60 protein-coding genes, 1 pseudogene and 1 riboswitch are annotated in these 53,277 nt (G+C 72.5%); of the genes and pseudogenes, 34 read left to right on the forward strand and 27 right to left on the reverse strand.

Features of this window, described 5'->3' with window-relative positions:
* From MKK53_RS25300 to MKK53_RS01110, 4 genes are all read right to left on the reverse strand, one after another.
* On the reverse strand, positions 1–142 hold a 142-nt coding region (locus MKK53_RS25300), incomplete at its 3' end, for a 1-deoxy-D-xylulose-5-phosphate synthase N-terminal domain-containing protein (protein WP_279598997.1).
* 39 nt (positions 143–181) lie between these two features.
* Positions 182–442, reverse strand: coding sequence for an exodeoxyribonuclease VII small subunit (locus MKK53_RS01100; protein ID WP_243926036.1), 261 nt, complete (start codon positions 440–442; stop codon positions 182–184).
* Positions 443–575: 133 nt separating this feature from the next.
* Positions 576–1,088 (reverse strand): tyrosine phosphatase family protein, encoded by a 513-nt coding sequence (locus tag MKK53_RS01105; protein ID WP_243926038.1) that lies wholly within the window; start codon positions 1,086–1,088, stop codon positions 576–578.
* A 114-nt stretch (positions 1,089–1,202) separates the two neighbouring features.
* Entirely contained in the window at positions 1,203–1,424 is a 222-nt protein-coding gene (locus tag MKK53_RS01110; RefSeq protein ID WP_243926040.1) for a hypothetical protein, read from the reverse strand.
* A gap of 269 nt (positions 1,425–1,693) precedes the next feature.
* Here MKK53_RS01110 and MKK53_RS01115 point away from each other — a divergent pair, with 269 nt between their 5' ends.
* Both MKK53_RS01115 and MKK53_RS01120 read left to right on the forward strand, forming a co-directional pair.
* The gene (locus tag MKK53_RS01115; RefSeq protein ID WP_243926042.1) at positions 1,694–2,251 is read left to right on the forward strand and encodes a metallophosphoesterase family protein; all 558 of its coding nucleotides are present in this window, start codon (positions 1,694–1,696) and stop codon (positions 2,249–2,251) included.
* 451 nt (positions 2,252–2,702) lie between these two features.
* Positions 2,703–3,392 (forward strand): 50S ribosomal protein L25/general stress protein Ctc, encoded by a 690-nt coding sequence (locus tag MKK53_RS01120; RefSeq protein ID WP_243926044.1) that lies wholly within the window; start codon positions 2,703–2,705, stop codon positions 3,390–3,392.
* Positions 3,393–3,472: 80 nt separating this feature from the next.
* On the opposite strand, the gene pdxH is transcribed toward MKK53_RS01120, so the two are convergent.
* Complete coding sequence (gene pdxH, locus MKK53_RS01125) at positions 3,473–4,105, reverse strand: pyridoxamine 5'-phosphate oxidase (RefSeq protein ID WP_279598755.1); 633 nt, start codon at positions 4,103–4,105, stop codon at positions 3,473–3,475.
* Positions 4,106–4,200: 95 nt separating this feature from the next.
* Between pdxH and MKK53_RS01130 the strand changes: the two genes are divergently transcribed.
* Positions 4,201–4,710: an RT0821/Lpp0805 family surface protein gene (locus tag MKK53_RS01130; RefSeq protein WP_243926046.1), complete on the forward strand. Its 510-nt coding sequence runs from the start codon at positions 4,201–4,203 to the stop codon at positions 4,708–4,710.
* A gap of 44 nt (positions 4,711–4,754) precedes the next feature.
* On the opposite strand, the gene MKK53_RS01135 is transcribed toward MKK53_RS01130, so the two are convergent.
* Together MKK53_RS01135 and MKK53_RS01140 are read right to left on the reverse strand one after the other, a co-directional pair.
* Positions 4,755–5,054, reverse strand: a complete 300-nt coding sequence (locus MKK53_RS01135; RefSeq protein WP_243926048.1) for a hypothetical protein — start codon at positions 5,052–5,054, stop codon at positions 4,755–4,757.
* Between the two features lie 86 nt (positions 5,055–5,140).
* Positions 5,141–5,986 (reverse strand): NlpC/P60 family protein, encoded by an 846-nt coding sequence (locus tag MKK53_RS01140; RefSeq protein ID WP_243926050.1) that lies wholly within the window; start codon positions 5,984–5,986, stop codon positions 5,141–5,143.
* Positions 5,987–6,277: 291 nt separating this feature from the next.
* Between MKK53_RS01140 and MKK53_RS01145 the strand changes: the two genes are divergently transcribed.
* On the forward strand, positions 6,278–6,610 hold the full coding sequence (locus tag MKK53_RS01145; RefSeq protein ID WP_243926052.1) for a hypothetical protein: 333 nt from the start codon (positions 6,278–6,280) through the stop codon (positions 6,608–6,610).
* 91 nt (positions 6,611–6,701) lie between these two features.
* On the opposite strand, the gene MKK53_RS01150 is transcribed toward MKK53_RS01145, so the two are convergent.
* Complete coding sequence (locus MKK53_RS01150; RefSeq protein WP_409564251.1) at positions 6,702–7,424, reverse strand: MgtC/SapB family protein; 723 nt, start codon at positions 7,422–7,424, stop codon at positions 6,702–6,704.
* A 200-nt stretch (positions 7,425–7,624) separates the two neighbouring features.
* Here MKK53_RS01150 and MKK53_RS01155 point away from each other — a divergent pair, with 200 nt between their 5' ends.
* The 9 genes from MKK53_RS01155 (at position 7,625) to crcB (ending at position 15,807) form a co-directional block, all read left to right on the forward strand.
* Complete coding sequence (locus tag MKK53_RS01155) at positions 7,625–8,629, forward strand: AAA family ATPase (protein ID WP_243926057.1); 1,005 nt, start codon at positions 7,625–7,627, stop codon at positions 8,627–8,629.
* A 202-nt stretch (positions 8,630–8,831) separates the two neighbouring features.
* Complete coding sequence (locus MKK53_RS01160) at positions 8,832–9,689, forward strand: DUF58 domain-containing protein (protein WP_243926148.1); 858 nt, start codon at positions 8,832–8,834, stop codon at positions 9,687–9,689.
* Between the two features lie 111 nt (positions 9,690–9,800).
* Positions 9,801–10,265 (forward strand): DUF4381 family protein, encoded by a 465-nt coding sequence (locus MKK53_RS01165; protein ID WP_243926058.1) that lies wholly within the window; start codon positions 9,801–9,803, stop codon positions 10,263–10,265.
* Positions 10,262–11,293 carry a VWA domain-containing protein gene (locus tag MKK53_RS01170; protein ID WP_243926061.1) on the forward strand — a complete coding sequence of 344 codons (1,032 nt, stop codon included), beginning with the start codon at positions 10,262–10,264 and terminating at the stop codon, positions 11,291–11,293. The genes MKK53_RS01165 and MKK53_RS01170 overlap by 4 nt, the downstream gene beginning before the upstream one ends.
* Before the next feature lie 34 nt (positions 11,294–11,327).
* A complete protein-coding gene (locus tag MKK53_RS01175) occupies positions 11,328–12,254 on the forward strand; it encodes a VWA domain-containing protein (RefSeq protein WP_243926062.1) in 927 nt (308 codons plus the stop codon).
* Positions 12,255–12,257: 3 nt separating this feature from the next.
* Positions 12,258–13,202 (forward strand): tetratricopeptide repeat protein, encoded by a 945-nt coding sequence (locus MKK53_RS01180; RefSeq protein WP_243926064.1) that lies wholly within the window; start codon positions 12,258–12,260, stop codon positions 13,200–13,202.
* The gene (locus tag MKK53_RS01185) at positions 13,196–14,512 is read left to right on the forward strand and encodes a hypothetical protein (protein ID WP_243926066.1); all 1,317 of its coding nucleotides are present in this window, start codon (positions 13,196–13,198) and stop codon (positions 14,510–14,512) included. The genes MKK53_RS01180 and MKK53_RS01185 overlap by 7 nt, the downstream gene beginning before the upstream one ends.
* Before the next feature lie 174 nt (positions 14,513–14,686).
* The gene (locus MKK53_RS01190; RefSeq protein WP_243926068.1) at positions 14,687–15,199 is read left to right on the forward strand and encodes a hypothetical protein; all 513 of its coding nucleotides are present in this window, start codon (positions 14,687–14,689) and stop codon (positions 15,197–15,199) included.
* 69 nt (positions 15,200–15,268) lie between these two features.
* Positions 15,269–15,344, forward strand: a riboswitch (Fluoride riboswitch).
* Between the two features lie 73 nt (positions 15,345–15,417).
* Positions 15,418–15,807, forward strand: coding sequence for a fluoride efflux transporter CrcB (gene crcB / locus MKK53_RS01195; protein WP_243926070.1), 390 nt, complete (start codon positions 15,418–15,420; stop codon positions 15,805–15,807).
* Positions 15,808–15,914: 107 nt separating this feature from the next.
* Here the strand turns inward: crcB and MKK53_RS01200 are convergent, their stop codons facing one another.
* On the reverse strand, positions 15,915–16,745 hold the full coding sequence (locus MKK53_RS01200; protein ID WP_243926072.1) for a pyruvate, water dikinase regulatory protein: 831 nt from the start codon (positions 16,743–16,745) through the stop codon (positions 15,915–15,917).
* A gap of 431 nt (positions 16,746–17,176) precedes the next feature.
* Between MKK53_RS01200 and MKK53_RS01205 the strand changes: the two genes are divergently transcribed.
* From MKK53_RS01205 to MKK53_RS01215, 3 genes are read left to right on the forward strand one after another with little or no spacing between them, the layout of a single operon-like run.
* The gene (locus MKK53_RS01205) at positions 17,177–18,301 is read left to right on the forward strand and encodes a uroporphyrinogen decarboxylase (RefSeq protein WP_243926075.1); all 1,125 of its coding nucleotides are present in this window, start codon (positions 17,177–17,179) and stop codon (positions 18,299–18,301) included.
* A 5-nt stretch (positions 18,302–18,306) separates the two neighbouring features.
* On the forward strand, positions 18,307–18,738 hold the full coding sequence (gene hemJ, locus MKK53_RS01210; protein ID WP_243926077.1) for a protoporphyrinogen oxidase HemJ: 432 nt from the start codon (positions 18,307–18,309) through the stop codon (positions 18,736–18,738).
* Positions 18,739–18,777: 39 nt separating this feature from the next.
* Entirely contained in the window at positions 18,778–19,122 is a 345-nt protein-coding gene (locus MKK53_RS01215) for a lysozyme inhibitor LprI family protein (protein WP_243926078.1), read from the forward strand.
* Positions 19,123–19,412: 290 nt separating this feature from the next.
* On the opposite strand, the gene hisG is transcribed toward MKK53_RS01215, so the two are convergent.
* A complete protein-coding gene (gene hisG / locus MKK53_RS01220; RefSeq protein ID WP_243926080.1) occupies positions 19,413–20,387 on the reverse strand; it encodes an ATP phosphoribosyltransferase in 975 nt (324 codons plus the stop codon).
* The gene (locus MKK53_RS01225; protein ID WP_243926082.1) at positions 20,384–21,523 is read right to left on the reverse strand and encodes an ATP phosphoribosyltransferase regulatory subunit; all 1,140 of its coding nucleotides are present in this window, start codon (positions 21,521–21,523) and stop codon (positions 20,384–20,386) included. The genes hisG and MKK53_RS01225 overlap by 4 nt, the downstream gene beginning before the upstream one ends.
* Positions 21,524–21,717: 194 nt before the next feature.
* On the opposite strand from MKK53_RS01225, the pseudogene MKK53_RS01230 reads away from it, so the two are divergent.
* The 10 genes and pseudogenes from MKK53_RS01230 to MKK53_RS01275 all read left to right on the forward strand — a co-directional run.
* Positions 21,718–21,825: pseudogene (locus MKK53_RS01230) on the forward strand (type II toxin-antitoxin system RelE/ParE family toxin); the annotation flags it as partial.
* 8 nt (positions 21,826–21,833) lie between these two features.
* On the forward strand, positions 21,834–22,133 hold the full coding sequence (locus MKK53_RS01235; RefSeq protein ID WP_243926084.1) for a HigA family addiction module antitoxin: 300 nt from the start codon (positions 21,834–21,836) through the stop codon (positions 22,131–22,133).
* Positions 22,134–22,265: 132 nt separating this feature from the next.
* Positions 22,266–22,988: an SDR family NAD(P)-dependent oxidoreductase gene (locus MKK53_RS01240; RefSeq protein ID WP_243926150.1), complete on the forward strand. Its 723-nt coding sequence runs from the start codon at positions 22,266–22,268 to the stop codon at positions 22,986–22,988.
* A 94-nt stretch (positions 22,989–23,082) separates the two neighbouring features.
* Positions 23,083–24,129, forward strand: a complete 1,047-nt coding sequence (locus tag MKK53_RS01245) for a hypothetical protein (RefSeq protein WP_243926085.1) — start codon at positions 23,083–23,085, stop codon at positions 24,127–24,129.
* Complete coding sequence (locus MKK53_RS01250; protein ID WP_243926087.1) at positions 24,126–24,581, forward strand: NUDIX hydrolase; 456 nt, start codon at positions 24,126–24,128, stop codon at positions 24,579–24,581. Before MKK53_RS01245 ends, MKK53_RS01250 begins: the two co-directional genes overlap by 4 nt.
* Before the next feature lie 71 nt (positions 24,582–24,652).
* Entirely contained in the window at positions 24,653–25,081 is a 429-nt protein-coding gene (locus MKK53_RS01255) for a TIGR02301 family protein (RefSeq protein WP_243926152.1), read from the forward strand.
* 166 nt (positions 25,082–25,247) lie between these two features.
* Positions 25,248–25,502 carry a hypothetical protein gene (locus MKK53_RS01260; RefSeq protein WP_243926089.1) on the forward strand — a complete coding sequence of 85 codons (255 nt, stop codon included), beginning with the start codon at positions 25,248–25,250 and terminating at the stop codon, positions 25,500–25,502.
* Positions 25,503–25,686: 184 nt separating this feature from the next.
* A complete protein-coding gene (locus tag MKK53_RS01265) occupies positions 25,687–26,541 on the forward strand; it encodes a YgfZ/GcvT domain-containing protein (RefSeq protein ID WP_243926090.1) in 855 nt (284 codons plus the stop codon).
* A 2-nt stretch (positions 26,542–26,543) separates the two neighbouring features.
* The gene (locus MKK53_RS01270; RefSeq protein ID WP_243926092.1) at positions 26,544–27,164 is read left to right on the forward strand and encodes a DNA-3-methyladenine glycosylase I; all 621 of its coding nucleotides are present in this window, start codon (positions 26,544–26,546) and stop codon (positions 27,162–27,164) included.
* A gap of 83 nt (positions 27,165–27,247) precedes the next feature.
* Positions 27,248–27,808: an HD family hydrolase gene (locus MKK53_RS01275; RefSeq protein ID WP_243926094.1), complete on the forward strand. Its 561-nt coding sequence runs from the start codon at positions 27,248–27,250 to the stop codon at positions 27,806–27,808.
* 121 nt (positions 27,809–27,929) lie between these two features.
* On the opposite strand, the gene MKK53_RS01280 is transcribed toward MKK53_RS01275, so the two are convergent.
* The 8 genes from MKK53_RS01280 to MKK53_RS01315 all read right to left on the reverse strand — a co-directional run bounded on the left by MKK53_RS01280 (position 27,930) and on the right by MKK53_RS01315 (position 37,656).
* The gene (locus MKK53_RS01280; RefSeq protein ID WP_243926096.1) at positions 27,930–28,319 is read right to left on the reverse strand and encodes a hypothetical protein; all 390 of its coding nucleotides are present in this window, start codon (positions 28,317–28,319) and stop codon (positions 27,930–27,932) included.
* 120 nt (positions 28,320–28,439) lie between these two features.
* Entirely contained in the window at positions 28,440–28,610 is a 171-nt protein-coding gene (locus MKK53_RS01285) for a hypothetical protein (RefSeq protein ID WP_243926098.1), read from the reverse strand.
* Positions 28,611–28,778: 168 nt separating this feature from the next.
* Entirely contained in the window at positions 28,779–31,124 is a 2,346-nt protein-coding gene (locus tag MKK53_RS01290) for a xanthine dehydrogenase family protein molybdopterin-binding subunit (RefSeq protein ID WP_243926100.1), read from the reverse strand.
* Positions 31,121–31,597 (reverse strand): (2Fe-2S)-binding protein, encoded by a 477-nt coding sequence (locus MKK53_RS01295; protein ID WP_243926101.1) that lies wholly within the window; start codon positions 31,595–31,597, stop codon positions 31,121–31,123. Before MKK53_RS01295 ends, MKK53_RS01290 begins: the two co-directional genes overlap by 4 nt.
* Before the next feature lie 380 nt (positions 31,598–31,977).
* A complete protein-coding gene (locus tag MKK53_RS01300) occupies positions 31,978–32,313 on the reverse strand; it encodes a DUF6968 family protein (protein WP_243926103.1) in 336 nt (111 codons plus the stop codon).
* Positions 32,314–32,834: 521 nt separating this feature from the next.
* Complete coding sequence (locus MKK53_RS01305) at positions 32,835–34,805, reverse strand: potassium transporter Kup (RefSeq protein WP_243926105.1); 1,971 nt, start codon at positions 34,803–34,805, stop codon at positions 32,835–32,837.
* A gap of 279 nt (positions 34,806–35,084) precedes the next feature.
* Entirely contained in the window at positions 35,085–36,401 is a 1,317-nt protein-coding gene (gene ispG, locus MKK53_RS01310; RefSeq protein ID WP_243926107.1) for a flavodoxin-dependent (E)-4-hydroxy-3-methylbut-2-enyl-diphosphate synthase, read from the reverse strand.
* Positions 36,402–36,735: 334 nt separating this feature from the next.
* The gene (locus tag MKK53_RS01315) at positions 36,736–37,656 is read right to left on the reverse strand and encodes a LysR family transcriptional regulator (protein WP_243926109.1); all 921 of its coding nucleotides are present in this window, start codon (positions 37,654–37,656) and stop codon (positions 36,736–36,738) included.
* A gap of 352 nt (positions 37,657–38,008) precedes the next feature.
* On the opposite strand from MKK53_RS01315, the gene MKK53_RS01320 reads away from it, so the two are divergent.
* From MKK53_RS01320 to MKK53_RS01350, 7 genes are all read left to right on the forward strand, one after another.
* Entirely contained in the window at positions 38,009–39,505 is a 1,497-nt protein-coding gene (locus MKK53_RS01320) for a CoA-acylating methylmalonate-semialdehyde dehydrogenase (RefSeq protein WP_243926111.1), read from the forward strand.
* Positions 39,506–39,751: 246 nt separating this feature from the next.
* Positions 39,752–40,894 (forward strand): acyl-CoA dehydrogenase family protein, encoded by a 1,143-nt coding sequence (locus MKK53_RS01325; protein ID WP_243926113.1) that lies wholly within the window; start codon positions 39,752–39,754, stop codon positions 40,892–40,894.
* Entirely contained in the window at positions 40,894–41,952 is a 1,059-nt protein-coding gene (locus MKK53_RS01330) for an enoyl-CoA hydratase/isomerase family protein (protein ID WP_243926116.1), read from the forward strand. The genes MKK53_RS01325 and MKK53_RS01330 overlap by 1 nt, the downstream gene beginning before the upstream one ends.
* 188 nt (positions 41,953–42,140) lie before the next feature.
* Positions 42,141–43,034 (forward strand): 3-hydroxyisobutyrate dehydrogenase, encoded by an 894-nt coding sequence (gene mmsB / locus MKK53_RS01335; protein WP_243926118.1) that lies wholly within the window; start codon positions 42,141–42,143, stop codon positions 43,032–43,034.
* Positions 43,034–43,807 (forward strand): enoyl-CoA hydratase, encoded by a 774-nt coding sequence (locus MKK53_RS01340; protein ID WP_243926155.1) that lies wholly within the window; start codon positions 43,034–43,036, stop codon positions 43,805–43,807. Before mmsB ends, MKK53_RS01340 begins: the two co-directional genes overlap by 1 nt.
* A gap of 86 nt (positions 43,808–43,893) precedes the next feature.
* A complete protein-coding gene (locus MKK53_RS01345) occupies positions 43,894–45,624 on the forward strand; it encodes an AMP-binding protein (protein ID WP_243926120.1) in 1,731 nt (576 codons plus the stop codon).
* A 232-nt stretch (positions 45,625–45,856) separates the two neighbouring features.
* Entirely contained in the window at positions 45,857–46,489 is a 633-nt protein-coding gene (locus MKK53_RS01350) for a transglutaminase-like cysteine peptidase (RefSeq protein WP_243926122.1), read from the forward strand.
* Here MKK53_RS01350 and MKK53_RS01355 read toward each other — a convergent pair whose 3' ends face one another.
* The gene (locus MKK53_RS01355; protein ID WP_243926124.1) at positions 46,490–46,747 is read right to left on the reverse strand and encodes a hypothetical protein; all 258 of its coding nucleotides are present in this window, start codon (positions 46,745–46,747) and stop codon (positions 46,490–46,492) included.
* A gap of 329 nt (positions 46,748–47,076) precedes the next feature.
* Here MKK53_RS01355 and MKK53_RS01360 point away from each other — a divergent pair, with 329 nt between their 5' ends.
* Positions 47,077–47,808, forward strand: coding sequence for a transglutaminase-like cysteine peptidase (locus MKK53_RS01360; protein WP_243926126.1), 732 nt, complete (start codon positions 47,077–47,079; stop codon positions 47,806–47,808).
* Positions 47,809–47,812: 4 nt separating this feature from the next.
* Here the strand turns inward: MKK53_RS01360 and MKK53_RS01365 are convergent, their stop codons facing one another.
* The 7 genes from MKK53_RS01365 to MKK53_RS01395 form a co-directional block, all read right to left on the reverse strand.
* Positions 47,813–48,142 (reverse strand): DUF6949 family protein, encoded by a 330-nt coding sequence (locus tag MKK53_RS01365; RefSeq protein ID WP_243926128.1) that lies wholly within the window; start codon positions 48,140–48,142, stop codon positions 47,813–47,815.
* A gap of 102 nt (positions 48,143–48,244) precedes the next feature.
* Entirely contained in the window at positions 48,245–48,457 is a 213-nt protein-coding gene (locus MKK53_RS01370; protein ID WP_243926130.1) for a DUF3126 family protein, read from the reverse strand.
* Positions 48,458–48,557: 100 nt separating this feature from the next.
* Entirely contained in the window at positions 48,558–49,421 is an 864-nt protein-coding gene (gene cysE, locus MKK53_RS01375; RefSeq protein ID WP_243926132.1) for a serine O-acetyltransferase, read from the reverse strand.
* Positions 49,422–49,653: 232 nt separating this feature from the next.
* Entirely contained in the window at positions 49,654–50,595 is a 942-nt protein-coding gene (locus MKK53_RS01380) for a helix-turn-helix transcriptional regulator (protein ID WP_409564252.1), read from the reverse strand.
* Positions 50,596–50,804: 209 nt separating this feature from the next.
* Entirely contained in the window at positions 50,805–51,755 is a 951-nt protein-coding gene (locus tag MKK53_RS01385) for a lytic transglycosylase domain-containing protein (RefSeq protein ID WP_243926136.1), read from the reverse strand.
* 171 nt (positions 51,756–51,926) lie between these two features.
* Complete coding sequence (locus tag MKK53_RS01390) at positions 51,927–52,733, reverse strand: Cof-type HAD-IIB family hydrolase (protein WP_243926138.1); 807 nt, start codon at positions 52,731–52,733, stop codon at positions 51,927–51,929.
* A complete protein-coding gene (locus tag MKK53_RS01395; RefSeq protein ID WP_243926140.1) occupies positions 52,730–53,272 on the reverse strand; it encodes a gluconokinase in 543 nt (180 codons plus the stop codon). Before MKK53_RS01395 ends, MKK53_RS01390 begins: the two co-directional genes overlap by 4 nt.
* Positions 53,273–53,277: the final 5 nt, after the last annotated feature.

Here is a 53,277-nt window from a genome sequence, read left to right on the forward strand (position 1 = left end):
CGCCGGTGATCGACACCGCGTCGATCATCTCCGCCCGCACCGCGTCCGCCACGCTCTGCAGCTCCGCCTCCGGCACCTTCCGAAGATCGGACGGCTCGTCCACACGGTCCAGCAACGCTGATTGCTCAGGGGTGATCGGCACGGTCAAAACCTCATCTCACACGGGATCGACCCGAAACCTTCACGACACGTCGAGGGGCGCGACACCGTCCGGCCGACCGTCGGCCGTCAGCGTGATCCGCTGGATCCGCGCCTCGGCCTGCTTCAGCAGGGCCTCGCAGCGCCGCTTCAGTGCCTCGCCCCGCTCATAGATCGCCACCGATTCGTCGAGCGGCACGTCGCCGCGCTCGAGCTTGCGCACGATCTCCTCGAGATGCTCCAGGGCCTTCTCGAACGGCAGGGCGTCGATCGACGGGTCGGTCTCGGGTTTCTCTTCGGTCATCCCTCACTCGTCCTTTGTCCGGTTCTAAGGCGGCTTGCAAAGCAGGGACAACCCAGCAGGCCCGAAGGCCGCCTTCCCATCCGGCGCTTTTGCCCGGGACGGGCGCGTTTGCGCCACACCCCACCCCCCGCGATCACGCCAGCGTGAGGGTGAACGGCGTCCCCTCGAACGCGTCGGCGCCGCGTCCGATCCGTTCGATCGCGGCGACCATCCGGCCGGACCGCCCGAGCAGGCGGTCGGCGATCTCCACGAACCGGCGGTTGGGGGTGGCCGAGGGCGAGGCGATGCGCAAGGCATCGGCCACCTCGTCCTCGTCGCGCTCCGGCGCCAGGGCGCAGGCGGCGATGTAGGCGGCGGCCGGCGAACGGCTGATCCCGGCATAGCAGTGGATCACCAGGGGCCGCTCCCGCGGCCAGCCCCGGACGAAGGCGAGGATCCCGGCGACATGGTCCTCCCCCGCCAGGATATGGCCCTCCCGCGGTGTGGCGATATCGCTCACGCCGATCACCGCGTGGTTCTCCGGGGCGACGGAGCCCGGACGCTCCAGGGGCGTCCCGGCCGTGATCAGCGTGAGGACGTGGCTCGCCCCCGATGCGGAGACGGTCTCGGGCAGGCGTGAGAGCGGGCAGACGTGAAGGGTCGGCATGGTGGTGCCCCCGTGGCCTGCGATCGTGTCCGATCGAGGGCAACACGGGGCGAGGATGACACGGGGCGAGGACGGGACGGGGCGTCGGGGCGGCGCCCCGACAGTCGTCCGTCGTCAGGCGCTCAAGGCCAGGGCGTGGGGGTTGCCGGCGAGGCCGGCGCAGAGGTCGTCGATCTCGGTGAGATCCAGGGCGTCGCCGGTCTGGCCGGCGATGGTGTCGATCAGGTGGTCCTGGCGCGGGTCGAAGGGGTGACCCTGCATCCGGTAGAACTGGTAGTAGCGCAGCGCGGCGAGGACGGTGTCGCGTTCTCGGTCGGTTACGGTGAAGTTCTGCATGGGTCTTCGCTTCCCCTTGTGGCTTCAACGAACGCCCGGACCAGACCGCGACGCCTCGGTCCAAGCTTGGCCTTTGTAGCCGACATGTCACAAGCCGGCCAGTTCTTGACAGATCGCGCGGACGTGATTCGTTTTCGTTAGGATTTTCTGCCGCGCGGGTTCGTCACCGGCGGCGAGACTATGCGAGACTTTAAGCCGCTGGCTTTTTCGGCTTGCGGGCCGGAGACCGGGTTCCACCTCGTGCGGAACGGGGCACGCGACCGGAGCCGATGGCGACCTTCTTCACCGCCGACACCCATTTCGGCGATCCGCACGTCCTGCGTCACCGCCGGGCGCATCACGGCTCGGTGGAGGCGCACGACGCCGCCCTGATCGCCGCCTGGAACGCGGTCGTCGCGCCGGAGGACACGGTCTGGCACCTCGGCGACTTCGCCGTGGAGGCGAGCCGGGAGCGCTGCGCCGCGATCTTTTCCGAGTTGCGCGGGGTGAAGCACCTCGTGCGCGGCAACCACGATTCGAACCGCGTGCTCGCCCTGCCCTGGGCGCAAACGCCCACCGAGAGCGCCCGCCTCACCGTCACCGACGGGACCGGGCGGGACCGGCGGCTCTACCTGTCGCACTACGCCCACCGGGCCTGGCCGGGCCTGTGGCGCGAGACGCTCCACCTCTTCGGCCACAGCCACGGCTGGCTCCCCGACACCAGCCGCTCCTGCGATGTCGGCATCGATGCCTGCGGGGAGCGGCCGGTGGGGCTCGACGCCATCCTCGCCCGGCTGGCGGCGGCGGAGCTGGTGCCGGAGGAACTGGCCCCGCACGGATTGCGGTGAGACCCGGTTTTCGCCAGCCACAGGGTTGCGGCCGTGCGGCCAAGCTTTCACCATGCTCCCGTTCGGATCGATGAGGTCTTCGGGTGTGGCCGGTCGGCTCCGTCGCCCTTGCAACCCCCGATTCCGGGTGCGGTCATCCGGTGCGGGACGAGGTCACGACCCCGGTCCGGCGCATGGAGGCGGTCGGGGACCTGGGGCGAATCGATCGGACATTGTCTTTTCGGCGGGCGCACGTTCAGAGGCTGCGCCCGGGTGCCCTCGGGCGGGTGCGCGCGGGGGCCTCGAGGCCGGTGACGCCCTCCGGGAATTGCCTTCGGGCCTCGTTTTCGTGTATCGCCACGGCGCGCCCCCGAGACACCCTTGGAGGCAGGGGCGCGCCGGGTACGGTCGGGCCGTCCTTGTCGGGCGGCCTTTTCGCGTTCCGGCTCCAGCTATCTGAAGGATCACGCCTATGAGCGCCATCAAGTCGCTTGAGGCCGTGGCACGCGACCGGGTCGGCAAGGGGGCCGCCCGGGCCGTTCGTCGCCAGGGCCAGATTCCCGCCGTCATCTACGGCGCGGGCCAGCCGCCGGTCTCCATCGCCATCGACCTCATCCGCGCCCGCACGCTGATCTATGCCGGCGGGTTCAAGACCACCGTGTTCGAGATCGCCGTCGGCGGCCGCAAGCTGCGCGCCATCCCGCGCGACTTCCAGCTCGATCCGGTCTCCGGCGTGCCGATGCACGTCGACTTCCTGCGGGTCGTCTCGGGCCAGACCGTGACGGTCGCCGTGCCGGTGCACTTCGTCCACGAGGACGCGGCGCCGGGCATCAAGCAGGGCGGCACCCTCAACATCTCGCACCACACCCTCGAGCTCGACGTCGCCCCGGACCAGATCCCCGACGCCATCGAGGTGGACCTGACCGGCCGCGAGATCGGCGACGTGATCCACGTCTCCGACATCAAGATCCCGGCCGGCGCCTACACCGGCGAGTCGACCGATCCGGTGGCCAACATCGTCCCGCCGACGGTGCTGGGCGCCGAGGTCGAGGCCGAAGAGGCCGCGATCGCCGAGGCGCAGTCCGCCGAGGCCGCCGAGGAGAAGGCCGAGGCCGAGGCCGAATCCGCCGAAGAGAACAAGGCGGACGATTCCGAGGCCTGATCGCCCGGTCCCCGTCCACGACGGAAAGCCCCGGCCTCCCGGCCGGGGCTTTTTTCATGGGATGGCGGCGCGTCCAGGCCTCAGGGGTAGAGGCGCGTGCCCCGCCAGCCCCCGCCCTCCCGGACGAAGCGCACCCGGTCGTGGAGGCGGAAATCGCCGTTCTGCCAGAACTCGATGGAGGCCGGCAGGATGCGGAAGCCCGTCCAGTGGGACGGACGCGGCACCGGCCCGTCGCCGACCCGCTCCGTCACCGCCGCGACCTCGTCCATCAGGGTCTTCCGGTCGGCCAGCGGCTGCGACTGCCGGCTCGCGATGGCGCCGATGCGGCTCTCCCGGTGGCGGCTGGCGAAGTAGGCGTCGGCCTCCCCGTCGGTGACCCGCTCGATCGGCCCGCGGGCGCGGACCTGCCGGCGCAGGCTCTTCCAGTACAGGACCAGGGCAGCCTGCGGGTTGGCCGTCAGCTCCTCGCCCTTGGCGGAGCGGGTGTTGGTGTAGAACACGAAGCCGCGCTCGTCGAAGGCCTTCAGCAGCACCACCCGCACGTCGGGCAGCCCATCGCCGTCCGCGGTGGCCAGCGCCATGGCGTTCGGGTCCTCCGGCTCGGCCGCCTCCGCCTCGCGCATCCAGGCCGCGAACAGGGCGACGGGGCTCTCGGCCCGGGTGAAATCTTCCGGGATCGCAGGGGCCGCGCCACCGATCGTTAACTCGTTCAAGGGAACACTCCTGGCCTGCCACGTCCGGGGCCTGAGGGGGCAACGGCGCGTCCGTCGAACGGAAAGACCGCTGTTGAGTCAGGTGTGATGGTCTGATGGTCTCGCGTAGCTGTAAAGGTGTCCGGGCCCTCGTTCCGGCGGGGGCAGCCCTGTGCCTGGGCGCAGTCCTGAGCGGGTGCAGCCAGCCCCTGCTCCTGTTCCGGGGAACGCCGGAGCCCGCCGCCGCCGCGGTGGAGGAGCCGGTGACGACCGGCAGCATCGCGGCGCCGCGGACGTTCGGGCCCGATCTCAGCGGCGAGGATTGGCGCCGGGCGCAGGCGGCGCTCACGGTCGCCCTCGATCCGCAGGGCAACGGCCGCCCGGTCAAATGGGACAACCCGGATTCGGGCCTGCACGGCTCGGTGAACCCGACCGGGCTGCCCTACGTCGCCGAGGACCAGATCTGCCGGACCTTCCTGGCCTCGGTCATCGGCACCGAGAAGAGCCGCTTCGTGCGCGGCACCGGCTGCAAGCCCTCCGGGGGCGAGTGGACCCTCAAGAGGATGCACACCGCCGCCGCGCCGCCCAAGGTGCAGGGGAAGGGACCGGACAAGGCCGGCGATTGACGCAAGGCCCCCGCCCCCGGGAGGATTTGGGGGCGGGGCGTCGCTCAGTACGGGTAGCCGTAATAGGGCCGCAGGCGCAGGCGCCTGGCCGGCTCGGGCTGCGGGCCGGGCGGGGCCGCGTAGCCGGCGGCGGCCTCCGGCGCATAGGTGCGCAGGTAGGGGTCGTAGGCGGGATCGCGGTAATTGCCGTTGTTGACGCCCGCCGAGCGGTCGTTGCCGCTCAGGGCGGCGTAGGGCGAGAGGCCGCTGCCGGCATCGCCGCCGCCGCCGCGGGCCAGGGCCGCGCCGGGAAGGAGCGCCAGCAGCGCGCCGCCGAGGGCGAGGCCGATCCGTGTACCTGTCATCGTGGATCTCCGGAGGGACGAACTTGACGGTTGAACGGGTCCGGCGGGGCGCCGGTTCCTGAGGGGGGCTCCCCGGCCGGTCCGTCTCAGGGCCGCCGGAACGACGTCACCGCGCCGTAGCTGTGGGCCAGGATGCGGGCGCGGGCCTCCGCCAGGGGCTCCACCGCCACCGCCATGTGGTGGCCGTTGGCGTGGATGAGGCGGCTCCCGTCGAGCATCATCCCCACATGGCCGCGCCAGAAGACGAGGTCCCCCCGCACGAGGCGGGCGGGATCGTCGGGCGGGGCCGTGCCGAGGTCGCGCTCCTGCATGTCGGCGTCCCGGGGGCAATCGCGCCCCGCGAGGTGGAGGCAGAGCTGCACCAGCCCGGAGCAGTCGAGCCCGAGGCTCGTGCGCCCGCCCCAGAGATAGGGAATCCCCACGAGGCGCTCGGCCGTGGCCGCGGGATCGGGCTCGGTGTGGCCGGTCTCCCGGCAATGGCCGGCGAAGACGAAGCCGCCCGGCGTCTCCAGGTACGCGCCGGATCGCCCCGTCGCCGTCGGGCGGGCGCCGAGGCCGAGATGGCCGTGGGGGGGCCGCTTCAGGTCCGGTGCGGGGTAGAGGAAGGTCCGCAGGGCGGTGACGAGGTGGGTCGGCTCCGGGTCGGGGGGCCCGAGGCTGCCCGCGGGCAGGTAGCCGACATAGCCGTCCCGCCCGAGCTGGACGAAGGTGTGCCCCTCCTCCTCCGCGTAGGCGGTCACCGCGTCGCCGAGGACGGCCTCCGTCTCGGTGCCGGAGTCCGGCGAGGGGGTGCGCCGCAGCGGCGCCGAGGCGGCGACCACCCGGCGGGGCTGCCCCTCGACATAGCGCGCCGCGGGCACGCTCCCTTGCAGGCGCGCGTCGGCGATGTGCGGCCGGGCGGGTGTGAGGCGGGGATCGGGGGGCGGCGTCATCGGGCCAGGATAGGCCCTGCCGGGCCGAGGGGGAACGTGGCCCCGGCGCGTGTCGGCTGAGCCCTGGGAGACGGCGCCCCCATGCGGTAGATTGCCGCGTCCGGATGCCCGGACGGCGGGCATTCGTGCCGGCGCCCGGGCGCGGGTGCCGCCCTTTCCGGCGGTCCGGCGATCCCCCGGGGCGCGGGCCCCCCAGGAAACGGTGGCCTGCGTCATCACCTTCTTTTGATGCACTGCACAACCGGCCCTGGGCGCGCTATGCTCGACCCCATGAAGACCGCGAGTCGTCCCGTGAAGAAGACACCCAAGAGCTTCGCCGACCTTCCGCCGATCCGCGTGCGCCGCGAGCCGCCCACGATCGTCGAGGCGGTGACCGCCGCCCAGGACCTGGCCGACGACGTCGAGCAGCAGGTCGAGATCGCCGCCGGGCTGATCGGCCTGCCCGCGGACGAGGTGCGCCCGCACGTGCTGGCCGCCAAGCGCGCCAAGCCGGAGCGGGCGCCCGAGCGGATCCTGAGCCATGCGAGCCCGAGCCGTGCCCCCCGCACGGTCATCGTCGAGCGCCGGACCCGGCCGACCGTCGTGGTGGAGCGCCGCAGCCGCCCCCTCGCCCCCCCGCGCTAGGGGCGGCCCCGCGCGGTCGGGTCGGCCCGCCCCGGGCAGCCCCATCGCGCGTGCGCGCGCCCTCGCCGCCCGCGATGCCGGGTGAGGGCGTTCAATCCCCCGCGGTCTGGCTCGTCCAGGTGGCGTGGCGGATGCCGGGGGACCTCTGGAGGTCGGCCGTCACCGCGTCGAGCTCCTCCGGCACGATGGCGCTCGCCGTCAGGGTGGCGATGACGTCCACCGCATCCTCCCCCCGCTCCTCGATCTCCACGGCGCTCACCGGGTAGTTCGCCGCCTCCAGACGCTCGACCAGCAGGTCCTGGGCCGGGCCGGTGGCGCCGGGGGCGGTGGTGACCTGCACCTCATAGGTCGCCTCCGTCTCCGATTCCCGGATCGGCAGGCGGTCGATCAGCTTCACCAGGGGGCGCAGGGCGGTGTTGCAGGCCAGCACCGTCGCCGTGACGAACAGGGCCTCCAGGGGCATGTCGGCCCCCGCGAAGGCGCCCACCGCCGCCGAGCACCACAGGGTGGCCGCGGTGTTGAGGCCGCGGACGTTCATCCCCTCCTTCATGATGACGCCGGCGCCGAGGAAGCCGATGCCGGAGATCACGTAGGCCACCGTCCGGGTGCCGCCCTCCCCGCCGGTGAGGCGCATGCCGAGGTCCACGAAGGCCGAGGCGCCCACCGCCACCAGCACGGCGGTGCGCAGGCCCGCGGTGCGCTGGCGGTACTGCCGCTCCGCCCCGATCAGGGTGCCGAGGCAGAAGGCCACCAGGAGGCCCAGGGCGGATTTCGCCTGCTCGGGCAGGTCGGCATAGGCGAGGGAGAGCGTCATGATGGGCTCGCTCATCGTCCGCCCCCGTGAAGAAAACGTGACACGATGCCCGCGGCGGCGCCCGGCGCGCAGGATTGACGGCCCCCCGCCCGGCGGGCACACCGGCTGCGGCTTCGAGGAGCCCGTCTTGAAACGGGACCCGGCCGCGAGGAGACGTGCAGGATGCCGGATTCGGCCGACGTCACGGGATCGATCCGTCCATGAGCGGCGCCGTCCTGGCCGACCGCCCCGCACCGGGGGCCGACGCCGCCGGCCTGCACGGGCGGGTGCTCTCCCTGCGGGACGGGCTGGAGACCGGCCTGATCGGCGCCTCCGGCCTCGTGGAGCGGCTGCTCATCGGCCTGCTCACCGGCGGCCACCTGCTGATCGAGGGCGCGCCGGGCCTCGCCAAGACCCGGGCGGTCAAGCGCCTCGCGGAGGGGCTCGACGGCTCCTTCGCCCGCATCCAGTGCACCCCCGACCTGATGCCCGCCGACCTCACCGGCACCACCGTGTGGCGCCAGGACGGCGGCCGGTTCGAGTTCCTGCCCGGCCCCCTGTTCCACGCCCTCGTCCTGGTCGATGAGGTGAACCGCGCCCCGCCGAAGGTGCAGTCGGCCCTGCTCGAGTCGATGGCCGAGGGGCAGGTGACGGTGGCGGGCGAGACCCACCGCCTGCCGGACCCGTTCATGGTGGTGGCCACCCAGAACCCGATCGAGCACGCGGGCACCTTCCCCCTGCCCGAGGCGCAGCTCGACCGCTTCCTCCTGCACGTCGTGGTGGAGATGCCCGACGCGGCCTCCGAGCGGGCGATCCTCGACCTCGTGGAGGGCGAGATGACCCACCGCATCGCCCCGATGCCGATCCGGCTGACCATGGCCGAGGTCCGCGCCGCCCGCGAGGCGGCGCTGGCCACCTACGTCTCCCCGGCGCTGAAGGACTACCTCGTGCGCCTCGTGGCGGCGACCCGCACCGACGAGGCCGCCCCGGACCTGCGCGCGGCGATCGAGCATCCCGCCTCGCCCCGGGGCACCCTCGCCCTGATGATGGCCGGCAAGGCGCGGGCGTGGCTGCGCGGGCGCGACCACGTCGTCCCGGAGGACATCACCGAGCTGGCGCAGGACGCCCTGTCCCACCGCATCGGCCTGACGTGGCGGGCCTCCGCCGAGGGCAAGACCGCCCGCGGGCTGGTCGGCGACCTCGTGCGGCGGGTGAAGGCCCTGTGACGACGGCGCCGTCCTCGCGCGGCTCGGGAGGTCACGGACTCGCGCCCCGGCCCTCACCGTCATCGAAGCGGCGCGACCCAGGGCAGCGGGACGTTCCCGGACGCGGCGCATCCCCGGGTCGCGTCACGCCGTTCGCGATGGCGGCGGCCGCGGCCGGCCCCGCCCGGGGGACCCCGTGATCGCCCTCTCCGGCGAGGCGCTGATGGGTTTGCGCCACCTCGCCCGCCGGGGGGCGTCCCCCGCGACGCGGACGCTCGCCGGGCTGCCGGGCGGGATCGTGACCCGGCGCCGGGGCAGGGGCTCCGAGCCGGAGGACGTGCGCCTCTGGGCCGAGGGCGACGACCGCCGCCACATCGACCGCAACGCCACCGCCCGCACCGGGCAGCTGCATGTGCGGACCCACCACGACGAACGCGACCGGGCGGTGGTCCTGCTCGCCGACTTCCGCCCCTCGATGCTGTTCGGCACCCGCCGGACGCTCCGCGCCAACGCGGCGGCCGAGGCGCTGGCCCTGCTCGGCTGGCGGATCGTCGCCGATGGCGGGCGGGTCGGCCTCGCGGTGGCCTCCGCCGCGGGCGAGCCCACGGTGCTGCGCCCGGCCGGGGGCGAGCGGGCCATGGCCGCGGTGACCGGCGCGCTGGCCCTCGCCCACGCGGCGGCGCTGGAGGCGGCGCCGGGCGCCGCCGACCCGCCGCTGGAGCCCCTGCTCGGCATCGCGGCGAGCCTGCTCCCCTCCGGCGGGCACCTCGTCATCGGCAGCGCCCTGGACGATCCCGGCCCCGATTTCGAGCGGCTGCTCGGGCTGGTGGCCGAGCGGGTCTCGGTGCGGCTCATCCTGGTGAGCGACGCCTTCGAGCGTGCCCGCCGGCCGGGCTTCTTCCCCTTCGCCCTCTCCGACGGCCGCCGGGGCTCCCTGCGGGCCGACGGGAGCGGCGGGCAGGCCCTCGACGCCCGCCTCGCCGACTACGCCGCCCGGGGCATCGCGGGCCTGCGCCTCGACGTGGAGGCCGGGCCGGAGGCCTACGCGCCGCTGATGGAGCGGCTCGATGCCGTGCTCTGAGCGCCGGCCCATCGCCTTCGCGGGCGGAGCGGGGCGGCCGGCTCCGGCCACCCCGCCCCGAGGCGCGTCGCGCGGCCCGCGGGGGCGCGGCGGCGCCGGACGGGCCGCCGCATGACGCCCGCCGACGTCCCCGCCCGCCTCGACCAGCTCCGCGGCCTGCACCTGCCCGGCGGCGCGGCCGGCCCCGTGCAGGGGGAGATCCTGCTCGCCCTGATCCTCGGCTTCTCCGCCGCCCTCCTCGTCGGGCTGGGGCGCACCGCCCTCGCCCGCAGCCGGGCGGGCATCCGCCGGGCGGCGCTGGCCGACCTCGCCGCCAGCCGCGGCCTACCCGCCCCGGAGCGGATCCTCGCCCAGGCCCGGCTGCTGCGCCGCCTCGTGCGCACCGTCGGCGGCGACGAGGCCGCCTCCGCCCAGGGCGCCGCCTGGGCCGGGCGCCTCGACGGGGTGCTGCGCACCGACTTCTTCTCCGCCGGGGCCGGCCGGGTGCTGGTGGACGGCCTCTACCGGCGGCAGACGCCGGACCCCGCCGCCCTCGACGCGGAGCTGACCCGGCTGATCGGGAGGCTCAAGGCATGACCGGGACCCTGAGCGGGACATGGCCCGGCTGGCTCGCCGCCTTCGTCTCCGGCTTCGACCTCGCCGCGCCGTGGCTGTGGCTCGCCCTGCCCCTGCCCTGGCTCGCCGCCCGCCTCCTGCCGCGGGAGCAGGTGGAGGGCGGGGCCCTGCGGATCCCCGGCACGCTCGCCGCGCGCAGCGGGAGCGGCGCCGACGGGGCCGGGCGGGGCCGCCGCCGGGTCGCCCTGGCCTGGGGGGTGTGGATCGGCCTGATCGCCGCGCTCAGCGGGCCGCGGGTGGTCCTCCCGGGGGCCGCCCTCCCCGCCTCCGGCCGGGAGATCATGATCGCCATGGATCTCTCCGGGTCCATGGAGCGGCGCGACTTCTCCCTCGACGGCGAGACCGTGAGCCGGCTGGCCGCGGTGAAGCGCGTCGGCGCCGACTTCATCCGCCGCCGGGCCGGCGACCGGATCGGCCTTGTGCTCTTCGCCGACCAGGCCTACGTCGCCGCCGGGCTGACCTTCGACACCGCCTCCGTCGCCCGCGCCCTGGAGGAGGCGGCCATCGGCATTTCCGGCCGCTCCACCGGCATCGGCGACGGGCTCGGCCTCGCGCTGCGCCGCCTCGACCCGCGGGACACCCACATCCCCGAGGGCCGCCCGGCCGCGACCAAGGCGGTGGTGCTCCTCTCGGACGGGGCCAACAATGCCGGCCAGACCACGCCGACGGATGTGGCCGACCTCGCCCGCGAGATCGGCGTGAAGGTCTACACCATCGCGCTCGGCCCCCGGGACCTCGCCGACGCCGACGGCGAGCAGGACGTGGTGGACAGCGAGACCCTGCGCGGCATGGCGCAGACCAGCGGCGGCCGGTTCTTCCGGGTCCGCACCACGGACGACCTCGTGGCCGTGGCCGCCGCCATCGATGCCCTGGAGGGCGGCCGCACGGGGGCGCCGCCGCTGCCGCTGCGCCGGGACCTGTGGGTCTGGCCGGGCACCCTGGCGCTCGCCTTCTGCGTGAGCCTCCTGGCGAGCCGGAGGGCGGCATGACCTCGGCACAGCCCGTCGCGGGGGGGTCCCCGTCATGACCCTGGCCGGCCTCACCCTCCTGCGGCCCTGGTGGCTCGCCGCCCTGCCCGTCGTCGTCGGCCTCGCGCTCTACGCGGTGCGCCGGGCCGCGCCGCTCGGCGACTGGGGCCGGGAGGTCGACCCCGCCCTGATGGCCTACCTGTCCCGCACGGGTGCGGTGCTCGGCGGGCGGCGGGGCGCCAACCTCGTGGCGGGGCTCTGCGCGGGGGGGATCGTCCTGGCGCTGGCCGGCCCCGCCGTGGAGCGCCGGGACACCGGCACCTTCCGCAACCTCGACGAGGCGGTCCTCGTCCTCGACCTGTCCCGCTCGGTGGCCGAGGGCGGCAACCTGCAGGGCGTGCGCGAGGCCGCCGCCGCCGTGGCCGAGGCCGCGGGCACCCGGCCGGTGGCCCTCGTCGTCTACGCGGGCGACGCCTACCTCGCCGCCTCCCCCACCACCGACCGGGACAGCCTCGGCACCACCCTCTTCGCCCTCGACGCCGACACGGTGCCGGACCGGGGCAGCCACCCCGAGCGCGGCCTCGCCCTGGCCGGCCGCACCCTGGCCGAGGCCGGCGTCATCGCCGCCGACGTGGTGCTGATCAGCGACGGCGACGGCATCGGCGAGGCCGCCCTGCGTGAGGCCGCGGGGATCCGCGCCCGGGGCTGGCACGTCGAGACGCTGTTCGTGCCCGCCGCCAAGGCCCTCCCGCCCGGCGCGCCGAAGGCCGATCCGGGCCCGTTGCGGCGCCTCGCGGAGGCCGGCGGCGGCGTGAGCGCGGACATCGCCGCGCCCGCGGCCGTGCTCGACGCGGTCTCGGCCCCCACCGCCCAGCACCTCGCCGCGGGGGGATACGGCGTCGTGGCCTTCGCCGACCTCGGGCGCTGGCTGCTGGCGCTGGCGGCGCTGCCCGCCCTCCTCCTGTTCCGAAGGAGCGCCTAACCCATGGTCTCGAAAGGACAGGTCCTGTCGCGGGTGCGGGGCGGCGCCCTGCTTCCCCAGGGTGCGTCTCCCGGGGCGCCCTCCGGAAACCCGTTCCGAGCCGCGCGGATCGCGGGGGTGGTGCTCGTCGCCCTGGCGCTCCTGGCGCTCGCCGCCCTGTCGCAGCCGCGCACCGGCGCCGGCCGGCTGCTGATGAGCCTGCACCTGCCCGGCCTCGCCGCCCGGGTCTTCGACGATCCCGCATGGCAGGGGGCCGCCCTCTACGAAGCGGGCCGCCCCCAGGAGGCGGCGGAGCTGTTCCGCCACGGCGGGCGGCGGGCGAGCTACAACCTCGGCAACGCGCTGGCCCGGGGGGGCGACCTGCAGGGCGCCGTGGCGGCCTACGACGAGGCCCTGCGCTTCAACCCCCGGGACGCCGACGCCCAGGCCAACCGTTCGCTGATCGCCCGGATGCTGGAGGAGGCGATCGACCGCGGCTCCGGCGGCGGCATCGCCAACGGCACCGCCCAGTACGGCGCCCGCTACAACAACACCGCCAACCAGGACCCGAACGACGACATCGCCGCCACCTCCAGCGGCGAGGGGCTGGCGGGCAACAAGGAATCGAACTCCAGCGCCTCCCTGCCCGGCAACAGCGCGGTCTCCCGCCGGGGCCGCGCCGAGCAGGCGACGGTCGACGCCGCGGGCGGCAAGGCCCGGGGCTCGGTGGGCGACGCCGCCGGGCGGGGCCGCTCCGGCACCGGCCTCGCCATGGTCGCCGAGGCCCCCGAGCGCGAGGTCCGCCGGGTGACGAAGAGCTTCGAGGCCCACGAGATCCGCCCCGACCGGCTGTGGCTCCAGACCCTGCCCGACGATCCGGGCCGCTACCTGAAGCTCCGCCTCAAGGCCGAGCAGGCCCGCCGGGTCGAGGCCGGCACCGCCATGCCCGCGGGGAGCAACCCATGGTGATTCTGAGGGCCACGCCCGGGCCGTCGCGCGCCGAACCGGGGCCGCGGGAGAGGCCCGCCCGCGCCGCCGCGGGGGCGATCCTCCTCGCCCTCCTGGCGCTCGCGCCCCTGCCCGCCCGGGCCGAGGTCGAACCGGGGGACCTCACCCTCACCGTCACCCCCGAGCTGAACGGCGGCGCGGCGCCCTATGCCAGGGAGATGGTGCTCCTCAGGATCCACGGGGTCTACCGGCAGCCGATCCTGCTGGAGGAGGTGGTCCAGCCGTCGCTGGCCAACTTCACCTGGACGCAGCTCGGCCGGGACCACTGGAGCAAGACCCACCTCCCCGACGGGCAGAGCGCCATCGCCTTCGACCGGACGGTGGCGATCTTCCCCCACCATGCCGGGGACTTCACCCTCGAGCCCTTCACCCACCGCCTCACCATCAACGACGTGGGCGAGCGCAAGGTGGTGGACGTGCATTCGCAGCCGATCCCCTTCACGGTCGCCCCCTGGACCGCCCCCACCGGGGGCCCCGACGCCAAGGATCCCTGGTGGCTGCCCGCCCGGGACGTGGGCATCACCGATGCCTGGAGCCGCGACCCCGAGACCGTGAAGGTCGGCGAGACCGTGCGCCGGACGGTGACCCTCGAAGCCCAGGGCGTGCTCGCCGAGGGCCTGCCGCCCCGGCCGGTGATGCGCACCCGCGGCATCATCACCTTCGCCGGCCCGGTCACCCGGGAGACGGTCGTCACCCCCGCCGGCCCGGTCGCCCGCGCCACCTACGTCTGGGACGTGAAGCCCGGCGTGCCGGAGGTGATCCCCCTCGACGCCATCGCGATTCCGTGGTTCGACACGGTCTCGCGCACCATGCGCGAGGCCGAGATCCCCGCCCGCCAGATCGGCGGCGGCCTGCCCGACCGGGAGACCGACGGCGGACAGGGGGCGGCCTCGTCCGCAATCCTCGCCGCCGCGGCCGGGGTGCTGGCCTTCGGCCTCGGCCTGTCGCTCCTGGGCGTCCGGCGCGACCGCACCTCCCTGCGCCTGCCCGCCGCCGTCGCCCGCGACCTGCGCCGGGCCGCCCGGAGCCGCGACGTCCCGGCCTTCCGGGCCGCCGTGGCCGAGGGGGAGCGGGCCGTCCCCGGCCTCGCCCGCCTGTGGCGGGACCGGCCGGAGATCCGCGAGGGGCTCGCCGCCCTGGACCGGGCCGTCTACGGCCCCGCGGGGGGCGGGATTCCCGACCTCCCCGCCCTGGCCCAGGCGCTGATCCGCCACCGGGGCGAGCGCCCCGCGGCGGCGGCCATCCTCAAGCCCCTCGACGGCCCGGCATGAGTGTGCCGAATTTTTAGGCAGGATTCGGTTTTAAGCAGAGGTGCAAGTCTTGTCCAAATCCTGGGCAGGCATCAATGTTTTGCACTATCTTGCGTCATCTGCATTCGCTCCGTAGACCGGAATGCAACGGACGGCACGGTCCGGTTTTTCGAAGTCTCCCGGAGGGAATGGACCATGGCTCACAAGACCGAAGTGAAGGACCGCTTCCGCACCCGCCTCGCCGCCGCCGACGCCCGCAGCACCGGCTTCCGGCAGAAGCTCCTCGAGGATGGCACCCGCGCCCTGCAGCCGGTGATCGAGGTGCTGCATCTGATGTCCGAGGTGCTGAACGAGGAGCACAACGCCCATGGCAGCATCGTCGGCGCCGAGCCGTCGATCGACACCGACAACTTCGTCATCCTCTGCGCCAAGCTGCGCGGGGTCGATTGCGAGCAGAAGATCAAGATCAAGTACGGCCCCGAGCTCGGCGGTAAGAACTATATCTCCATTTCCGGCCTGCATCAGCGCTACAACGAGCGCCTCGTCCCGGGCTCCAGCGCCAGCGCGCATATCGGCCGGGTGATCGGCAGCGACATCCACCTCGACGAGCACCGCGGCGCCGACCTCGCCGAGGTGATCCGCGACGTGATCGAGGATTTCTACGTGGCGCAGATCGAGCAGCGCAGCCACTTCCCCATCGCGGCGTGAGGCCGTTCCTCAAGGACGGGGTGGGGCGGCCGAACCGGCTTTTCCTCCACCCCGTCCTGGCTTGAAATCCCTCCGGATGGGGATGGAGCTCCCCGACAACCGCCTTGCCGGATGACCGGCCCGGGCTGATGGCTCCTACCGCAAGGGCGGCCTCCGCCTGCGGTGGGGGCGTGCCCGCATCGCGGCCGGGCCGCCCGTCCAACCGGGACGGGACAGGCATGATCAACACCCTCATCGTTTTCCTCGGCGCCGGGATCGGCGGCGGGTTCCGCCACGGGCTCAACGTGGCGGTGGCGCGGACGCTGCCGGGCTTGGGCTTCCCGCTGGCGACCCTCATCATCAACGTGCTGGGCTCGTTCCTGATGGGCGTGCTGGCCGAGGGCTTCGCCCTGCGCGGCGCGGCGGGCCACCCGGCCCGGCTGTTCCTGACGACGGGCGTGCTCGGCGGCTTCACCACCTTCTCGACCTTCTCCCTCGACGCGATCAGCCTCTACGAGCGCGGCGAGACGACGGCGGCGGCCGGCTACGTCCTGGCCTCGGTCGCCGCCGGCCTCCTCGGCCTGATCGCCGGCATGGCGCTCGTCCGGACGCTGCTCAGCGGGTCATGACTCCCGCCGTCATTGCGAGCGAAAGCGAAGCAATCCAGGGACACGCCACATTCGGAGACGGCCCGCCGCCCTGGGTCGCTTCGCTACGCTCGCGATGACGGTGCGGTTCACTCCGCGATGAACTTCATCCGGTGGTCCCGGTGCAGGTCGAGGATGGCGGCGGCCGTCTCCTCGATGGAGCGGCGCGTCACGTCGATCGTCGGCCAGCGGTTCTTGATGAACAGGCGGCGGGAGGCGGTGATCTCGTCGGACACCGCCTCGCGGTCGACATACATCGAGCTCTCGTCGGCGTTGAGGCTCGACAGGCGGTTCTGCCGGATCTGGATGATCCGCTCCGGCGAGGCGAACAGCCCCACGATCAGCGGTTTGCGCGCCGCCTCGATGCCGGCGGGCACCGGCATGCCCGGCACCAGGGGCAGGTTGGTGGTCTTGAGCCCGCGGTTGGCGAGGTAGATCGAGGTCGGCGTCTTCGAGGTGCGGCTGACCCCGAGGAGGATGACGTCCGCGTCCTCCAGGTCCTCCGGCAGGTTGCCGTCGTCGTGGGCGAGGGTGAAGTTCATCGCGTCGATGCGCTTGAAGTACTCGGCGTTCAGCATGTGCTGGGCGCCGGGCCGGGCCGCCTTCTGGGTGCCGAGGTAGGATTGCAGCAGGTCGTGGACCGGCTGCAGCACCGACAGGCACGGCGAGCCGGAATCCCGCGCCGCCGCCTCCAGCCGCTGGCCGAGGTCGCCCCCCACCAGGGTGTAGAGCACGAGGCCCGGGGCCGCCCGGATCTCGGAGATCACCCGCTCCAGCTGGGAGGCCGAGCGCACCAGCGGGTAGACGTGCTCGATGGCGGAGACGCCCTCGTACTGCGCCGCCGCCGCCCGGCCGACGTTGATGAGGGTCTCGCCGGTGGAATCGGACACGAGGTGGAGGTGGAAGTAGCTGCGGCTCATGCGCGGCGTCTCCGGGCGGTTCCGGTTATCCAACGGCGACCGCCGGGGAGTCGATAAGTGTGGATAGGCAGGCCTGTCCGGCCGGTCCAGGGATAATCCATGGACGGCTATCGACTCCTGCATGCACAGGCCGTCGAGTCGGACTCGATTCCGGGCCCGAGTCGGGAAAACCGGGACGCACCCGGCCACCCCGGGGCCCCTGCCCCGGCCAAGGCCTTGAGCGGGAACCCTCTTCCATCATCTTCGCGCAAATCCTTTAAAGCTCCGTTAACGCCGCGGCGCCGGGGATGGGGTGTGGACACGGTTGCGCTCCCGTCATCCAGCCTCCAATAGAAAAAACAGAGTCTAAGATTCTCTCTTCTCTTTAAGAGGGGTCCCCCTGGGGATCGTCGCGACCGGACCGGTTTGCGAGAAGGCGGGTGCGGGAGCGCATGACGGTTCAGGCTGACAGGACGATGCTGCGGGTCCTCTCGGGCGAGGCGGTCTGGCCGCCCCCCGCCTGGATGATGCGCCAGGCCGGGCGCTACCTGCCGGAGTACCGGGAGGTCCGGGCGACGGCGGGCTCCTTCCTCGACCTGTGCTACACGCCCGACTTCGCCGTGGAGGTGACCCTCCAGCCGATCCGCCGGTTCGGGTTCGATGCGGCGATCCTGTTCTCGGACATCCTCGTCATCCCCCACGCCCTGGGCCAGGGCGTCCGCTTCGTGGAGGGCGAGGGGCCGCGCCTCGACGCCCTGGCGGACCGGGCGGCGTTCGAGCGCCTGCGCGAGGCCGGCGACGGGGCGGTGATGGACCACCTCGCCCCGGTCTTCGAGACGGTGCGGCGGCTGCGGGCCGAACTCCCGGCGCAGACGACCCTGCTCGGCTTCTGCGGCGCCCCGTGGACGGTGGCGAGCTACATGATCGGCGGCCGGGGCACCCCGGACCTCGCCCCCGCCCGGGCGCTCGCCGAGGGCGACACGGCCCTGGTGGACGCGCTGATCGACCGCTTGGTCACGGTGCAGACCGACTACCTCGTCCGCCAGCTCGAGGCCGGCGCCGACGCGGTGCAGATCTTCGAATCCCACGCCGGCACCCTGCCCCGGGCCGTGCCCGCCCCCGCCGGCCTCGTCGAGCCGGTGGGCGAGGTGGCCGAGAGCGCCCTGCCGGCGGCGTCCGAGACGGATGCCCTCACCCGCTGGTCGCTGCGCCCGATCGCCCGGATGATCGCGGGCGTCCGCGCCCGGGTGCCGGGGGCGAAGATCATCGTCTTCGCCCGGGGCTCCGGCCTCGACGGGCACGCCCGCGTGGTGCCCGAGACCGGCGCCGATGCGGTGGGTGTCGACTGGGGGGTCGATCTGAAGGCCCTGCGCGCCCGTGTGCCGGCCTCGACGGTCACCCAGGGCAACCTCCACCCGGAGACGCTGATCGAGGGTGGCGCGGCCCTGGACGCGGCTGTGGACGGCATCCGTGCGGCGACGGAGGGTCTGCCGCACGTGTTCAACCTCGGCCACGGGATCACGCCGCAGACGCCGGTGGCGCATGTGGAGCGGATGCTGGCCCGGCTGCGGGGCTGACCGGCGTGCTCTACGACTGGATCAAGGCCGGGCACATCGTGAGCCTGATCGCCTGGATGGCGGGGATGCTCTACCTGCCCCGGCTGTTCGTGTACCACGCGAGCCTGCCGCCGGGCGCGCAGGCCCAATCGGCGACCTTCAAGGTCATGGAGCGGCGCCTGCTCAAGGCGATCATGAATCCGGCGCTGATCGCCACCTGGGCGTTCGGCCTGACGCTCGCCTGGATGAGCGGCCTCTACGCGACGCACTGGCTGCAGGCGAAGTTCGCCCTGGTGCTGGCGATGTCGGGCATCCACGGCTGGCTCGCCCGGATGGTCAAGGACTTCGCCGCCGACCGGAACACCCGGGGCCACAAGTTCTACCGGGTGCTCAACGAGGTGCCGACGCTGCTGCTGATCGTCATCGTCATCCTCGTGACGGTGAAGCCGGACTTCTGAGGCGGGGGAGCCTCCGCCTGCCTCGGCCGTTGTCGGCCCATGCCGCACGCCCCGTATGCCCTCGCCCTGCTCCTCACCGTCCTCGGCGGAAGCGCCCAGGCGGCGAGCTTCCCCTGCGACAGGGCGGAGGCCCCGGACGAGAAGGCGGTCTGCGCCCATCTCCCGCTCAACGACCGGGACGTGGAGATGGCGACCCGGTTCGAGATCCTGAAGGCGGTGCTGCCGATGGGCGGCCAAGCCAAGCTCCGCGAGGACCAGGAGACCTGGCTCGCCGACCGCCGGACCTGCGGCGCCGACGTGGAGTGCCTGCGCACCGCCTACGATGCCCGCCTCACGGTCCTGCGCGGCGTCCTTTCGGAATTCGCCAAGCAGGGTCCGCAATAGGGCCCGAGGTTTCCGGAAAGGGGATCGTCCCCTTCGGTGGGGTCCGGGGGCCACGCCCCTGGGATCGGCCGGGCGCCGCCCTGCGCCCGCCGAAGGCCCCGGCCCCTTGGGATCCGATGGCGCGACCCCGCTTCGATGGGGCGAAGCTCAACCGTGCGCGTGGGGCGAGCCGATGAATGCCCTGGCCGCGGGCTCGCCTTGCCCCGAACCGGCGCAATTCTTGAGCCGACGGACGACAGCGAGGGTCGGGTCGACCGGATCAGGCTCGGCGTTCATCGCCCCATCCGGGCTCACAACCGCGCCAGCAGCCGTTCCGCCAGGGGGTTCTCGGCCGCGAAGGCGTAGTCGATCCGGCGGACGCTGACCGCCTGCGCGCCGGCCCGGACCAGGGCCTCGGCGAGGTCGAACACCGCGGCCTCGGGGCAGCGCAGGACGATCTCCCCATCCGCCCCGCGGGGGGCGCCGTAGGGGAGCTCGGCCTCGTGCAGGCCCGCCAGCGTCGCGAGGTCGATGACGCCGGACGCGGGCATCCCGGCCCTCACCTCGCGGGTGGTGCGGGCCCGCTCCTCGGCGCTGATCCGGCCGAGCACCGCGCGCAGGGCCTCGCGCTGCGCCTCGCCCCAGGGCGCCTTGAGCGAGGCGACGAGGTTCGCCTCCGAGCGCAGGATGATCCCGTCCTCCAGGATCTTGAGGGCGTTGGCGGCGAGGGTCGCGCCGGTGGTGGTGATGTCCACGATGATCTCGGCCGAGCCCGCCGCGGGGGCGCCCTCGGTGGCGCCGAGGCTCTCCACGATCCGGTAGTCCGCGACGCCGGTCTCGGCGAAGAAGCGGCGGGTGAGGTTCACGTATTTCGTCGCCACCCGCAGGCGGCGGCCGTGGCGGGTGCGCATGGTGGCGGCCACCTCGTCGAGGTCGGCCATCACCCGCACGTCGATCCAGGCCTGCGGCACGGCCACCACCACCGTGGCGTGGCCGAAGCCGAGCGGCGTCAGCAGCTCCACCTGGCCGCGCACGTCGGGCAGGGTCTCGCGGATCAGGTCCTCGCCCGTCACGCCCATGTGGGCGGCGCCGGAGGCGAGCTGGCTCGCGATCTCGGAGGCCGACAGGTAGCGCACCTCGACGCCGGGCACGCCCACGAGCTTGCCGCGGTAGTCCCGGGCGCCGGCCCCCTGCGCGAGCTTGAGCCCGGCGCGGGCGAAGAAGGCGTTGGCGTTCTCCTGGAGGCGCCCCTTCGAGGGCACCGCCAGCACGAGGGCGTCGCTCATCGGCCGGCTCCCGTCGCCCGTTCGATCCAGAAGGTGCAGCCCACGGCGGGCAGGGGGGCGGCGCTGCCGAGGTGGGCGAGCAGGCCGTCGTAGCGGCCGCCGCCGACGAGCACCGGCCCGTCGCCCTCGGCGGCCTCGAAGATGAAGCCCGTGTAGTAATCGAGGTTGCGGGCGAAGCCGCCCTGGAAGCGGAAGCCGCCGACGGCCAGCCCCCGGGCGGCGATGAAGCCCGTGCGCTCCTCGAACAGGTCGAGGGCCGCCTCCACCGCGTCGTGGCGGATCCCCGCATCGGCCACGAGGGCCCGCAGGTCCCGGGCTGCGGCATCGGGATCCCCGGCGATGGCCCGGTAGCGGTCGAGGACCGCCCGGTTCTCGGCGTTGAGCCCGGCGCCGCCGTTGGCCTGCGCCGCCGCCTTGCCGAGGAAGCGCTCGGCGATCTCCCCGGCGCTGCGCCCGCCCACCGCCGAGATCCCGGCGATGGCGAGCACGTCCTCCACGAAGGCGCGCACGCCCTCCGGGTCCTGGCCCTGGATGGCGGCGAGCAGGCCCGCGTGGCGGTCCTCGCCGGGGGTGCCCTCGGCGCCGTTGGTGACGGCATCGAGGGAGCGCCCGGCGGCGAGCGCCCGCAGGGTGCGCCGCTTGGCGGCCGGCGGGACGGCGAGGCCGTCGAGGAGGGCGACCGTCATCCCCATGTCGCCCAGGCGCACGGACGGGTTCACCCGGCCGAGGAGGGCGAGCCCTTCGAGGGCGAGGCCCAGCACCTCGGCGTCGGCGGCCGGCGTGTCGGTGCGGCCGATCGATTCGATGCCCGCCTGGAAGAACTCGTCCGGCTCGTCGGCGGCCAGCCGGAAGACCGGCCCGCAATAGCTGTAGTCGGCCGCCTGCCCGTCCGCCCGCATCCGGTGCAGGCGGCAGATGGGGATCGTGAATTCCGGCCGCAGGCACAGTTCCGCGCCGCCGGCATCCTGCGTGACGAAGATCCGCCGCCGGATGTCCTCCCCGGACAGTTCCAGGAAGGGCTCGATCGGCTGCAGCACCGGGGGCGTCACGGGGGCATAGCCGGCCGACGCCAGATGGGCGATCAGCCGGGCCTGCGCTGGCTCGGCCTTTTCGGTGTCGGGCTCCGGTCGCGTCATGGTCATCCTCGTGCGCGCGCTCTGTAGCAACCGCGGGGCGGCTTGGCGACACGGCCCGCGCCGGGGCACCGGGCCGCGGCATGCGCGGGACTGCGCAGGTGGATGCCGGCCCGTCATCGCGCCGTTCCTCCGCCGCGGAATGGGGAGGGCGGCTGAGGGATGTCCCACAGCGTGGTACAACGCCTCGGCCGGACGGTGACCACTCCGTCCGCGTGAACAAGCGATGGCGGCTGGTGTTTCGCTGGGACGGAAGCCGGGGTGAGGCAAGGGATGTCGACCTCGACACTCACAGCTGTCGTTGAGGCTGAACATGTCGGTGACGACCCGGAAGCCCGCGACCGTCGGTGGGATTCTGACCGAGGAGTTCTTGCAGCTCTTCGGCCTGACGCAGGCCGCCCTGGCAGAGGCGATGGGCGTGCCGCGCAAGCGCGTGAACGAGCTCTGCGACGACCGGCGCACCGTCACGGCCCTGATTCTCGCTCGTGTGTTCGGCAACAGCCCGGACTTCTGGCTGAACGTGCAACGCCGGACCGAACTCCGGACCGTGATGCATTCACCGAGCGAACGGGTGCGGGTCGAGAGGGCCAAGCCCCTTGCGCCCGCCGCATGAGGTCCGCCCTGGATTTCCCGCGCCCGTCCGCCTAGACGTTGCAGTGCACCGGCGGGACCCGCTCCTTCGGGATCCCCGCGCGACAGTGAGGCTCCGACCGTGGCCCTCCCCCCCAACGAACGCCGGCGCATCATGCTGCTCACGGGCGCGAGCCGCGGCATCGGCCACGCCACCGTCAAGCGGTTCTCCGCCGCCGGCTGGCGCGTGATCACCTGCTCCCGCCATCCGTTTCCCGAGAACTGCCCGTGGGAGATGGGCCCGGAGGACCACCTCCAGGTCGACCTCTCCGACGCCGCCGACACGGTGCGCGGGGTGGAGGAGGTGCGCGGGCGGCTGGCCGCCGAGGGCGGGGTGCTGCACGCCCTCGTCAACAACGCCGGCATCTCGCCCAAGGGCCCGGAGGGCGAGCGCCTCGGCGTCCTCGGGACGGGGTTTCCCGACTGGCAGCGGGTGTTCCAGGTGAACTTCTTCGCGACGATCCTGCTCGCCAAGGGCCTGCGCGACGAACTCGCCCGGGCCCGGGGCTCGATCGTCAACGTCACCTCCATCGCCGGCTCGCGGGTCCACCCCTTCGCCGGGGCGGCCTACGGCACCTCGAAGGCGGCGCTCGCCGGCCTGACCCGGGAGATGGCCGCGGATTTCGGGCCGATCGGCGTGCGGGTGAACGCCATCTCGCCCGGCGAGATCGACACCTCCATCCTCTCGCCGGGGACGGAGAAGCTGGTGGAGCAGATCCCCCAGCGCCGCCTCGGCACCCCGGACGAGGTCGCCAAGGCGATCTACTTCCTGTGCACCGACGCCTCGTCCTACGTGAACGGCGCCGAGCTGCACATCAACGGCGGGCAGCATGTCTGACGCGTCGGCGCGCGCCCCGCGCGCCGTCCGCCGGACCCGCTCCGCCCCCCCGTCGCCTCGCCCGCCCCGGCGGCGGGGGGCATGGTGCGCCGCGGTGCTGGCCGTCCTCGCCGCCGGCCCCGCCAGGGCCGAGCCGGCGCTCCGCCTCCTCGACCTGCCGTTCAAGGTCCGCGAGATGCGCGGGCCGCACAGCGAGGTCGCCACCGCGGTGGCGACCTCGGGGCTGCTGCCCCTCGTCCGCGGCGGCGACGGGACCCGGGGGAGCCCGCCCATCGCCGTCGTCTGGGGCGAGGAGGGCGGCGCCATCCTCGCCGTGGAGAACGGCGCCGTCGCCGTGAGGCCGATCGGCCGCGAGGCGGTGGAGGATCTCGTGGCCTCCGAGACGCCCCGGGGCGCCGTCCCGGGCACCCGCCGCGCCCTCGAGGGACCCCTCAGCGCCTTCCTGACCGGCCGCACCCGCGGCCCGGACGGCGGCCCCGCCGCGACGACCCTGACCCTGCGCGAGCGCCAGCCCCTGGCGGTCAGCACCGATCCGAAGCCCGTGCCGGTGGCCACGGCCGCCGTGCCCGCCGGGGACGGGGCGGTGTTCGCCCCCCGCCCGCCGCGGATCGCGGCGCTCGGCGGCCGCCCGGCCGTCCTCGCCGCGACCCTGACCGGGGCCGATGCGGGCGGCCTCGTGCTGATCGCCCGGCCCGCCTCCGACCCCGCCGCCTGGGCGGTGAGCGCGCGCACGGCCCCCGGCCCCCGCCCGGCCCTTGCGGCGCTCGGCGACTTCTCCGGCAAGGGGCTCCAGGCGGCGACGGTCGATTCCACCGGGCGGCTGACACTCTGGAACCTCGCCCCCGACCGGATCGAGCCCGGCCCCGAGGCCGCGGGCTACACGCTCGGCGACGGGGAGGCCGACCTCGCCGACACCCTGGCGCGGGAGGGCGGGGCGGACCTCGCCCTGCCGGTGGCCGGGATGCCGGCGCTGGCCATCGTCTCGGCCCGGGACGGCCTGCGCGAGCGCCTGCGGGTGGCCCTGCCGGCGCCGGTCGGCACGGGCGTCGCGGCCCTCGGCGAGGGGGCCGGCGCCCGCCTCGTGGTCGGGCTCGGGGACGGGCGCGTGGCGGCCATCGCCCTCGACGGGGGCACGCCGTGAGCGAGGCGGAATCCCGCACCTTCCCGTCCCGGCCCTTCGTCGGCGCCTCCATCGCGGTGATCCGCGCCGGGCGCGTCCTGCTGGCCGCCCGGGCCAACGAGCCGATGCGCGGCGTCTGGACCCTGCCGGGGGGCCTCGTGGAGGCCGGGGAGACCCTGGCCGATGCGGCGCTGCGCGAACTCTCCGAGGAGGTCGGGCTCACCGCCGCGGTGGTGGGCGTGCTCTCCCCCACGGAGATCATCCTGCGCGACGGGTCCGGCCGGACGCGTCACCACTACGTCGTCCACCCCCACGCCGCCCTCTGGCAGGGCGGCGAGCCCGTGGCCGGGCCGGAGGCGCTGGGCGTGCGCTGGGCGAGCCTCGACGAGATCGCCGGGCTGGAGACGACTCCGGGCCTGCTGGACACCCTGCGGGAGGCGTTCGCGCGGGTCGGCGGGCGGGGGATGGCGTGATGGGGTTTCGTCCTCTCCGTCATCGCGCCCGCGCCGCTCCGGCGCGGTGGGATCGCTTCGCCCCGCTGGCGATGGCGGTGGCCGTCCTCACCCCCCTCCTCGTGTCCCCCCTCGCCCAGGCGCAGCAGCGGGCCAAGCCGTCCGCGAAGGAGGCCCCGAAGGAGCAGGCCAAGGAGCCGCCGGCGCCGGCCGACGTGCCCGCGCCCTACGACCGGGACCTGATGCGCATGGCCGAGGTGATCGGCTCGCTGGCCTTCCTGCGCAACCTCTGCGCCACCCCCGACGCGGCGGAATGGCCGGCGCGGATGAAGGCGCTGATCGAGGCCGAGGGGATCACCCCCGCCCGGCGGGACAGGCTCGCCGGCGCCTACAACCGGGGATACCGGAGCTACGCCCTCACCTACCGGGTCTGCACCCCGGCGGCGCACGAGGCGGCGGCCCGCTTCCTGGCGGAGGGCGAGCGCCTGTCCCACGGCCTGGCCGGACGGTTCGGCGGATGAGGTGATGCGACGCGGCCACAGGCCCGGGCGATCCCGGGGATGGGGCGTATTCGAACGGTCGCATTAACCGATTCGCAATTACCGGCTAGGCGTGCCGCATTGAGCCGCCTATCATCCAGGGTGTCCGCCGGTCTGTCTCAGACCGGTGCAATGGAAGTGTCGGACCATGCAGACCATCTCGCAAAGCGCCCCCATCGAGGCCGATGTCGAGGAGAAGCGTGCGGCCCTGAGCTATGTCTCGGAGGCGTTCGCCGAAGGCTGCCTGGACGGGCTCGATGGGGATTGCATGGCCCAGGCGGCCCTGTTCGCCGCCTTCCAGGAACTGGTGATGACCTACGGTGAGGAGGCGACCGCCCGCTACGCCGAGGGATTCCCGGACCGGATCCGCGGCGGCGCCTTCACCACGACGCTGCAGCACTGACGCGGGGGGAGCGGCGGCGACGGCGCGCGGGGGAAGCGCCGACTTGTCCGGTCCGGCTCTCGCGATGGGGGTCGGGCCGAGGGATCGGCGGGGAGTCCCGCCCGTCTGACGGTCTCCCGGTTGAGGCGGGCCGCGTTCACCCCTACCTCCCGGCGGAGACCATGCCGCGTGAGGAACGCCCCGAATGCCCATCGCCCTGCTGCCGGACCGTGCCCTCGTCACCGTCACCGGATCGGATGCCACCGGCCTGCTCCAGGGCGTCCTGACCTGCAACGTCGAGACGCTGGGCGAAGGTGAGGCGCGGCTCGGCGCCCTCCTGACGCCCCAGGGCAAGATCCTGTTCGATTTTCTGGTCTCGCGCCTGCCGGACGGGTTCCGCCTCGATGGGGCCGCCGACAGGGCCGCCGACCTCGCCAAGCGCCTGACCCTCTACAAGCTGCGCGCCAAGGCCGAGATCGCCGCCGACCCGACGGTCGCGGTGGCCGTCTCCTGGGACGGCGCCACGACCACCGCCGAGACCGCCGTCGCCGCCGACGGCCGGCACCCCGAACTCGGGGCACGGCTCTACGCCGCGGCGGGGGCCTTCTCGGCGGATGCCTCCGGGGAGGCCTACCACGCCCACCGCATCGGCCTCGCCGTCCCCGAGGGCGGGCGCGACTACGCCTACGGCGACGCGTTCCCCCACGAGGCGCTGATGGACCAGCTCGGCGGGGTCGACTTCCGCAAGGGCTGCTACGTCGGCCAGGAGGTCGTCTCGCGGATGCAGCACCGGGGCACCGCCCGCACCCGCCTGCTGGCGGCCGAGTACCCAGAGGGCGCCCCCGCGCCGGGCACCGAAATCCATGCGGGGCAGAAGGTCCTGGGCACGACCGGGAGTGCGGCGGGGGGGCGGGGCCTCGTGATGCTGCGCCTCGACCGCCTGGGCGATGCCCTGGCCTCCGGCGAGACCCTCCGGGCGGATGGCAAGGCGCTCGCCGTGGGCCGCCCCGCCTACGCGACCTTCGCGATGCCCGGAATGGGCGGCGAGGCGGCGCACTGAGCATGGGCGCGCCGCTCCCCGAGGGGCTGATCCTCCACCCGGACGGGTGCCCGCGCTGCGGGTGGGCCGGGCTCGACCCGCTCTACGTCGCCTACCACGACACAGAATGGGGCGTGCCGGAGCATGACGGCCGTGCCCTCTACGAGAAGCTGATCCTCGACGGGTTCCAGGCGGGCCTCTCGTGGATCACCATCCTCAGGCGGCGCGAGGGGTTCCGCGCGGCCTTCGACGGGTTCGCGCCGGAGGTGATCGCCCGCTACACTGAGGCGGACGTGGCCCGGCTGATGGGCGACACCCGCATCATCCGCAACCGGGCCAAGATCCTCGGCACCATCGCCGGGGCGAAGGCCTGGCTGCGGATCGAGGAGAGCGGACCGGGCTTCTCCCGCTTCCTGTGGGATGTCTGCGACGGGCGCCCGATCCAGGCCGACCCCCGCAGCCGGGCCGACATCGCCACCGAGACGGAGGTCTCCCGGCGGATCGCGAAGGCCCTGAAGGCCGAAGGTTTTTCCTTCTGCGGGCCGGTCATCGTCTACGCCTTCATGCAGGCGGTGGGGATGGTGAACGACCACCTCACCGGATGCCACCGGCACGCGGCCTGCGCCGCCCTCGGCCCGGCATGAGCGCCCCGCCGGGGAAGGAGCCCCCACGCCCTTCGACAGACGCGCCGCGGGCTTCGAAAGACGTGCCGCGGGCTTGGCAACGAATGCTCTCCGGCCGCCGGCTCGACCTCCTCGACCCGTCCCCCCTGGACATCGAGATCGCCGACATCGCCCACGGCCTCGCCCGGGTCGCCCGCTGGAACGGGCAGACCGCGGGGCCGCACGTCTTCTCGGTGGCCCAGCACAGCCTGCTGGTGGAGGGGATCGGCCGCCACATCGCCCCGGCCAACGGCCCGGGCGAGGGGTTGGAGATGCTTCTGCACGATGCGCCGGAATACGTGGTGGGGGACATCATCTCGCCCCTCAAGGCGGCGATCGGCGATGCCTACCGGGGCGTCGAGGCGCGGCTCCTCGCCGCCGTGCGCCAGCGCGTCGGGCTGGCGGCGCCGACCCCGGCCCTCAGCGGGCTCGTCAAGCGGGCTGACCGGATCGCCGCCCATGTGGAGGCGGTGCGCCTCGCCGGGTTCTCGGAGGAGGAGGCCGCCCGCTATTTCGGCCCGGCCCCGGCCCTGCCGGAGGCCGTGCTCGCCCTCGCCGACCCCTGGCCCACGGCGCAGGCGCAGGCGCGGTTCCTGGCGCGGTTCGAGGACCTGACGGCCCGCTGAGAGGGGGATCCCAAAGGGCGAGCCCTTTGGCGGGTGCAGGGCGGCGCCCTGCGAAACCCCCTCAGGGCGTCGCCCCGAGACTCCACCCGAGGGCGTGACGCCCCCGGGGAATCCCGTTTTCTCAGGGGGCCTTGCCGAGCTCGGACTTCGCCCGCTCCACGGCGGCCTCGCAGGCCTTGGCGTCGCCCTTGGCGTCGGCGGCGCGGGCCTCCTGCAGGGCGACGTTGGCCTGCTGGGCGGCGTCGGCGCCCTTGCCGGCCTCGGCGGACTTCTCCGGCGGTGCCTGGGGTGCCTCGCCGGAGCGGTTGCCCTCCGTGCCGGTGACGCCCTCGCCGCTGCGCTTGGCCGCCGCGCCCTGGCCGCCCGTGCCGGCGGAGATGGCGTCCTTCGTCTCCGCGGTCACCTTGCCCGACAGGGCCTCGATCTGCGCCGAGCAGGGCGAGGCCAGGGCCGGGGCGACGAGACTGACGGACAGGCAGAGTCCGACCAGGGCGGGGGCAAAATGGGTCATCGATCCTCGGTCCACGCTCGGCAGGCTCACGGCACTGCCCATGCCCTTAACCGGCGGGAGGGCGCCGGGTTCGCGGCGTCATGGGCGGGCGCGGGGCTGTCGCCTCCCCGGCAGGGCCGCTCAGGCCACGATCGTGGCGACGATGTCGGGAGGGTGCCCGATCACCCGGGCGGAGGCGATGGCGAAATCCGGCGCGGTCGCCCCGGCCTGTTCCCAGTCCCGCAGGGTCCCGACCGGCACGCGGAAGCGCTTCGCAAATTCCATGGGACGCGCGATAGGCACGGTCTGCATTCCGGTCGCTCCGCCCGACGGACACGACTCGCGGCCGATCGGCTCCAAGTCGTGCTTCGCGGAGCGAACCTGCCGTTCAGGCCGAGAGCATGCGGACGTCCCGGAGGCGCGCCCGCTCCACCGCATCCGCGGGGAGGCGAACCTCCCCGCGGATCGGACCGGTGCGGTTCAGGCCCCCGTCGCCTGGTCGCGGATCGGCAGCTGCCGGATCCGGCGGCCGGTGGCGGCGAAGACCGCGTTGGCGATGGCCGGCGCCACCGGCGGCACGCCGGGCTCGCCGACGCCGCCGAGGGGGCCGTCGTAGGTGCCCGTGGAGACCAGATGGACCCGCACCACCTTCGGGGCGGCGTCGATCCGGATGATCTCGTAGCCGTCGAAGTTGTTCTGCTGGGCGCGGCCCTTCTTGAACGTGATCTCGGAGGTGAGGGCGAGCCCCATCCCCATGACCACCGCGCCCTCCATCTGCGAGCGGATCCGCTCCGGGTTCACCTGCGGCCCGCAATCGACGGCGATGTCGATGGCGTGGACCTTCACCTGGCCCTTGTCGTCCACCTCCACCTCGGCGGCGACGGCCGTGTAGGTGACGAAGCTGTAGTGCCCGGCGATACCGAGGCCGCGGCCCTTCGGCATCTCACGGCCCCAGCCGGCGCCCTTGGCGGCGGCCTCGATCACCCCGCGCAGGCGCCCGGTGTCGATCGGGTACCGGGCGGGGTCCTCGCCGTAGTTCCACACGTCGCCGATGGTGGTCGGGTCGATCTTGCGGGGCTGGCCGATGAGGTCGAGCAGGTAGTCCTTCGGGTCGCGCCCCGCCTCGTGGGCGAGTTCGGAGACGAAGGACTGGATCGCGAAGGCGTGCGGGATGTTCGAGACCGAGCGGAACCAGCCGATCCGGACGTGGGCGGCGGCCTCCGGGTTCTCCATCCGCATGTTGGGGATCGCGAACGGCGTGTTCACGAGGCCCATGCCGAGCTCGAACGGCAGCTCGTGCTTCGGATCCGGCGCGAAGATCGAGCCGATCGTCGGCGCCGCCGACCGGTGCAGCCACGCCACCGGCATGCCCTTGTCGTCCAGCCCCGCCTCGATCCGCTCGGCCGAGATGGTGTGGTAGTAGCCGTGGTGGATGTCGTCGTCCCGGGTCCAGGCGAGCTTGACCGGGGCGCCGCCGACCTCGCGGCTGCAGAGCGCCGCCTCGACCACGTAATCGGGCTTGGACTTGCGCCCGAACCCGCCGCCGAGCAGCGTGACGTTCACCTTCACCTTGTCGTCGGGCAGGTTGAGCGCCTTCATCAGGCGGTCGTTGGCCGCCTGCGGACCCTGCGTCGAGGCCCAGGCCTCGCACATCCCGTCCTTCACCCAGGCGATGGCGGCCGGGGGCTCCATCGGCGCCTGGACGAGGTGGGGCACGAAGTACTCGGCCACCACCTTCTTCGTCGCCTTGGCCATGGCGGCATCGACGTCGCCCTGCGTGCGCACCACCTTGCCGGGCTGGCGCGCGGCGGCCTCCAGCTCCTTGCGGAACACGTCGGTGTCGTAGGAGGCGTTGGGGCCGTCGTCCCAGGTGATCTTGAGGGCCTCGCGGGCCTTCAGGGCCGCCCAGGTGTTCTTCGCCACCACGGCGACGCCGCCGAGCGGCATGAACTCGGACGGGATCGGCGCGCCGTCGATCTTGAAGATCTTCACGACGCCCGCGACCTTCTTCGCCTCGGCGTCATCGAATGACGTCACCGTGCCGCCGTAGACCGGCGGGCGGGCGATGGCCGCGTAGAGCATCCCATCGAGCTTGGTGTCGGCGCCGTAGATGGCCCGGCCGGTGGTGATGTCGAAGTTGTCGATCAGCCCGATCTTGCCGGTGCCGATGTAGCGGAACTCCTTCGGATCCTTCAGCGTGACGCTGGAGGGCACCGGCAGCTCGGCCGCCGCCTGCGCCACCGCGCCGTAGCCCAGCGTCCGGCCGGACTTGGCGTGGGTGAGGGTGTGGTTCTTCGCGCTGACCTCGGAGGCCGGCACGCCCCACTGCTTGGCCGCGGCCTCGGTGAGCATCGCCCGCATCGCCGCGCCGGCGTGGCGGAAGTGCTGGAAGAAGTGGCGCAGCGAGCGCGAGCCGTCCGTGTCCTGGTTGCCGAAGCGGCTCTCGTCGCCCCAGGCCTGGACCACCTTCACCTTCGGCCAGTCGGCCTCGAGCTCGTCGGCGACGGTGAGCGCCACGGAGGTGCGCACGCCCTGGCCCATCTCGGAGCGGTGGTTCGTCACCGTCACGGTGCCGTCCGGGGCGATGGCGATGAACACCTTCGGGTCGTCGCGCCAGCCATGCGGCATGCCGTCGGCGCCGTACTTGTGCTCCTTCTGCTCCTGCGTCTGCGTCTCGTCGGCCTTGGCCGGGGTGCGCAGCGACAGGGCGAGGACCAGCGCGCCCGCGCCGCCGAGGATGCCCCGGCGGCTGACGTTGGCGAGGGCGGGACGGGGGGCCGGCTCGGCGGCGGCTTGCTCGGCCATCAGCTTGAGATCGTGAATCACAGGCGCTCTCCCTTCGGGGCGGCAGTCTGGCCGGCGGCCTGGTGGATGGCGGCGCGGATGCGCGGATAGGTGCCGCAGCGGCAGATGTTGCCGCTCATGCCATCGTCGATCTGCGCGTCGGTGGGCTGGGGCGTGTCCTTGAGCAGCGAGGCGGCCTGCATGATCTGGCCGCACTGGCAGTAGCCGCACTGGGCGACGTTCTGGTCGCGCCACGCCACCTGCACCGGGTGGTTCCCGTCCGGCGACAGGCCCTCGATGGTGACGACCTCCTGCCCCTCGGCCGCCGAGACCGGGGTGATGCAGGAGCGCACGGCGGTGCCGCCGAGGTGGATGGTGCAGGCGCCGCAGAGCGCCGCGCCGCAGCCGAACTTCGAGCCGGTGAGCCCGACCTCGTCCCGCAGGTACCAGAGGAGCGGCATATCGGGGTCGCCGTCGAAGCTGCGCGCAGCCCCGTTCACGGTGAGCTTGATCATGGATGTCCCTCGCTTGGGCGACCGCGCAACGGGCGGCCCGAAGGGCGGCGGCCGGAGGCGCGCCGTCCGGAATGCGGGAATGCAATGAATGCACTCAATTAGAACGGGTTTAAGGAGACGCGGGTTCGGCCGCAATGTGTGACGTCGGTGCATGTGCGGTGGCGCACATAGCTGAGCCTTGAGGGGGTAACGAAGCTGAGTGGGTGATCGTGGCGGAGCAGTCTAAGGCGGCACGACCGGTCCGCTCCTCAATCGCTTCATGTAATACTTTTCGTTCCACCCATCTCAGCCAACATGTTGCCAGCTGAGATGGGACTTCATAAATATTTTAATATAAAACATCAATACTTTAACAAGATACGATGGCGTAATTGGGGATATTATCCATCGAAGACTTTATCGTTACCCACTAAAAGTTCACGAGCGTTTTTTGGAACGGGGAATCCATAGCCCTCCCCAGATTTTTCCCAGGATAAAATACCGCTTTTATGATAGGCGCTGGCATAAAGCTCTATCCCTATCGAAAGAAGCGCTGAGTGTAAGGCTTGTACAGAATCCACTCCCGCTCCAAAGCTTCTTCGTTCGCCTTCTGGCCATCCAATGACATATTCACAGATGTTCATGCCATCTGCAAACCTAGGAGCATAGATACTTATGGGTACCTGCTTTGCGCTATTGCGCAGTTGAGCTGTCAGAATTCTATCTGCAATCAACATCACGAACCTCAAAAATTGAGCGGCGGAATTGGGTGCCCTCGTTCGCAGGCCGCCCGCCTGACATACGCTTGTGCGTAGCAAGCAGAAATTCCAACAAATCTTCAAACGTTCAGACCTCGTTGATGCATTTCATCGCATTCATCTCGAAGTAAGGACGTTTGATGGATCAATTCATCAATTTTAGAGAGATATATTCTATCGGTATTTCCTGATCTATCATCGATAGTCCAGCGTCCCCCACCTGATTGTTTTGCTGGTACGCGAGGTTGGTTCGGATTATAGTTTTTGGATTGTAAGGAGCGCCGCATTTGGGCGACGCGATGTTGCATTTTGCTGAGTTCAAGTCGCGTATACGCAATAGCGAAGTCGATTTCCTGTCTCGTTCGCATGGCCACCTCCGTGGGCACGCTGTGTGATAGGATTATGTTCGGAATATCAAGGAAATAATATCTAAAATTGGCATGCCCCGGTGGGCTGCTTCCGCTCTGAGTCAACAGAGCAAAACCTTAGGTGCTACCTCCTCAAACCGTCACCTGCGTCCCCACCTCGACCACCCGCCCCGTCGGGATCTGGAAGAAGTCCGTCGCGTCGTTGGCGTTCTTGGCGAGCGTAATGAAGATGCGGTCCTGCCACAGCGGCATGCCCGAATGGGCGGCCGGGCGGATCGAGCGGCGGGAGAGGAAGAACGACGTCGCCATGATGTCGAACTTGAAGCCCTGGCGGCGGAGCAGGGTGAGCGTCTTCGGGATGTTCGGCGTCTCCATGTAGCCGAACTTCATCACCACCCGGTAGAAATGCGGGCCCACGGGGTCGATGCGCACCTTGTCCGCCTCGTTCGAGCGGGGCGTGTCCACGGTCTCGACGGTGAGCACCACGTTCTTCTCGTGCAGCACCTTGTTGTGCTTCAGGTTGTGCAGGAGGGCCGCCGGGGCGATCTCCGGGTCGCTCGTGAGGAACACGGCGGTGCCGCGGACGTGGTGGGGCGGGCTCTTCTCCAGCATCGCCACGAGCTCGGTGAGCGGCACGTCGGTCTTGCGGGTCTTGTTGAACAGGATCGTCACGCCCCGCACCCAGGTCCACATCAGGACGATGAGCGCGCCTGCCAGCAGCAGGGGCACGTAGCCGCCCTCCACCACCTTGAGGAGGTTCGAGAGCAGGAACAGGAATTCCAGCACGATGAACGGCAGCATCGCCGCCGCCGCCGCGATCGGCGACCACCCCCACATCCGCCACATGACGATGAAGGTGAGGGAGGCGGTGAGGAGCATCGTCCCCGTCACGGCGATGCCGTAGGCCGAGGCCAGCGACGAGGAGGTCTTGAACAGGATCGCCAGCAGCACGACCCCGACCATCAGCAGCGTGTTGATCTGCGGCAGGTAGATCTGCCCCGCATGCGATTCGGAGGTGTGGCGGATCTCCAGCCGCGGCAGCAGGCCGAGCTGGATCGCCTGCCGGGAGAGGGAGAAGGCGCCGGTGATCACCGCCTGGCTCGCCACCACGGTGGCGATGGTGGCGAGCACCACCATCGGCAGCAGCCCCCAGGCCGGCACCATCTGGAAGAACGGATCGGAGGTGTCGGGCTTCTCCAGCACCAGGGCGGCCTGGCCGAGGTAGTTGAGGGCGAGCGAGGGGAAGACGAGGCCGATCCAGGCGAGCTGGATCGGCTTGCGCCCGAAATGGCCCAGGTCGGCGAACAGGGCTTCGGCCCCGGTCACCGCCAGGAAGACGGCGCCGAGCGCCACCAGCGCCCCGGTGCCGTGGCCGAGCAGATAGGTCACCGCGTGCCAGGGGTTGGCCGCCCGGAACACCTCCGGGTGCAGGCCGATATGCGGCAGGGCGACCGCCGCCATGGCGAGGAACCAGACGACGGTCATCGGGCCGAAGAAGGCCGCGACCTTGGCCGTCCCCCGGTTCTGCACGAGGAACAGGACGACGATGATCGCCACCGTGATCGGCAGGACGTAGTCGTCCAGGGTCGGGGTGACGAGCTTCAGCCCCTCCACCGCCGAGAGGACCGAGATGGCGGGGGTGATCACCGCGTCGCCGTAGAACAGCGAGGCGCCCATCAGCCCGAGCATGAACACCACCCGCGAGCCGCCGAGCGCCTTCCGGGCGAGCGCCATGAGCGAGAGGATGCCGCCCTCGCCGTTGTTGTCCATGCGCAGGAGGATCGCGACGTACTTCACGGTCACGATCAGGAACAGCGCCCACAGGATCAGCGAGACGGTGCCCAGCACCTCCTCCGGCAGCAGGATGCTGTCGGCCCGGGCGGGGGAGAGCGCCTCGCGGAAGGCGTAGAGGGGGCTCGTGCCGATATCGCCGTAGACGACGCCGATGGAGCCGACGAGCAGCGTCCAGAACCCGGCATGGCCGTGCCGGGTCTCCGCCCGCTCGGGCGCGTCGAGGACACCGGAGGGCGCGGGCCCGTCCGTCGCCTCCCCGGGCGCTGCGTCAGGCTGGGCGGTGGGGCCCGGTACGGCGGTCTGGCTCATGCGGGCTGTCGACATTGTCCGGTCGGCCGGCGACGCGCGGTCTGGCTCTTCGCGGTCCGGATCATGGGGCCATCGGGGCGCGAAGGATCCGCCGGGCTGCCCGGCGCTCGTGTTCGGCCGCCTGACTATCACGGCCCCGTGCGGGCGGGAACCATGCGCGGGCGCGGTGGGCCCCGCAATCGCGCGCCCCCGGCGCATCGGTGGGGGTCGGCAGAGCCCCCACCCTCCCCGCGTCCCTCCGTGCGCCTCGACGGGAAGTGCCGCCGCGCCGCGCCCGTCTCACTCCGCCGCGTTGCGGGTGCCCTGGCCGAAGCGGCGCTCGATGTAGTCGATGACGATGGTCTCGAAGTCCTTGGCGAGGGTGGCGCCACGCAGGGTCATGGCCTTCTTGCCGTCGATGAAGACCGGGGCGGTGGGGGTCTCGCCGGTGCCGGGCAGCGAGATGCCGATGTCGGCGTGCTTCGATTCGCCCGGGCCGTTCACGATGCAGCCCATCACCGCGACGTTCAGCCCCTCGACGCCGGGATAGGTCTTCTTCCACTCCGGCATGGAGGTGGTGATCCAGTTCTGGATGTCGCGGGCGAGCTCCTGGAACGTCGTGGAGGTGGTGCGCCCGCAGCCGGGGCAGGCGGCCACCAGCGGCACGAAGGTGCGGAAGCCCATGGTCTGCAGCAGTTCCTGCGCGACCTTCACCTCCACCGTCCGGTCGCCGCCGGGCTCCGGGGTGAGGGAATAGCGGATCGTGTCGCCGATGCCCTCCTGCAGCAGCACGCCGATGGCGGCGGAGGCGGCGACGATGCCCTTCGAGCCCATGCCCGCCTCGGTGAGGCCGAGATGGATGGCGTAGTCCGACCGGCGGGCGACCTCGCGGTAGACCGCGATCAGGTCCTGCACCGCCGAGACCTTGGCCGAGAGGATGATCCGGTCCTTGGGAAGGCCCAGCTCCTCGGCCCGCTTGGCGGAGCCCAGCGCCGAGCGCACCATCGCCTCGCGCATCACGGCGCGGGCGTCGATCGGGCGTTCCGCCCTGGCGTTCTCGTCCATCAGGTGGGTGAGCAGCTCGCCGTCGAGGGAGCCCCAGTTGGCGCCGATGCGCACGGTCTTCCCGTACTTGATCGCCTGCTCGATGATGGTGGAGAACTGGGTGTCCTTCTTCTCCTTGAAGCCGACGTTGCCGGGGTTGATCCGGTACTTGGCCAGCGCCTCGGCGCAGGCCGGATGGTCGGACAGGAGCTTGTGGCCGATGTAGTGGAAGTCGCCCACCAGCGGGACGTGGACGCCGATTCGGTCCAGCCGCTCGCGGATCTTCGGCACGGCGGCGGCGGCCTCGTCCCGGTCGACGGTGATGCGCACCAGCTCCGAGCCGGCCCGGGCGAGCTGCGAGACCTGCGCGACGGTGCCGTCGATGTCGGCGGTGTCGGTGTTGGTCATGGACTGGACGACGACCGGCGCGCCGCCGCCCACCGTGACGGCGCCCTCGCCCTCGCCCACCGTGACGCCGACCGTGCGGTGGCGCGGTGCGGGGCCGGCGATCTCCGGGCCGAGGCCGGAGAGGGAACCGGTGAAGAGGTTCTCGCTGTCGCTGCGGGCTTCCATGACTTCCGCTTCCCTGACTTCCACCGGGCCTGGCGCCTGCGATGCCGGGGCCGCATGGCGCGAAGACTGACCTGCGCAGCGTCTTAGCTGCAAACGGCGCGGCGCGGAATCAAGGCGGCCCGGTCCATGCCGGCATCGTGTGCCTCATGTCCCATCCCCGTGGCGATGTCGAGCTTGGTGGGGCGATTTGCGCCACCTGTGACCCGGGGGCGACGGGCATCGCACCGTCCCCGTCATTGCGAGCGACAGCGAAGCAATCCAGCCGGCACTGCCTTATCCGGACAAGGCGCGCCCTGGATTGCTTCGGCTCCGCCTCGCAATGACGGGGCGAGGGTCAGGAAGCGGGCGCGGTACCCGCGAACAGCTCCCGCGCCGCCTCGACCTCGGCGGCGATGAAGGCCGCCACCGCGCGGATCGGGGCCGCCTGCCGGTGGTCCTCGTGGATGTGCATGTGGAAGGCGCGGGTCAGCGAGACCTCGTCGGGCAACACCGCCCGCAGGCCCGGATGGGCGGCGGCGATGAAGGCCGGCAGGATGCACAGGCCGGCGCCGGCCAGCGTCGCGTGGACCTGGGCCAGCAGGTTGGTGGAGCGCAGCCGTGCCGAGACCGCCGGGCCCAGGGCGCCGAGATAGTTGAGCTCCCGGGTGAACAGCATATCCTCGATGTAGCCGACGAAGGGATGCCCTTCGAGGTCGTCGGTCGAGCGGACCGGCGGCCCCTCGGCGAGGTAGGCCTCGGCGCCGTAGACGAACAGCCGGTAGTCGGTGAGGCGCCGTGCCACCACCCGCGCCTGCTGCGGCGGCGACAGGCTGACCACGATGTCGGCCTCGCGCTTGGACAGGCTGAAGATCCGCGCGGTGGCCATGATCTCCACCTCCAGCCCCGGATGCCGGCGCGTCAGGCGGTGCATCCGCGCCGCCAGGAACACGCTGCCGAACCCGTCCGGCGCGCCGATCCGCACCGTGCCGGACACGGTGTGCGCCGCCTCCGCCGCCGCGCTCGCCGACAGGAAGGCGCTTTCCATGCGCTCGGCGGCGGCGAGCAGGTTCTCGCCCGCCTCGGTGAGGGCGTAGCCGAGGTTGCTGCGGTGGAACAGCTGCGCGTCGAGCGTCCCTTCGAGGGCGCGGATGCGCCGGCCCACCGTGGTGTGCTCGGTGCCCGTCCGCGCCGCCGCCGCGCTGAGGGTGCCGCTGCGCGCCACCGCCAGGAAGAAGCGCAGGTCGTCCCAGCTGCCGGCCGGTTTGCGCGCGACCATGGTGGACCCCTCGCCCGAGCGCCGCTGCGGCCCCGCCCCGCGTCTGGGGGGCTGGCCAAACAATCGGTTTCGTCCCGCCCCTCCCCCTCATCCTGAGGTGCCCGCGTCAGCGGGCCTCGAAGGAGGCTTCCGGAGGGCACCGCGATATCGGGAGCCCTCCTTCGAGGCGGCTCTCGCCGCACCTCAGGATGAGGTTGTGAGGGGACGAAGGTGATGTCCGGCCAGCCCCTCCGGGCCCCGGTATCGTGCATCGATGCACGACGGCTGCGAGACGGTCCAGCTTTATCGTTCAGCCGGGCGTGCTAGTGTGCCGCAAAAGCCGGATTCGGCAGACACCACAGGGAGGTGCGTCATGCGCAACGTCGGGCATTTCATCGGCGGTCGTCTCGTCGACGGGCAGAGCGGCCGGACGGCCGACGTGTTCCATCCCTCCACCGGCGAGGTCCAGGCCAAGGTGGCGCTGGCGAGCCGGGCCGAGATGCGCGCGGCGGTGGAGAACGCGGCGGCGGCCCAGCCGGCCTGGGCGGCCACCAACCCGCAGAAGCGGGCGCGGGTGATGATGCGCTTCCTCGAACTGATGCGCGGCTACAACCAGGAACTGGCGGAGTTGCTCGCCTCCGAGCACGGCAAGACCGTGCCCGACGCCAAGGGCGACATCCAGCGCGGCATCGAGGTGGTGGAATTCGCCTGCGGCATCCCGCACCTGCTGAAGGGCGAGTACACCGAGGGCGCCGGCCCCGGCATCGACGTGTATTCCCTGCGCCAGCCCCTCGGCGTGGTCGCCGGCATCACGCCGTTCAACTTCCCGGCGATGATCCCCCTGTGGAAATGCGCCCCGGCCATCGCCTGCGGCAACGCCTTCATCCTCAAGCCGTCGGAGCGCGACCCCGGCGTGCCCCTGCGCATCGCCGAGATCTTCCTGGAGGCGGGGTTGCCGCCGGGCATCCTGAACGTCGTGAACGGCGACAAGGAGGCGGTGGACGCCATCCTCGATGACGAGGACATCAAGGCGGTGGGTTTCGTCGGCTCGTCCTCCATCGCCGAGTACATCTATGTCCGCGCCGCGCAGACCGGAAAGCGCGCCCAGTGCTTCGGCGGCGCCAAGAACCACATGATCGTCATGCCCGACGCCAACATGGACCAGGCGGTCGATGCGCTGATCGGCGCCGGCTACGGCTCGGCCGGCGAGCGCTGCATGGCGATCTCGGTGGCGGTGCCGGTGGGCGAGGCCACCGCCGACCGGCTGATGGAGCGGCTGATCCCCCGGGTCGAGGCCCTGAAGATCGGCCCGTCGCACGACGAGGGCGCCGATTACGGGCCCCTCGTCACCCGCGAGGCGGTGGAGAAGGTGCGCGGCTACATCGATACCGGCATCAAGGAAGGCGCGCAGCTCGCCGTCGACGGCCGCGGCTTCAAGCTCCAGGGCTACGAGAACGGCTTCTACCTCGGCGGTTCGCTGTTCGACCGGGTGACGCCGGACATGACGATCTACAAGGAGGAGATCTTCGGGCCGGTGCTCAGCGTGGTGCGGGCGAAGGATTACGAGGAGGCGCTGGCGCTCCCCTCCACCCACCAGTACGGCAACGGCGTCGCCATCTTCACCCAGGACGGCGACGCGGCCCGGGACTTCACCGCCCGCGTCAACACCGGCATGGTGGGCGTGAACGTGCCGATCCCGGTGCCGATCGCCTACCACACCTTCGGCGGCTGGAAGCGCTCCGGCTTCGGCGACCTGAACCAGCACGGGCCGGATTCGATCCGCTTCTACACCAAGACCAAGACCGTGACGCAGCGCTGGCCCTCCGGCATCAAGAGCGGCGCGGAGTTCTCGATCCCGACGATGCGGTAAGACCGCGGGCATCCCCTCTCCCCGCGAGCGGGGAGAGGGCTCCGGCGACCTTGTCGTCGCCGGAGCGAGGCGGCAGCCGGGGGTGAGGGGGCGGGCCGGACGAGACTCGTTCGGCAAGCCCCCCTCACCCTCGCTTCGGCTTCGCCTGCGCTTCCCGCTGACACGACGGGGTGTCAGCGGGCCTCTCCCCGCTCGCGGGGAGAGGGGGAAACCCGCGCTGCGTTCCGGGACGGGGAGGAACCACCCATGCCATTCGGCCTCGACGAGGACCAGAGCGCGATCCACGACATGGCCGCCGCCTTCGCGGCCGACCACATCGCCCCCCATGCCCTCGCCTGGGACGAGACCAAGACGTTCCCCATCGACACCCTGCGCGCGGCGGCGGGGCTCGGGATGGCCGGGATCTACGTCCGCGAGGAATCCGGCGGCACCGGCCTCGGGCGGATCGAGGCGGCGCTGATCTTCGAGGCGCTGGCGCAGGGCTGCCCGACGGTGGCGGCGTTCCTGTCGATCCACAACATGTGCGCCTGGATGATCGACGCCTACGGCTCGGACGCGCAGCGGGCGCGCTTCCTGCCGGCGATGACCACGATGGACGCCATCGCCAGCTACTGCCTCACGGAGCCGGGCTCCGGCTCCGACGCGGCGGCGCTGTGCACCCGCGCCGAGCGCGACGGCGACCATTACGTCCTCACCGGGGAGAAGCAGTTCATCTCCGGCGCGGGGGAGAGCGACCTCTACCTCTGCATGGTCCGCACCGGGGGGGCGGGGCCCAAGGGCGTCTCGGCCGTGGTGGTCGAGAAGGACACGCCCGGCCTCTCCTTCGGCGCCAACGAGCGCAAGATGGGCTGGAACGCCCAGCCCACCCGCGCCGTGCGCTTCGACGGCTGCCGGGTGCCGGTGGAAAACCGCCTCGGCGCCGAGGGCGAGGGGTTTCGGATCGCCATGAGCGGGCTCGACGGCGGGCGCATCAACATCGCCGCCTGCTCGCTCGGCGGGGCGCAATCGGCGCTGGACAAGGCGCTGGCCTATATGGGCGACCGCCGGGCCTTCGGGGCGAAGCTCACCGATTTCCAGGCGCTGCAATTCCGGCTGGCCGACATGGCGACGGCACTGACCGTCTCGCGGACCTTCCTGCACCATGCGGCGCGGGCGCTCGACGCCAAGGCCCCCGAGGCGAGCCAGCTCTGCGCCATGGCCAAGCGCCACGTCACGGACGCGGCGTTCGACGTGGCCAACCAAGCTCTGCAACTGCACGGCGGCTACGGCTACCTGGCTGAATACGGCATCGAAAAGATCGTCCGGGACCTGCGGGTGCATCAGATCCTGGAGGGGACCAACGAGATCATGCGGGTGATCATCGCCCGCGCCCTGATCGGAGGCCGTTGATGGATGACGTGATCGTCGAGAGCGCCGGGTCGCTCGGCCGCATCCGCCTCAACCGGCCGAAGGCGATCAACGCCCTCAACCATCCGATGGTGGGGCTGATCGACCGGGCGCTCGACCGGTTCAGCGCCGACCCCGCCATCGCCGCGGTGCTGCTCACCGGCGAGGGCGAGCGCGGCCTCTGCGCCGGCGGAGATCTGCGCTCCCTCTACGAGAACCCCACCGCCATGGCCGACCGGTTCTGGCGGGACGAGTACCGCCTCGATGCCCGCATCGCGGCCTATGAGAAGCCCTTCGTGGCGGTGATGGACGGCATCACCATGGGCGGCGGCGTCGGGCTCTCCGGCCACGCCGCCCACCGGATCGTCACCGAGCGTTCCCGCATCGCCATGCCCGAGACCGGCATCGGCTACCTGCCCGATGTGGGCGGGACGTGGCTGCTGCCCCGGGCGCCCGGCGAACTCGGCACCTATCTCGGCCTGACCGGCGCCCAGATCGGCGCCGCCGACGCGGTGTTCTGCCATCTGGCGGACGTGCTCGTCCCCGTGGCTGCGCTGCCCGACCTCGTGGCCGCGCTCTCGGCCCTGGCGCCGGATGCGGGGGACGAGGGGGTGCGGACGGTGCTCGCCCGGTTCGCGCAGGAGTCCGGCCCGGCCCCGCTGGCCGCCGAGCGGGGGGTGATCGACCGCTGCTTCGGCTTCGACATGGTGGACGAGATCCTCTCCGCCCTCGCCACGGACGGCTCGGACTTCGCCGCGCGGACCAGGACGGTGCTGCTCACCAAATCGCCCTCCAGCCTCGTGCTGACCCTGTGCCTGCTGCGCCTCGGCCGCGCGGCGCCGCGCCTGGAGGCCTGCCTGGAGCGGGAGTTCCACGCCTCCCTGGCCCTGCTGGCGGAGGGCGACTTCCGCGAGGGCATCCGCGCGGCGGTGATCGACAAGGACAAGACCCCCCGCTGGAACCCGCCGGACCTCGCCGCCGTCGACCCCGCCCGGATCGCGGCGTGGCTGGAGACGCGGGCCGAGCCGGTGTTTCCGGAGGGGCGCAGGGGGGCGGTCTAGGCGCCGGGACACCCGACCCCCTCCCACCCGTGCCCTCATCCTGAGGTGCCCGCACCGGCGGGCCTCGAAGGAGGCTTCCAGAGCGCACGGCGCCTCCTGGAGTCCTCCTCCGGGGCTGCTTCGCGGCACCTCAGGATGAGGAGGAATGGGTGGGAGGAGGTTTCGTACGGGAGAGGGAGGATATCACCATGGCACGGACGATCGGCTTCGTCGGGCTCGGCAACATGGGCGGGCCGATGGCCGCCAACCTCGTGAAGGCGGGGCACACGGTGCGCGGGTTCGACCTCGCCGCCGCCTCCCTCGCCACGGCGCGGGAGGCGGGCCTCGCGGTGGCCGGCTCGGCCCTGGAGGCGGTGGCGGGCGCCGACGCGGTGGTGACGATGCTGCCCGCCGGCCGCCACGTCATCGAGGTCTGGACGCAGCTCGCCGAGGCGCTGCCCGCCGGCACCCTGCTGATCGATTCCTCCACCATCGACGTGGAGAGCGCCCGCACCGCCCACGCCCTGGCGCAGGCGCGGGGGTGCCTCTCGGTCGATGCGCCGGTCTCCGGCGGGACCGGGGGCGCCAAGGCGGGGACGCTCACCTTCATGGCCGGGGGCGGCGCCGAGGCGTTCGCCCAGGCCGAGCCGCTGCTGAAGGCGATGGGCAAGAACGTGTTCCATTGCGGTGAGGCCGGGGCCGGTCAGGCGGCCAAGATCTGCAACAACATGATCCTCGGCATCTCGATGATCGGCGTGTGCGAGGCGTTCGCCCTGGGCGAGAAGCTCGGCCTGTCGCATGAGGCGCTCTACGACGTCGCCTCGGTCTCGTCGGGGCAGTGCTGGTCGCTCACCACCTACTGCCCGGTGCCGGGCCCGGTGCCGACCTCGCCGGCCAATGCCGGGTACCGGCCGGGCTTCGCCGCCGCCCTGATGCTGAAGGACCTGCGCCTCGCCCAGGCCGCCGCGAACGCCGCCGGGGCCACGACGCCGCTGGGGGCCGAGGCGGAACGGATCTACGACCGCTTCGCGCAAGCCGGCCACGGGGATGAGGACTTTTCCGCGATCATCCGTATGCTCCGCGGGCAAGCCGGAGAGGCATGATGGCCTACGAGACGATTCTCACCGAGACCCGGGGGCGGGTGCGCCTCGTCACCCTCCATCGGCCGAAGGCGCTCAACGCCATCAACGGCCAGCTCACCGCCGAGCTGATCGCGGCGGTGACGGAGGCCGATTCGGACCCGGAGATCGGCTGCATCGTGATCACCGGCTCGGAGCGCGCCTTCGCCGCCGGGGCCGACATCAAGGAGATGCAGCACCTCACCTACGCCGAGGTCTACGGGCGCGACCGCTTCGCCGACTGGGAGCGGTTCACGGCGGTGCGCACGCCGGTCATCGCGGCGGTGGCGGGCTACGCGCTGGGCGGCGGCTGCGAGCTCGCCATGATGTGCGACTTCATCCTCGCCGCCGACACGGCCCAGTTCGGCCAGCCCGAGATCAAGCTCGGGGTCATGCCCGGCATGGGCGGCAGCCAGCGCCTCGCCCGCTTCGTCGGCAAGGCCAAGGCGATGGAGATGTGCCTCACCGGCCGGATGATGGACGCGGCGGAGGCCGAGCGCTGCGGCCTCGTCTCGCGGATCGTCCCGGCGGCGGACCTCGTGGAGGAGGCGGTGAAGACGGCCGGGACCATCGCCGGCATGTCGAAGCCCGGCGCCATGATGACCAAGGAGGCGGTGAACCGCGCCTACGAGACCACCCTCACCGAGGGGTTGCGCTTCGAGCGGCGGGTGTTCCACGCCATGTTCGCCACCGAGGACCAGAAGGAAGGCATGGCCGCCTTCGTGGAGAAGCGGCCGGCGACGTTCTCGCATCGGTAAGGGGGCACGGCGCCCCCGTCATTGCGTCGCGCACGCTCGCAATGACGGGGGCGGGTGGAACGACGACGAGAAGGGGGAGGACGACCATGCCGAGCTTCCGGGAGGCCCGCGACCTGCTGCTGGCCCGCCGCACGGATTACGCCGCCGCCGTCGCGGAGTTCGCGTGGCCCGAGCCCGTGCCGTTCAACTGGGCGCTGGACTGGTTCGATGCGGGCCTCGCCGCCGAGTTCCCCGACCGGCCGGCTTTGCGCATCGTCGAGGCGGCGACGGGGGCCGAGCAATCGCTGACCTTCGGTGAACTCCGCCGCCGCTCGAATCAGGTCGCCCACCGCCTCGCCCGCCTCGGGCTGAGGCGGGGCGACCACCTGCTCCTGCTGCTGGGGAACGTCCCGGCCCTGTGGGAGACCTTCCTCGCCGCCATGAAGCTCGGCGTGGTGGTGATCCCCGCCACCACCCTCCTCACCGCCGAGGAACTGGCCGACCGGCTGGAGCGCGGCCGGGCCAAGGCCATCGTCGCCGGGCCGGAGCAGCTGCCGCGCTTCGCGGGCCTCGACACCGGGGGCGTCGTCCGCATCGTCACCGGCCCGGCGGCGGAGGGCTGGCTCGCCCATGACGACGCGTTCACGGAACCGGAGACGTTCACCCCCGACGCGCCGACCGGGGCCGAGGACCCGCTGATCCTCTACTTCACCTCCGGCACCACGGCGAAGCCGAAGCTGGTGCGCCACAGCCACCGCTCGTATCCCGTGGGCGCCCTGTCCACGATGTACTGGCTCGGGCTGCAGCCCGGCGACCAGCATTGCAACGTCTCCTCGCCGGGCTGGGCCAAGCACGCGTGGTCCTCGCTCTTCGCCCCCTGGAACGCGGGGGCGACGATCCTCGTGATCAACCAGGCGCCGTTCAACGCGCGCGTCCTGCTGGAGCAGTTGGAGAAAACCGGGGCGACGACGCTCTGCGCCCCGCCCACCGTCTGGCGCATGGTGATCCAGGAGCGGCTCGAGGGCCGCAGCCTCGCGCTCCGGGAGGTCTGCGCCGCGGGCGAGCCCCTGAACCCGGAGGTGATCGAGCGGGTGAGATCCGCCTGGGGCCTCACCATCCGCGACGGCTACGGCCAGACCGAGACCACGGCGCTGATGGCCAACACGCCGGGCCAGCCGGTGGTGCCCGGCGCCCTCGGGCGGCCGCTCCCCGGCTACCGGGTGCGGGTGCTCGATGCCGACGGCGAGCCGGCGACCGAGGGCGAGGTCTGCCTGGACCTCGGCGCCCACCGCCCCGCCGGCCTGATGCAGGGCTACGACGACGGCCAGGGCCGCCTCTCCGGGGCCGAGGGCGAGGTCTACCGCACGGGAGACGTGGCCTTCGTGGACGGGCATGGCTGCTACACCTTCGTCGGCCGGGCCGACGACGTGTTCAAATCCTCCGGCTACCGGATCAGCCCGTTCGAACTGGAGAGCGTGCTCATCGAGCATCCCCTCGTCGCCGAGGCGGCGATCGTGCCGGTGCCCGATCCCCTGCGCTACCTGATCCCCAAGGCCTACGTGCTGCTCACCGCCGCGGCCAAGCCGGGGCCGGAGGCGGCGCTCGACATCTTCCGCTTCACCAACGCCAAGCTCGCGGGCTTCAAGCGCCTGCGCGCCCTGGAATTCGTGAGCGAGCTGCCCAAGACCATCTCCGGCAAGATCCGCCGGGTGCAGCTGCGCCGCCTGGAGCATGACGGGGTGACGGACGACCCCTACCGCGGCGTCGCCTTCACGCAGGCCGACTTCCCGGAACTCAAGGGCGAGGCCGAGCGCAAGCCCGACCAGACGGCGGGCTGAGGCGCCCCCCCCCGTCGCCCCGTCCGCAGCGACGGGGGGGCCGGAATCGTCAAGGTTTCCGGCCCCTTTCCGCGATGCGGAGGAATTAGCCGATCCGGCGAGGCCTGTAGCGACCTTGCCCCGCGGCTCAGGCCCCCGGACGGCCGATCCGTAAAATTGTCCGCATTCGCTTCAGCGCGGAGGAGGTGGGGAGACGCAATCCTGGGTCTACAGAGACACGGGATTACACGCGATGAGCGGGGGATTTTTCAAGGCGGTCCGGGGCGCGGTGATCGCCGTGCTGGCGCTGGCGGGGGCCGCCACCGCGGCCCAGGCGCAGGCCCTGGCGAGCCTGCCCGCCGAGCCCGGCATCGTCCCGAAGGCCGAGGCGCGGCCGATCGTGGCGTGGCTGGCCTTCTGCGAGAGCTACCCGGCCGAATGCGCCGTGGACCGCGCCGAGCCGGCCCGGATCGCCCTGACGCCGGCGGCCTGGAACACCATCGTCTCGGTCAACCGCCGCATCAACCGCTCCATCGAGCCGATGACCGACATGGAGCACCTCCACGTGGCCGACCGCTGGGACCTCGCCGAGGACGGCATCGGCGATTGCGAGGATTACCAGCTCCTCAAGCGCCACCTGCTGGCGGAGGCGGGCCTGCCGCGCCGGGCGATGCGGATGACCGTGGTCATCGACGAGAAGGGCGAGGGCCATGCGGTGCTGACCCTGCTCACCGACCGGGGCGACCTCGTGCTCGACAACAAGACCGATACGATCCTGCCGTGGCACCGCACCGGCTACGTCTTCATCAAGCGGGAGAGCCAGGACGCCGTGGCCTGGGTGTCGCTGGGCGGCGCCACCTCCCCGGTGACGACCGCCAACCGCTGATCAGGCGGCGCGGGGCAGGTCCGTCCGGGCGAGGCCGGCGACGTAGGCCTCGACCCGGTTGATGAAGCCGGCCAGGTGCGGCGCGATCCCCCGCAGGGAGGCGAGGTCGCGGGAGAGGATGTCGAGGGACAGGGCCCGGTCCCCGGGCAGGGTGGCGCCGTCGAGGTAGGCGTTCACCGCATGCTCGGCGATGCCGAGCGCTCCCGGGCGTCCATCCTCGGCGAGGGCTCTGATCACCTGCTGGATGGCGGGCTGCATACGGGCATCCTCAACTCTGGGTCACGGTGCCGTTCCGTGGCCGCATTCTTGCGACGATAGTCGGCGGAGCGCCGCGACCGGCTGTTGCGGGCGGCCCATCTCAAGCCGGCAAAGGTCGAGAAAAGCAAGGGTGGGAACGGGTTATCGGGCCGTTAGCAAGGCCGATATGCTCTCCACGCATGCACGGCGGCCGATCCCTGCGCAGAAAAATGCACGATCGCAAGGAACCGTCTCCGGTCCCGCCACGTTAATACGTCTTCATTTTTCGGTTGTACGCGCAACCGGCGCGTGCGAGCCTCCCCCCTTCGTCATGCGACGCGGGATGGGGCATGGGCGAGGGAACGGGCGTTCCGGGATTTCCCTTCGGCGACTGGATCGCCGGCCGATGGCACGCCGGGGCCCTCCTCCGCCGGGCCCGTCAGGGGGCGAGCCTCGTCATCGTCGGGCTCCTCCTCACCCTGGGCAGCGCCACCACCCACGCCCATCGCGGCCTCGCTCTGCCGGAAGGCGTCGCCGGGATCGTGGGGGGCCCGACCCGGAGCATCGCGGGCTGGACGGATTTCTGCCGCCGGGTGCCGGACGAATGCGCGATCGACCCCGCCGAGCCCCGGCGGATCCCCCTGACCCTGGCGGTCTGGCGGACCCTGCGCAGCGTCAACGCCCGGGTGAACGCCCGGATCAAGCCGATGACGGACCTCGCCCATTGGGGCCTCGCCGACCGCTGGGACTTCCCCGACGACGGGTTCGGCGATTGCGAGGACTACCAGCTCCTCAAGCGGCGGATGCTGGCCGAGCGCGGCCTGCCCCGGCGGGCGCTGCTGATGACGGTGGTGATCGACGACATCAACGAGGGGCATGCCGTGCTCACGGTCCGCACCGACCGCGGCGACTTCATCCTCGACAACAAGACGGACGAGATCCGCCCGTGGAAGCGGGTGCCCTACAGTTTCATCAAGCGGGCGGGGCAGGACGGGACGGCCTGGGTGTCCCTGGAGGAGACGGGCAGGGACGGGCCGCGGGACTCCATCGCGGGGGCCAAGGTCGCCACCGCCGAGCCCTGAGGCGTCACACCCCGGCGATCATCGCGGCGAGGTTCAGGGCGACGCGGCCGGAGAGCAGGCCCCATCCGCAGGCGATCATCGTCGCCAGCATCACGAAGGGGAACGGGCGCCCCTCGATCCGCCGGCCGCGCACGGTGTTGCGCAGGATGATGAAGGGCGCCGAGAAGGCCAGCAGCGGCAGGGCCGCCACCGCCGAGAACCCGCCGCGCTCCAGCAGGGTGAAGCTCGCCCGCCGGGCGGCGAGCAGCTCGAACGCGCTGGCGATCAGCCCCGACAGGGCGAGGCCGATGCAGAGGGTGCGCAGGGAATCGACGGCGGCAGGGCTGAGGGTCATGGCACGCGGTCCCGGAGGTCCCGCGCAATCTGACCGATCGTTTACGAAACGTTAAGCACGGAGTTTACTTAACGTTAACCGCTGCGGCGCGCCCGGACGACCTCAGACGTCCTCGAGGTCGATGTCGAGGATGGCCATGCGGAACACGAAGGAATCGTCCCCGTCCTCCTTGTCGTCCGCGACCACGCCGATCGATTCCTCGCCGATGAAGACTTCGGCGGTGTCGCCCGTCTTCATGGCGACGAGGCGGATGTTGGTGTTCGCGAACGTGCGGCGCATGTAGGCTTGCAGCTTCGCGATCTCGGGTTTGGTCACGCTGTCTGTTCTCCGCTGGCGGCGAGGAGCGAGGGCAGCGATTGCCACGGCGGGCCCCCCGCCGCAAGCGTCGCCGCGGGTGCGGGCGGCGGCGGGGCGCTCAGATGCCCTCGCCCACGTGGATGAACGCGTCGAGGGCGACGAGCTGGTCCATCGCCCGGGCCGGGTCGTCGCACCCCGCCGTGCCGACGACGCGGGCGGGCACGCCGACCACCGTCGTGTTGGCCGGGACCGGCCGCAGCACCACCGAGCCGGCCGCGACCCGGGCGCAGGCGCCGACCTCGATGTTGCCGAGGATCTTGGCCCCGGCGCCGATCATCACGCCCCGGCGGATCTTGGGGTGGCGGTCGCCCCGCTGCTTGCCGGTGCCCCCGAGGGTCACCGCGTGCAGGATCGACACGTCGTCCTCGATCACCGCCGTGGAGCCGACCACGAGCCCGGTGGCATGGTCGAGGAACACCCCTCGGCCGATCCGCGCCGCCGGGTGGATGTCGCACTGGAACACCTCCGACACCCGGCTCTGGAGGTAGAGGGCGAGGTCACGCCGCCCCCGCGACCAAACGTGGTGGGCGAGGCGGTGGGCCTCCAGGGCGTGGAAGCCCTTGAAGTACAGGACCGGCTCCAGGGCGCGCAGGGTCGCCGGATCCCGGTCGATCACCGCGCCGATATCCGCCCGGAAGGCGGCGCCGATGGAGGGATCGGCCTGGATCGCCTCGTGGAAGGCGTGGGCGATCAGCTCGGCCGGCAGGGACGGGTGCCCGAGCCGGGCCGCGACCCGGTGGGCCACCGCACCCTCCAGGGTCGGGTGGTTCAGGATGGTGGCGACCATGAGGGAGGCGAGCTGCGGCTCGGTGCGCAGAACCTCCTCGGCCTCGTCGCGCACCCGCGACCAGACGGGGTCGCACACGGCGAGGTCCCTGCCCTGGGCGTGGGCCGAATGGGTGAAGGCTGGGCTTGCGGTCATGGTCCCGCGCTCTGGTCTGTGGTGCCGGGTCGTCGCCGGCCGGGCGCTCCGCACGGCGTGGCGGCGGGGCCCGGAGGGGATGGATGGCGGATGCCCCGCACCGGACCGGGCGGGCCTTCCCACCCCGTACCGTGGGATGGGGGATCGGCGCGATCAAGGGCGGGGACCCCGCGGGGCAGGTGCGCGCGGGCGTCCTGTCACGGGGATCCCCCCGCGCCCCGGCCCCCCGCGCTCACCCCACCCTGGCGAGGCCGAAGCGGGTCTCGATCGCCGCCGTCAGCCGGTCGAGCATCGCCGGGACCGGGATGTCCGAGGTGTCGACCTGGGCGGCGGCCCGGGCGTAGAGCGGCTCGCGGCTGGCGAGCACCGCCCGCAACTCCTGCATGGCGGAGGCGTGGTCCCCGGTGGTCGGCAGGTGGCCCTGCTCGCGCACCCGGTTCATGTGCTCCTCCGGCCGGGCGCGCAGCCAGACCGTGTAGAACGCCTGCAGCAGCAGGTCGTAGGTCAGCGGCTCGGCGACGATGCCGCCGCTGGTGGCCAGGATCAGCGGGCCGGGATGCTCGGTGAGGCGGCGCAGGGCGGCCTGCTCCAGGCGGCGATAGCCCTCCTGCCCGTAGATCGCGAAGATCTCCCGCACCGACAGGGCGTTCTCGCGCTCGATCTCGGCGTTCAGCTCCACGAAGGTCCAGCCGAGCCGTTCCGCGGCGAGCTTGCCGAGCGTCGACTTGCCCGCCCCGCGCAGGCCGATCAGGGCCACCCGCGCCCCGCCCGCCGCCTCGTTGCGGTTGCCGCCGGACAGGATGTCCTTGGCCGCCGCGATCTGGGCCGGGTTGGCGTGGGAGAGCAGATCCCGGATCACGGGCCAGTCGGGGCTGCTGTCGTCCCCGGTGATGAGGTCGTCGAGGCGCACGCCCATGGCGTTGGCCACCCGCCGCAGCAGGATGATCGAGACGTTGCCCTGCCCGCCTTCGAGCTGCGCGATGTAGCGCTCGGACAGGCCCGACAGCTGCGACAGCACCTTGCGCGACAGGCCGCGCACCGTGCGCGCATGGCGCACCCGGCGGCCCAGATCCGCGAGGAAGAGTGTCTCCTGTTCGATCACGCCGGCCATGGCGCCGTTCGCTTTCCTGCCGTTTCGGGAGCGCTGTGCCGCCCGGACGTCCCCGACAGGCAGGCCTCCCGGCAAGGAAGGGCAGCCCGCGACGGAGGATCCGTGCGAAGACCAGCGTGCCCCTACCCCAATGAATTCGATGTTGCCGCCACCGCCTCCGTCAGGCGCACGGGTCCCTGTGCGGCCCCGAGAACAGCGTGCTGCCTATGTGTTGCGGAACGCCCCGGTGGTCAAGCCTCGGGAGCCGCCGCAGCCGGTTGCAGCGTGCGCAATCATTGCGGCGCGAGGGCCACGGCCTCCTGGACGAGGACGGGGGCGGCGGCCGGGCGGGAGGCCGCCGCCGCCAGGGCGAGGAGCCGCGCCGAGGGGCGCTGGGGCGGCAGGGGGACCGCCACGGCCTCCGCCGACGGGGCGGGGGCGGCCTCGGCCGGCACCGCGGCGGCGGCGGGCGAGGCGGGGGAGAGGCGAAGCTCGGTGAAGGCGGCGGGCGTCGCGGCGGCGACCTGCACGGCGCCCCCGAGCCCGTCCGGACGGCGGGGCGGCAGCGGCACCTCGACCGTCGCGGCGTCGGCCGCGGTCTGCGGCGCGGACGCGGCGGCGGGCTGGACGTCGGTGGTGAGGCTCGCGAACTGCACCTGCGCGCCGCCGGCCAGCGCCCCCGGGCGGCGGGGCGGCAGCGGCACCTCCACGGCCTCGGCCGGGGTCGGCTCCGCGGCGGCGTAGGCCAGGGCCGCCGGCGCGGCCTCGACCGGCGGGCGGCCGATGAACAGGCTCGCCAGGGCGCTGGCGGAGGCCGCCACCGGGGCCACCGTGGAGGCGACCACCGTCGGCACGCCCTGCCGCTTGGCGGCGTAGTAGTAGCCGCGGTTATAGTACTGATAGGCCTGGTGGACGTTGCCCTGCGCGGTGCGGTAGGCCCCCGCGAGGTAGGCGACGCCGTAGCGGAGGTTGGTCTCGGGGTCGTACAGCCCGGCCGGATCGCCGGTATAGCCCAGCGACCGGGCGGTCGCGTGCTTGATCTGCATGAGGCCGAGGGCGCTGCCGCCCTTGGCCCGCGGGTTGTAGTTGCTCTCGCGCTTGACGACGGCGTGCACGAAGCTCGCCGGCACCCCGTTCGCCTTGGCCTGCTGCTCGATCAGCGCGTCGATGTTGTCGCGCCCCGCCTGTGCGAAGACGGTCGTCGGCGCGACCGCGATGGCGGCAGCAAGGAAGAGGCGGTGCATTCCGAGACCCGGTCCTGCTTGTTCTATGGTCAAGCTAGGTCACCGGAAAATGAGGCCGGAAAACGGCCTTGAGCCGGCGGAGTGGGGGCGGAAGGAGGGTGCGGCACCCGCCGTCCCGCCTTATGGCCTCCCCGCCCCGCTCTGTGGTCGGCCGGCCACAGCCGGGGGGCCTCAGGGCAGGATGAACGCCTCGACCCCGTGGGCGAACCCGTCCGAGTCGTTGTCCGCCGTGACGGCGCGGGCGGCGTCCTTCACGGCCCCGGTGGCGTTGCCCATCGCCACGGGGAAGCCGCTGCGGGCGAACATCGGCCGGTCGTTGGCCGCATCGCCGAAGGTGGCGATCCGCTCCTCCGGGATCCCCAGATGCTTGCTCAGCCACGCCACGAACTGCCCCTTGTCGCGGCCGGGCGGGGTGACGTCGAGGTAGTAGGGCTGCGAGCGGTGGATCGTGGCGCCCTCCCCGAGGGCGTCCTGCAGCCGCCCCTCGCAGGCGGCGAGCAGGGCGGGGTCGGCGCTGACGCCGACGATCTTCGAGGCCTCGCCGAGGAGCCCGGCGAGGTCGTCGGTGACCCGGGGCTCGGCCGCGAGGGTGCGGCGTTCGAGGTCGGCGTAGGGCCCCTGCGGGTCGCGCAGGTACCACGCCCCCCGGGCGAAGACCCAGATGTCCACGCCCTCCCCCGCCAGCCGCTCCGCCGCCGCCCGGGCCACCGGGGCGGGGATCAGGTGCTCCTCGAGGACGGCGAGGTCCGGCCCGACGACGGTGGCGCCGTTATAGGCCCCCATCGGCAGGTCGAGCTCGAGGGTCGCGACGAGGTCGCGCAGCCCGACCGGCGGCCGGGCCGAGGCGATGGTGAAGCCGATGCCGGCCGCCCGCAGGCGCGTCACGGCCGCCACGGTGGCCTGCGTCAGCCGCTTGTCGGAGGTGACGAGGGTGCCGTCGACGTCGGAGACGACGAGGCGGATGCCGTCCGCCTTCATGCCCACGTCCCCCCGTCCCTCGCGAGGTGGGCGACGATCCGGGCGGCGAGGGCGTCGGGCGGTGCGAGGATGCTCACGGTGATGGGGTGCTCCTCCGGGGCGGGGGGTTCGAGGGCGGCGAACTGGCTGTCGAGGAGGCCGGCGGGCATGAAATGGCCGTGCCGCCCGGCGAGGCGGGCGGCGATCACCGCCCGGTCCCCCTCCAGATAGACGATCCGCACCCGGCGGCTGCCGCCGGTCAGGACGTCGCGGTAGACCCGGCGCAGGGCCGAGCAGACGATGACGCCCGATTCGCCCGCCTCCAGGCGCTGGCGGATCCACACCGCGATCCGGGCGAGCCAGGGGGCGCGGTCCTCGTCGTCGAGGGCGAGGCCGGCATGCATCTTGGCGACGTGCTCCGGCGTGTGGAAACTGTCGCCGTCCACGAAGATCCAGCCGAGCCGCTCGGCCACGAGGGCGGCCACCGTGCTCTTGCCCGAGCCCGAGACGCCCATCACCACGAGGACCTGCGCCGCCGCCGCGGCCTGCCTCCCGTCCATGCGTC

Source organism: Methylobacterium sp. J-076, assembly GCF_022829405.1.
GTDB lineage: Bacteria > Pseudomonadota > Alphaproteobacteria > Rhizobiales > Beijerinckiaceae > Methylobacterium.

Bases quoted from the DNA above. Each gene is read 5' to 3' on its own strand.
- MKK53_RS01100 (WP_243926036.1), bottom strand. From the start codon at position 442: ATGACCGAAGAGAAACCCGAGACCGACCCGTCGATCGACGCCCTGCCG.
- MKK53_RS01105 (WP_243926038.1), bottom strand. From the start codon at position 1,088: ATGCCGACCCTTCACGTCTGCCCGCTCTCACGCCTGCCCGAGACCGTC.
- MKK53_RS01110 (WP_243926040.1), bottom strand. From the start codon at position 1,424: ATGCAGAACTTCACCGTAACCGACCGAGAACGCGACACCGTCCTCGCC.
- MKK53_RS01115 (WP_243926042.1), top strand. From the start codon at position 1,694: ATGGCGACCTTCTTCACCGCCGACACCCATTTCGGCGATCCGCACGTC.
- MKK53_RS01120 (WP_243926044.1), top strand. From the start codon at position 2,703: ATGAGCGCCATCAAGTCGCTTGAGGCCGTGGCACGCGACCGGGTCGGC.
- MKK53_RS01130 (WP_243926046.1), top strand. From the start codon at position 4,201: ATGGTCTCGCGTAGCTGTAAAGGTGTCCGGGCCCTCGTTCCGGCGGGG.
- MKK53_RS01135 (WP_243926048.1), bottom strand. From the start codon at position 5,054: ATGACAGGTACACGGATCGGCCTCGCCCTCGGCGGCGCGCTGCTGGCG.
- MKK53_RS01140 (WP_243926050.1), bottom strand. From the start codon at position 5,986: ATGACGCCGCCCCCCGATCCCCGCCTCACACCCGCCCGGCCGCACATC.
- MKK53_RS01150 (WP_409564251.1), bottom strand. From the start codon at position 7,424: ATGACGCTCTCCCTCGCCTATGCCGACCTGCCCGAGCAGGCGAAATCC.
- MKK53_RS01155 (WP_243926057.1), top strand. From the start codon at position 7,625: ATGAGCGGCGCCGTCCTGGCCGACCGCCCCGCACCGGGGGCCGACGCC.
- MKK53_RS01160 (WP_243926148.1), top strand. From the start codon at position 8,832: ATGGGTTTGCGCCACCTCGCCCGCCGGGGGGCGTCCCCCGCGACGCGG.
- MKK53_RS01165 (WP_243926058.1), top strand. From the start codon at position 9,801: ATGACGCCCGCCGACGTCCCCGCCCGCCTCGACCAGCTCCGCGGCCTG.
- MKK53_RS01170 (WP_243926061.1), top strand. From the start codon at position 10,262: ATGACCGGGACCCTGAGCGGGACATGGCCCGGCTGGCTCGCCGCCTTC.
- MKK53_RS01175 (WP_243926062.1), top strand. From the start codon at position 11,328: ATGACCCTGGCCGGCCTCACCCTCCTGCGGCCCTGGTGGCTCGCCGCC.
- MKK53_RS01180 (WP_243926064.1), top strand. From the start codon at position 12,258: ATGGTCTCGAAAGGACAGGTCCTGTCGCGGGTGCGGGGCGGCGCCCTG.
- MKK53_RS01185 (WP_243926066.1), top strand. From the start codon at position 13,196: ATGGTGATTCTGAGGGCCACGCCCGGGCCGTCGCGCGCCGAACCGGGG.
- MKK53_RS01190 (WP_243926068.1), top strand. From the start codon at position 14,687: ATGGCTCACAAGACCGAAGTGAAGGACCGCTTCCGCACCCGCCTCGCC.
- crcB (WP_243926070.1), top strand. From the start codon at position 15,418: ATGATCAACACCCTCATCGTTTTCCTCGGCGCCGGGATCGGCGGCGGG.
- MKK53_RS01200 (WP_243926072.1), bottom strand. From the start codon at position 16,745: ATGAGCCGCAGCTACTTCCACCTCCACCTCGTGTCCGATTCCACCGGC.
- MKK53_RS01205 (WP_243926075.1), top strand. From the start codon at position 17,177: ATGACGGTTCAGGCTGACAGGACGATGCTGCGGGTCCTCTCGGGCGAG.
- MKK53_RS01215 (WP_243926078.1), top strand. From the start codon at position 18,778: ATGCCGCACGCCCCGTATGCCCTCGCCCTGCTCCTCACCGTCCTCGGC.
- hisG (WP_243926080.1), bottom strand. From the start codon at position 20,387: ATGAGCGACGCCCTCGTGCTGGCGGTGCCCTCGAAGGGGCGCCTCCAG.
- MKK53_RS01225 (WP_243926082.1), bottom strand. From the start codon at position 21,523: ATGACGCGACCGGAGCCCGACACCGAAAAGGCCGAGCCAGCGCAGGCC.
- MKK53_RS01235 (WP_243926084.1), top strand. From the start codon at position 21,834: ATGTCGGTGACGACCCGGAAGCCCGCGACCGTCGGTGGGATTCTGACC.
- MKK53_RS01240 (WP_243926150.1), top strand. From the start codon at position 22,266: ATGCTGCTCACGGGCGCGAGCCGCGGCATCGGCCACGCCACCGTCAAG.
- MKK53_RS01255 (WP_243926152.1), top strand. From the start codon at position 24,653: ATGGCGGTGGCCGTCCTCACCCCCCTCCTCGTGTCCCCCCTCGCCCAG.
- MKK53_RS01260 (WP_243926089.1), top strand. From the start codon at position 25,248: ATGCAGACCATCTCGCAAAGCGCCCCCATCGAGGCCGATGTCGAGGAG.
- MKK53_RS01265 (WP_243926090.1), top strand. From the start codon at position 25,687: ATGCCCATCGCCCTGCTGCCGGACCGTGCCCTCGTCACCGTCACCGGA.
- MKK53_RS01270 (WP_243926092.1), top strand. From the start codon at position 26,544: ATGGGCGCGCCGCTCCCCGAGGGGCTGATCCTCCACCCGGACGGGTGC.
- MKK53_RS01275 (WP_243926094.1), top strand. From the start codon at position 27,248: ATGCTCTCCGGCCGCCGGCTCGACCTCCTCGACCCGTCCCCCCTGGAC.
- MKK53_RS01280 (WP_243926096.1), bottom strand. From the start codon at position 28,319: ATGACCCATTTTGCCCCCGCCCTGGTCGGACTCTGCCTGTCCGTCAGT.
- MKK53_RS01285 (WP_243926098.1), bottom strand. From the start codon at position 28,610: ATGCAGACCGTGCCTATCGCGCGTCCCATGGAATTTGCGAAGCGCTTC.
- MKK53_RS01295 (WP_243926101.1), bottom strand. From the start codon at position 31,597: ATGATCAAGCTCACCGTGAACGGGGCTGCGCGCAGCTTCGACGGCGAC.
- MKK53_RS01300 (WP_243926103.1), bottom strand. From the start codon at position 32,313: ATGTTGATTGCAGATAGAATTCTGACAGCTCAACTGCGCAATAGCGCA.
- MKK53_RS01305 (WP_243926105.1), bottom strand. From the start codon at position 34,805: ATGAGCCAGACCGCCGTACCGGGCCCCACCGCCCAGCCTGACGCAGCG.
- ispG (WP_243926107.1), bottom strand. From the start codon at position 36,401: ATGGAAGCCCGCAGCGACAGCGAGAACCTCTTCACCGGTTCCCTCTCC.
- MKK53_RS01315 (WP_243926109.1), bottom strand. From the start codon at position 37,656: ATGGTCGCGCGCAAACCGGCCGGCAGCTGGGACGACCTGCGCTTCTTC.
- MKK53_RS01320 (WP_243926111.1), top strand. From the start codon at position 38,009: ATGCGCAACGTCGGGCATTTCATCGGCGGTCGTCTCGTCGACGGGCAG.
- MKK53_RS01325 (WP_243926113.1), top strand. From the start codon at position 39,752: ATGCCATTCGGCCTCGACGAGGACCAGAGCGCGATCCACGACATGGCC.
- MKK53_RS01330 (WP_243926116.1), top strand. From the start codon at position 40,894: ATGGATGACGTGATCGTCGAGAGCGCCGGGTCGCTCGGCCGCATCCGC.
- mmsB (WP_243926118.1), top strand. From the start codon at position 42,141: ATGGCACGGACGATCGGCTTCGTCGGGCTCGGCAACATGGGCGGGCCG.
- MKK53_RS01340 (WP_243926155.1), top strand. From the start codon at position 43,034: ATGGCCTACGAGACGATTCTCACCGAGACCCGGGGGCGGGTGCGCCTC.
- MKK53_RS01345 (WP_243926120.1), top strand. From the start codon at position 43,894: ATGCCGAGCTTCCGGGAGGCCCGCGACCTGCTGCTGGCCCGCCGCACG.
- MKK53_RS01350 (WP_243926122.1), top strand. From the start codon at position 45,857: ATGAGCGGGGGATTTTTCAAGGCGGTCCGGGGCGCGGTGATCGCCGTG.
- MKK53_RS01355 (WP_243926124.1), bottom strand. From the start codon at position 46,747: ATGCAGCCCGCCATCCAGCAGGTGATCAGAGCCCTCGCCGAGGATGGA.
- MKK53_RS01360 (WP_243926126.1), top strand. From the start codon at position 47,077: ATGGGCGAGGGAACGGGCGTTCCGGGATTTCCCTTCGGCGACTGGATC.
- MKK53_RS01365 (WP_243926128.1), bottom strand. From the start codon at position 48,142: ATGACCCTCAGCCCTGCCGCCGTCGATTCCCTGCGCACCCTCTGCATC.
- cysE (WP_243926132.1), bottom strand. From the start codon at position 49,421: ATGACCGCAAGCCCAGCCTTCACCCATTCGGCCCACGCCCAGGGCAGG.
- MKK53_RS01385 (WP_243926136.1), bottom strand. From the start codon at position 51,755: ATGCACCGCCTCTTCCTTGCTGCCGCCATCGCGGTCGCGCCGACGACC.
- MKK53_RS01390 (WP_243926138.1), bottom strand. From the start codon at position 52,733: ATGAAGGCGGACGGCATCCGCCTCGTCGTCTCCGACGTCGACGGCACC.
- MKK53_RS01395 (WP_243926140.1), bottom strand. From the start codon at position 53,272: ATGGACGGGAGGCAGGCCGCGGCGGCGGCGCAGGTCCTCGTGGTGATG.